General features: G+C 37.5%; 42 protein-coding genes, 2 pseudogenes and 1 other annotated feature. Of the genes and pseudogenes, 3 read left to right on the top strand and 41 right to left on the bottom strand.

Features of this window, described 5'->3' with window-relative positions:
- The 6 genes and pseudogenes from HMPREF0848_RS10610 to HMPREF0848_RS03125 form a co-directional block, all read right to left on the bottom strand.
- A pseudogene (locus HMPREF0848_RS10610) lies at positions 1 to 177 on the bottom strand (ISL3 family transposase); the annotation flags it as partial.
- Between the two features lie 148 nt (positions 178 to 325).
- Complete coding sequence (locus HMPREF0848_RS03145; RefSeq protein ID WP_008534572.1) at positions 326 to 1,177, bottom strand: patatin-like phospholipase family protein; 852 nt, start codon at positions 1,175 to 1,177, stop codon at positions 326 to 328.
- A complete protein-coding gene (locus tag HMPREF0848_RS03140) occupies positions 1,174 to 1,794 on the bottom strand; it encodes an SGNH/GDSL hydrolase family protein (RefSeq protein WP_037608855.1) in 621 nt (206 codons plus the stop codon). Before HMPREF0848_RS03140 ends, HMPREF0848_RS03145 begins: the two co-directional genes overlap by 4 nt.
- A 319-nt stretch (positions 1,795 to 2,113) precedes the next feature.
- Positions 2,114 to 3,250, bottom strand: coding sequence for an AI-2E family transporter (locus HMPREF0848_RS03135; RefSeq protein ID WP_008534570.1), 1,137 nt, complete (start codon positions 3,248 to 3,250; stop codon positions 2,114 to 2,116).
- 78 nt (positions 3,251 to 3,328) lie between these two features.
- Positions 3,329 to 3,925 (bottom strand): histidine phosphatase family protein, encoded by a 597-nt coding sequence (locus HMPREF0848_RS03130; RefSeq protein ID WP_037608853.1) that lies wholly within the window; start codon positions 3,923 to 3,925, stop codon positions 3,329 to 3,331.
- Positions 3,922 to 4,530 carry a histidine phosphatase family protein gene (locus HMPREF0848_RS03125; RefSeq protein WP_008534568.1) on the bottom strand — a complete coding sequence of 203 codons (609 nt, stop codon included), beginning with the start codon at positions 4,528 to 4,530 and terminating at the stop codon, positions 3,922 to 3,924. The genes HMPREF0848_RS03130 and HMPREF0848_RS03125 overlap by 4 nt, the downstream gene beginning before the upstream one ends.
- Before the next feature lie 273 nt (positions 4,531 to 4,803).
- Between HMPREF0848_RS03125 and HMPREF0848_RS03120 the strand changes: the two genes are divergently transcribed.
- Positions 4,804 to 5,823 (top strand): phosphodiester glycosidase family protein, encoded by a 1,020-nt coding sequence (locus HMPREF0848_RS03120; RefSeq protein WP_198003202.1) that lies wholly within the window; start codon positions 4,804 to 4,806, stop codon positions 5,821 to 5,823.
- Between the two features lie 34 nt (positions 5,824 to 5,857).
- Here HMPREF0848_RS03120 and HMPREF0848_RS03115 read toward each other — a convergent pair whose 3' ends face one another.
- The 26 genes and pseudogenes from HMPREF0848_RS03115 to pepV all read right to left on the bottom strand — a co-directional run bounded on the left by HMPREF0848_RS03115 (position 5,858) and on the right by pepV (position 37,930).
- On the bottom strand, positions 5,858 to 6,910 hold the full coding sequence (locus tag HMPREF0848_RS03115; RefSeq protein WP_008534564.1) for a hypothetical protein: 1,053 nt from the start codon (positions 6,908 to 6,910) through the stop codon (positions 5,858 to 5,860).
- Between the two features lie 10 nt (positions 6,911 to 6,920).
- A complete protein-coding gene (locus tag HMPREF0848_RS03110; RefSeq protein ID WP_008534562.1) occupies positions 6,921 to 7,913 on the bottom strand; it encodes a stealth family protein in 993 nt (330 codons plus the stop codon).
- A complete protein-coding gene (gene glf, locus HMPREF0848_RS03105) occupies positions 7,910 to 9,010 on the bottom strand; it encodes a UDP-galactopyranose mutase (protein ID WP_008534560.1) in 1,101 nt (366 codons plus the stop codon). Before glf ends, HMPREF0848_RS03110 begins: the two co-directional genes overlap by 4 nt.
- Before the next feature lie 10 nt (positions 9,011 to 9,020).
- Positions 9,021 to 10,436: a flippase gene (locus tag HMPREF0848_RS03100; RefSeq protein ID WP_008534559.1), complete on the bottom strand. Its 1,416-nt coding sequence runs from the start codon at positions 10,434 to 10,436 to the stop codon at positions 9,021 to 9,023.
- Positions 10,437 to 11,598, bottom strand: a pseudogene (locus tag HMPREF0848_RS03095) (polysaccharide polymerase).
- Between the two features lie 33 nt (positions 11,599 to 11,631).
- The gene (locus tag HMPREF0848_RS03090; RefSeq protein ID WP_008534558.1) at positions 11,632 to 12,702 is read right to left on the bottom strand and encodes a glycosyltransferase; all 1,071 of its coding nucleotides are present in this window, start codon (positions 12,700 to 12,702) and stop codon (positions 11,632 to 11,634) included.
- Entirely contained in the window at positions 12,702 to 13,667 is a 966-nt protein-coding gene (locus HMPREF0848_RS03085) for a DUF6625 family protein (protein WP_008534557.1), read from the bottom strand. Before HMPREF0848_RS03085 ends, HMPREF0848_RS03090 begins: the two co-directional genes overlap by 1 nt.
- Positions 13,664 to 14,305 (bottom strand): DUF1919 domain-containing protein, encoded by a 642-nt coding sequence (locus tag HMPREF0848_RS03080; protein ID WP_008534556.1) that lies wholly within the window; start codon positions 14,303 to 14,305, stop codon positions 13,664 to 13,666. The genes HMPREF0848_RS03085 and HMPREF0848_RS03080 overlap by 4 nt, the downstream gene beginning before the upstream one ends.
- 1 nt (position 14,306) lies before the next feature.
- Complete coding sequence (locus HMPREF0848_RS03075) at positions 14,307 to 15,455, bottom strand: glycosyltransferase family 4 protein (RefSeq protein ID WP_008534555.1); 1,149 nt, start codon at positions 15,453 to 15,455, stop codon at positions 14,307 to 14,309.
- A 2-nt stretch (positions 15,456 to 15,457) separates the two neighbouring features.
- On the bottom strand, positions 15,458 to 16,630 hold the full coding sequence (gene cps2T, locus HMPREF0848_RS03070) for a beta 1-4 rhamnosyltransferase Cps2T (RefSeq protein WP_008534554.1): 1,173 nt from the start codon (positions 16,628 to 16,630) through the stop codon (positions 15,458 to 15,460).
- A gap of 32 nt (positions 16,631 to 16,662) precedes the next feature.
- Positions 16,663 to 18,030, bottom strand: coding sequence for a sugar transferase (locus tag HMPREF0848_RS03065; protein WP_008534553.1), 1,368 nt, complete (start codon positions 18,028 to 18,030; stop codon positions 16,663 to 16,665).
- Positions 18,031 to 18,086: 56 nt separating this feature from the next.
- On the bottom strand, positions 18,087 to 18,827 hold the full coding sequence (locus tag HMPREF0848_RS03060; protein ID WP_008534552.1) for a tyrosine-protein kinase: 741 nt from the start codon (positions 18,825 to 18,827) through the stop codon (positions 18,087 to 18,089).
- Positions 18,828 to 18,836: 9 nt separating this feature from the next.
- Positions 18,837 to 19,529 (bottom strand): capsular polysaccharide biosynthesis protein, encoded by a 693-nt coding sequence (locus tag HMPREF0848_RS03055; RefSeq protein ID WP_008534549.1) that lies wholly within the window; start codon positions 19,527 to 19,529, stop codon positions 18,837 to 18,839.
- An 8-nt stretch (positions 19,530 to 19,537) separates the two neighbouring features.
- Positions 19,538 to 20,269, bottom strand: coding sequence for a capsular polysaccharide biosynthesis protein Cps4B (gene cps4B, locus HMPREF0848_RS03050; RefSeq protein ID WP_002888631.1), 732 nt, complete (start codon positions 20,267 to 20,269; stop codon positions 19,538 to 19,540).
- Positions 20,270 to 21,730 carry an LCP family glycopolymer transferase CpsA gene (cpsA, locus tag HMPREF0848_RS03045; protein WP_008534546.1) on the bottom strand — a complete coding sequence of 487 codons (1,461 nt, stop codon included), beginning with the start codon at positions 21,728 to 21,730 and terminating at the stop codon, positions 20,270 to 20,272.
- 365 nt (positions 21,731 to 22,095) lie between these two features.
- The gene (deoD, locus tag HMPREF0848_RS03040) at positions 22,096 to 22,806 is read right to left on the bottom strand and encodes a purine-nucleoside phosphorylase (protein WP_008534544.1); all 711 of its coding nucleotides are present in this window, start codon (positions 22,804 to 22,806) and stop codon (positions 22,096 to 22,098) included.
- A 450-nt stretch (positions 22,807 to 23,256) separates the two neighbouring features.
- Complete coding sequence (locus tag HMPREF0848_RS03035) at positions 23,257 to 23,970, bottom strand: type 1 glutamine amidotransferase (RefSeq protein WP_037608850.1); 714 nt, start codon at positions 23,968 to 23,970, stop codon at positions 23,257 to 23,259.
- The gene (locus HMPREF0848_RS03030; RefSeq protein WP_037608848.1) at positions 23,967 to 25,214 is read right to left on the bottom strand and encodes a chloride channel protein; all 1,248 of its coding nucleotides are present in this window, start codon (positions 25,212 to 25,214) and stop codon (positions 23,967 to 23,969) included. The genes HMPREF0848_RS03035 and HMPREF0848_RS03030 overlap by 4 nt, the downstream gene beginning before the upstream one ends.
- A gap of 3 nt (positions 25,215 to 25,217) precedes the next feature.
- Entirely contained in the window at positions 25,218 to 26,027 is an 810-nt protein-coding gene (locus HMPREF0848_RS03025; RefSeq protein WP_008534539.1) for a purine-nucleoside phosphorylase, read from the bottom strand.
- Positions 26,028 to 26,045: 18 nt separating this feature from the next.
- The gene (locus HMPREF0848_RS03020) at positions 26,046 to 26,591 is read right to left on the bottom strand and encodes a DUF1697 domain-containing protein (protein WP_037608847.1); all 546 of its coding nucleotides are present in this window, start codon (positions 26,589 to 26,591) and stop codon (positions 26,046 to 26,048) included.
- A 1-nt stretch (position 26,592) separates the two neighbouring features.
- Positions 26,593 to 27,804 carry a phosphopentomutase gene (locus HMPREF0848_RS03015; protein ID WP_008534534.1) on the bottom strand — a complete coding sequence of 404 codons (1,212 nt, stop codon included), beginning with the start codon at positions 27,802 to 27,804 and terminating at the stop codon, positions 26,593 to 26,595.
- Positions 27,805 to 27,922: 118 nt separating this feature from the next.
- Positions 27,923 to 28,603: a ribose-5-phosphate isomerase RpiA gene (gene rpiA / locus HMPREF0848_RS03010; RefSeq protein WP_008534533.1), complete on the bottom strand. Its 681-nt coding sequence runs from the start codon at positions 28,601 to 28,603 to the stop codon at positions 27,923 to 27,925.
- A gap of 167 nt (positions 28,604 to 28,770) precedes the next feature.
- Positions 28,771 to 31,854 carry a YSIRK signal domain/LPXTG anchor domain surface protein gene (locus tag HMPREF0848_RS03005; RefSeq protein ID WP_008534531.1) on the bottom strand — a complete coding sequence of 1,028 codons (3,084 nt, stop codon included), beginning with the start codon at positions 31,852 to 31,854 and terminating at the stop codon, positions 28,771 to 28,773.
- Between the two features lie 359 nt (positions 31,855 to 32,213).
- Entirely contained in the window at positions 32,214 to 35,537 is a 3,324-nt protein-coding gene (locus tag HMPREF0848_RS03000; RefSeq protein ID WP_008534529.1) for a YSIRK signal domain/LPXTG anchor domain surface protein, read from the bottom strand.
- Positions 35,538 to 35,900: 363 nt separating this feature from the next.
- Complete coding sequence (locus HMPREF0848_RS02995; protein ID WP_008534527.1) at positions 35,901 to 36,485, bottom strand: uracil-DNA glycosylase family protein; 585 nt, start codon at positions 36,483 to 36,485, stop codon at positions 35,901 to 35,903.
- Between the two features lie 38 nt (positions 36,486 to 36,523).
- Positions 36,524 to 37,930: a dipeptidase PepV gene (pepV, locus tag HMPREF0848_RS02990; RefSeq protein WP_008534526.1), complete on the bottom strand. Its 1,407-nt coding sequence runs from the start codon at positions 37,928 to 37,930 to the stop codon at positions 36,524 to 36,526.
- 239 nt (positions 37,931 to 38,169) lie between these two features.
- Between pepV and HMPREF0848_RS02985 the strand changes: the two genes are divergently transcribed.
- Positions 38,170 to 38,355 (top strand): 4-oxalocrotonate tautomerase, encoded by a 186-nt coding sequence (locus HMPREF0848_RS02985; RefSeq protein WP_002888803.1) that lies wholly within the window; start codon positions 38,170 to 38,172, stop codon positions 38,353 to 38,355.
- 92 nt (positions 38,356 to 38,447) lie between these two features.
- Here HMPREF0848_RS02985 and HMPREF0848_RS02980 read toward each other — a convergent pair whose 3' ends face one another.
- The 6 genes from HMPREF0848_RS02980 to HMPREF0848_RS02955 all read right to left on the bottom strand — a co-directional run bounded on the left by HMPREF0848_RS02980 (position 38,448) and on the right by HMPREF0848_RS02955 (position 41,665).
- Complete coding sequence (locus HMPREF0848_RS02980) at positions 38,448 to 38,921, bottom strand: GNAT family N-acetyltransferase (protein ID WP_008534525.1); 474 nt, start codon at positions 38,919 to 38,921, stop codon at positions 38,448 to 38,450.
- A gap of 43 nt (positions 38,922 to 38,964) precedes the next feature.
- The gene (gene rplT, locus HMPREF0848_RS02975) at positions 38,965 to 39,324 is read right to left on the bottom strand and encodes a 50S ribosomal protein L20 (RefSeq protein ID WP_008534524.1); all 360 of its coding nucleotides are present in this window, start codon (positions 39,322 to 39,324) and stop codon (positions 38,965 to 38,967) included.
- A 56-nt stretch (positions 39,325 to 39,380) separates the two neighbouring features.
- Entirely contained in the window at positions 39,381 to 39,581 is a 201-nt protein-coding gene (rpmI, locus tag HMPREF0848_RS02970) for a 50S ribosomal protein L35 (protein ID WP_002888810.1), read from the bottom strand.
- 38 nt (positions 39,582 to 39,619) lie between these two features.
- Complete coding sequence (gene infC, locus HMPREF0848_RS02965) at positions 39,620 to 40,150, bottom strand: translation initiation factor IF-3 (RefSeq protein WP_008534523.1); 531 nt, start codon at positions 40,148 to 40,150, stop codon at positions 39,620 to 39,622.
- A gap of 13 nt (positions 40,151 to 40,163) precedes the next feature.
- Positions 40,164 to 40,287, bottom strand: a sequence feature (ribosomal protein L20 leader region).
- A gap of 23 nt (positions 40,288 to 40,310) precedes the next feature.
- Positions 40,311 to 40,991 carry a (d)CMP kinase gene (cmk, locus tag HMPREF0848_RS02960; RefSeq protein WP_008534521.1) on the bottom strand — a complete coding sequence of 227 codons (681 nt, stop codon included), beginning with the start codon at positions 40,989 to 40,991 and terminating at the stop codon, positions 40,311 to 40,313.
- A 20-nt stretch (positions 40,992 to 41,011) separates the two neighbouring features.
- On the bottom strand, positions 41,012 to 41,665 hold the full coding sequence (locus tag HMPREF0848_RS02955) for an SAG1386/EF1546 family surface-associated protein (protein WP_008534520.1): 654 nt from the start codon (positions 41,663 to 41,665) through the stop codon (positions 41,012 to 41,014).
- A 45-nt stretch (positions 41,666 to 41,710) separates the two neighbouring features.
- Here HMPREF0848_RS02955 and HMPREF0848_RS10390 point away from each other — a divergent pair, with 45 nt between their 5' ends.
- Entirely contained in the window at positions 41,711 to 41,908 is a 198-nt protein-coding gene (locus tag HMPREF0848_RS10390; protein WP_008534518.1) for a ferredoxin, read from the top strand.
- Here the strand turns inward: HMPREF0848_RS10390 and HMPREF0848_RS02950 are convergent.
- The 3 genes from HMPREF0848_RS02950 to HMPREF0848_RS02940 form a co-directional block, all read right to left on the bottom strand.
- Positions 41,883 to 42,392: an EbsA family protein gene (locus HMPREF0848_RS02950; RefSeq protein ID WP_008534517.1), complete on the bottom strand. Its 510-nt coding sequence runs from the start codon at positions 42,390 to 42,392 to the stop codon at positions 41,883 to 41,885. The genes HMPREF0848_RS10390 and HMPREF0848_RS02950 overlap by 26 nt on opposite strands.
- Before the next feature lie 56 nt (positions 42,393 to 42,448).
- Positions 42,449 to 43,672, bottom strand: a complete 1,224-nt coding sequence (gene pepT / locus HMPREF0848_RS02945) for a peptidase T (protein ID WP_008534516.1) — start codon at positions 43,670 to 43,672, stop codon at positions 42,449 to 42,451.
- 72 nt (positions 43,673 to 43,744) lie between these two features.
- On the bottom strand, positions 43,745 to 44,136 hold a 392-nt coding region (locus HMPREF0848_RS02940; RefSeq protein ID WP_037608844.1), incomplete at its 5' end, for an N-acetylmuramoyl-L-alanine amidase family protein.

Raw genomic sequence — 44,136 nt, 5'->3', positions numbered from 1 at the left:
AGAAGGTTTTTGAAAGTCATATTTGATCATCTTTCCTTGGCAGTGAGGGCATGGTGGTGCAGGGTAATCGAGTGTTGCTTGAACCTCGATGTAGGTATCTTTTTCAAAAACAAGAGAAATAATGATGTTTGGGTCTTTAATTCCGATTAATTCTGTGGTATTCTTAATAAGTCTCATAAGTTCTTCCTAATGATGGTTTGGTTGCTTTTCATTATAGTTCTTATGGGACTTTTTGTCTGCATTCAAAAAGCTCTATAATCTCTATGGTGGTTTTACCCACTACAGAAATTATAGAGCCAAAAAAACGTGCGCAATGGCACGTTTTTTACTTGTCTTGAAGAAATGTTTTGAGATCATCAATATTGGTTCGCATTTGTTTCAGCCCTTCTTGATAGATGGCTTCAAACTTTTCTGGATCTTTTTCTAAACGCCCGACTTTAAGGGCACGTTCTGGACGGATGGCATACAGTTTTCCAGATTTTTCCAAAGCCTCAATTTTCTCAATGCTCTTATTATAGTGAAGATGGCGGTTTGAAGCCACATTCACAAATTCCGGGTATTTTCGATAAAAAATCTTGTAGAGTCTCTTGCTGGTTTTTGAAGGCTGTTTACGATAGCCCTTAGGACGAGTCAGAATGACAATAAGCTTATCAAAGCCTAAGTTTTCCATAAAACCTACAGGGAGACTGTCAGAGAGGCCACCATCCATATAACGCTTACCCTTGTAGTCTACAATCTCAGAAACCAAGGGGAGGGCGGAACTGGCACGAAGAGCTTCCATTTGTTCAAAGACATGGTCAATCTTGATATAGTCTGGCTTACCTGTCTCAATATCTGTAGTAACCACATAAAAAGGAACCCCTGACTCAGCAAAAGCCTCCTGATCAAAAACATCTAGTTCCATTGGCACCTTATAGTAGGAAAATTCCTTATTAACAAAGTTACCAGTTGTTAACCAGGACCAGAAACTCATGTAACGCCGGTCTCCCATAAAACGCTTGTTATAGCGCAATGCCCTCTTAGGTTGATTGGACAAGTAATTGACACCAAAAAGCGCCCCTGCAGACACTGAAACTACCCCATCAACCTTGATACCAGCCTCTAAAAAGGCATCTAAAACACCAGCTGTATACAGGCCACGCATGCCTCCTCCTTCCAGGACTAAACCTACCCTCATTCTAAAATCTCCTTTATGATTGGTTCTGCTATGGCTTGATAGCCTAATGGGGTTAAATGAAGACCATCAGTTGTATATTTCTCATCTAACTGACTTTGATCATCCACTAGATAGTCAAAAAGGTCCACATAGGTCACACCAGGAAGAACAGCAAGTTCTTGATTGAGCTCAGAAACCGTTGTATTATTCCTTACTTTTACCTTTGAGCGATGCTCTGACCTTTCACTGACTGGAAAGACACTCAGCAAATAAATCTCTGTTGAAAGTGATTCTTGACGAACTGCCATAACCATATTCGAAATACGATTGACGATATCTCGAATAGGATAGCCTCGTCCAATGTCGTTAATACCAATCAAGATGACTAATTTATCAGGCTCTAAATCTAAAACCTGCTCTTTAAGATGCTCTAAGAGCCAAACGGAATCTGTTCCTGCAATTCCACGATTAATCAAAGGGAGGTCTCTTCCCAAATATTTTTTCAAGGAAAAAAATTCTGTAATCGAGTCTCCAGTAAACACTATTTGACCCTTGCCAAGTTTTTGATTGTCACTCACAAATTTAGCTAACCGTTCTTCTTGATAAGTCAAAAGCTCAGGTCTTGTTGATTCTATCATATCTCACACCTTATCCTTAACACATTTATAAATTCTTAATTTCTGCACGTAAGTAATACTTCCACTATTTCTTCGGAAAGATAGGAAAATCTTGATAGTTTTATTCTAGCATTTTTTTGAAAATTGTGTGAATCAGATAAGAAAATCCATTATATGTAAATAGTATCTAAATACTAGATATTCTATTAATAAGACCAAAAACCAATTATATCAATGTAGTATCATAATACTTTATAATATAGACGATCCAACACAACTATCCTTGTTGCTGACGATGTTTAGTCAAGCGTACCAAAAAACAGACCGTAGTCTGTTTCACTTAATATTTAGTTTCAAGCGACTTAGCTGTCTTGTCCTGTTCACGTTTAACCACATTGTCCTTAACAATCTGATAAAGGGTCGCAGCTACTGGCACAGAAACCAGCATACCTAGGATGCCACCTAAGGCTGATCCGATGGTGATGGCGAAGATAACCCATATACCAGGCAGACCAGTAGAACCACCAACAACATAGGGATAGATGAGATTTCCCTCGAACTGTTGCAATATAACCACATAAGCAATAAACAAAAGTGCCAAAGTCACTGAATGGGTCATAATCAAAATGGTACCAATCGTCACACCAATGTAGGCTCCCACAACTGGAATCATAGCTGAGAATCCAATCAAGATAGAGATAGTCGCAGCATATGGGAAATCAAAGATACGCATCCCAATATAACATAAAGTCCCCAAAATACATGCCTCAAGAGACTGATAAACAAAGAAATTACGGAAACGATTATTGAGAATCCCAACGACATAATGGAACGTCTTACCAAAACGACCTAAATAAACCTCTACCAAGCGATTGACCTGATTACCAAGTTTTTCTTTGCCAGCCAAGACATAGCAAGAAAAGACGATACTGATAAAGAGGTTAATCAAGGTTGACGGTAAACTCGTTAATGACGTTAAGAAGCTTGTCAAACCATTCATAATCTGTTGAAGTAATTGTGCACTGTAAGTATTAATCAGCTCTCTAACCTGAGTCACACCACCAAAATCTTGAATAACTTTTTGCAAAGACTTATTTTTTAGCAACCAATTAATCAAGTTATTAATAGCCGATCTATCTTGACTAATCAGTGTATTGATACTATCGATCAAATCTGGAAGAACGGTAAAGACTACCCAGGTAAAGACTAAACCAATGGTCGCAAAGGCTAAAAGCAAAGAAACGGGGCGTTTGATTTTATGAGTAAAAGTAAAAGGAACAAGCTTGACTAGCCATTTTTCATAAAAAGACATCAAGATATTGACCACAAAAGCTATTCCTGCTCCTACCAAGAAGGGCTGGCTGGCAACAAAAATCGTGTTACAAATTGAAACAACTGTTTCCCAGTAAGTGTATATCAAAAAACAACTGAAAAAAAGGACAGCCAACCAAATAAATTGATTCTTTGTAAACTTCATAGATACTCCAAAATTTAAGATACCCTTTCATTATACACTAAGAAAGGGCATCTTACTATCTTTGACATGAGAAAGCTTCTAGAAATTCGAAAACTCTTGATCAGCTATTGGATCGATGAGTTTGATAAAGTGAAAGTCAGTCCCATCATAATCGAAAACTAAGATGGCACAATTACCTGGACAAGACTGAAACGCACGCTCTGGCTCCACAGCATGTAAAAAAGTCATCAAAGCCCCAGCATGACTAACAGCCAAGATGGATTGATCGGGATGTTTATCAACTATTTCCCTAGCACTTTTCAACACACGAGCAACAAATTGGTCCTGACTTTCCCCACCAAACTGAGCATAATGGTCACCAAAATTCCCTACAATAGTTGTCTTGGGGTGAAGATATTCAGGTTGACCCTCAAAAATACCAAAATTCATTTCCTTAAGGCCCTTTACCCTATGATAGTTAGTCTGTCCTGTCGCCAACTCCAAAGTATCAGATGCCCGCTCCGTTGTCGTGCAATAATACTGGTCAAAGGTTATATGATGTTTTTGAAAATAAACCCTAACCTGACGTGCCTGGTCTCTCCCCTTTTCGGTCAAAGGGGAATCGCACCAACCTTGGATACGATTGAGTGTGTTAAAAAGTGTTTGCCCATGTCGCATCAAATAAAACCGTGTCATTCTTCGCCTCCGAAAATATACTCTTCCTCTACCGGATTATAAATCGAAACCAATGCAAATTGACCTTGATCATAAGTAAAATGTAAGATACAACAATTTTTTAGACCACGTAATTCTGGAGTCGGATCTAAAACACGTCTACAAAACTGTAAAATAGATGGACCATGACTAACCAGTAAGGACTTAGAATCTTCAGCCACACTCTCCATGATGGCTCTAACCGTCAACTCCATACGATCCCGAACCTGAGTAGTGCTCTCACCACCAAATTGAAGAAAGTAATCTCCAAACCCCTGACCATCTGGTAAAGGTTTCGGAAGCAGATACTCTGGCTGCCCCTCAAAGGCTCCAAAATCCTGTCCTTTAAGCCCTTTAAGCCTTTCATAGTCTGTTCGGCCAGTTACAATTTCTAGAGTATCACTAGCTCTCTCAGATGTTGAAGAAAAGAGATGGTCAAAAATTGGTTCTTGCTTAGCTAGATACTGGCCTGCCTTCTTAGCCTGTTCGATTCCAACTTCCGTCAAAGGAGCATCACAGACCCCTTGAAGCCTATGCTGAACGTTAAAACGTGTTTGCCCATGTCTCATCAAATAAAATTCTTTCATATTATCACCTCTAAAGCAGAAATCGGATTCATAAACTGAAGAAGCCTTGTGTATCTTTAGGTATACTATTAAACACTAGCATGGCATCTAATAAAAGACACTCCTTCAGAAAATGGCAAAGCCATGGTAGTGATTACACCCATGACTGATTCACCTCTATTATAGTCCTTTTAGAAAACGCTTTCCAGTATTATTGCAGAAAAATATTCTTATTTTTTCAAATTTAGAAAGAATTAGATTGTTTTGTTAGCCTGGATTGTTTATAATAATAGTATGAAATTGAAAAATATTTTAAGAATAGTGCTTATTCTTCTAATCTTAACAGGTGTCGTGGCTGGACTACTCTATGTCACTATTTACTTTAATCAACGGGATATAAAAAAGCTCTCCATGCCGTCTAATAAGGATGGATTGAGCTTCACCATCAAAAATAAGGAACTACTAGATCAATCAATCCTTCTAGAGACTGGTAGTATTAAAAATGTAGACATGCAAATCCTTTCTTTTAAAAAAGACGGAAAATACGTCCTCCAAAAAGGAAGAACTGAAGATAATAACCCTAAACTCACAGAGCAAAGTATTAAGTACGAAGCTAAACGTCGTGAAGCCATTGCTCTGATTAACTCAGGATTTTGGTCTTATGAAGGTCTAGATCGTCCTTTCGCTCAAAAAGAAATCGAACTTGGCAAAACTGGCCTTCTTTATGGCGATGATCAAAACAATATCAGTGCAGGAACCTACCCAAATATAGATACAGCCAAAATGTTCACACATATGGGAAGCAACGGTTGGGATACCGGCGCCTTTGGTATACTCATTAAAGATAAAAAGGTTGACAAGTCATGGGAGAAAGGTGATCCTGACCAACCTAATGCACGCTCTATTTATGTAGAGACCTATGATGGCATTATCCGTATTATTCAAACCTACGGCCACAAGTCTATCAATAAAGGATTAAATCACGAAGACGTTTATCACCTTTTGAAAGATTTAGGTTACTCAAATATTCGCCTTGCCTTCCTACTCGACGGAGGTGGTACAACTCGTATGTATACGCGATCTGATAATGGTAAAGAAAAGGTTGCTGGTGCCTTTGTTGATGACAGAACCTATATTGAGTACCTCTATCTCGCCAAGCGTGATAGCAACGCCACTGATCCAAATATCTGGCGAGATCCAGAGCTTGTAAAAGCTGGAAAATCTAAGTCAATCACATATGACGACTATATCAAAGCTATCTACTCAAATGGGAAAGTTCCAGGAACCCAGTACCAGTTTGAGGTTTCTAAATAATACAATAACTCCTCACAAAATGAGGAGTTTTATTTTACTTTAAATTGTTAAGCGCAGTAATTAGGTAGTGACCGTCACGAATCTCCTGACCGACACGCTTGGAATTTTTAATTAAGGTTTGGTAATCGTCTTCTGAGAGATTTTCAATGGTAGCCTTCAAATCATAAAGAGAGTCTACTGCAATACCGCAGCCCTGCTCAAGTACAAAATGTGACAAGGCCGACTGTTTCCACACCACAAGTGGGAAGCCTGATGCCAAGTATAGCGAAGCTTTGTGAGAATTATTGTAACGTAAGTATTCACCAAAGACACCACTACAGGTCTCAGCACTTTTTCCATCCCAGACAAGACCAAAACCACCCTTTAGGGCTGCAGGAAGCTCATCAGGTAGGAAAGAACCAAAGTAGGTCTCGTTTTCAAGCGCTCTACTCTCATCAAAACCTACACCATAAAGGTTATAAGCAGGTTCTTTTGGAAGTGAGTAAAGATAGCCAGCTTTTTCTTGTTCCAAGTTACCAGCCACAATAATTGGCTGATTTTTAGTGAGACCTATCTTTTCTTGGAAATTTGGAATCAAATAGTCAAAAATACCAAGACTGACAATCTTATCTTCCGCCACTCCTTTATCCACCAAAACCGACTTCATAATAGGATTATGGGCAATAATGCCAGTTACACTATGAAATGTATCACTTTCCGTTAATTTCATCCGCAACTTCATTCTGAAGGGGAGAGTCTTGTCATTTACAAAACGCAAGGTCTCTAAATCATGAATCAGCAGATAGATGTTAACACCTTTATTTTTAAGAGATTTTAGTAGACTGTTAATGAACAAAGAATGATGTAACAAGGGAAATTGTATCACAATATCATCATTTTTCTTTAAGCGTTTAAAGGCTCTCAAAAGTGCTCTATATTTGTGAATCTGAGCATTAAGAACATTCATTTTATACCAGTCATCAACTATAACTTTTAAGGGGGCATAACCTAGGTCATTTAAAATCACTTCAACGTCATTACGTGCTTTATTTCCCGCATTTTTAGCATTATTGTCGTGTAAAAATTCTTCTTTTAAATAGTATTTCATCTTTTACTTCTCATTTTTCATAAGCTGATTTTTTAGGATAGTATTCATTTAAGATTTGCTTAAAATAAATGAGGTTTTCTTCATTAAAGTCACCATCATCATTCACACAAAGTAATCTTTTATGCTTATCTTTAAAGATTCTATCAAGTTTATCAACTTGATTTAAACCAATTGTTTCTCCGAAATTTTTTGACATGGGGAAAAATTGATTACTTTCAATTTGCCAGTTAGAACAGATGTATTGATTGACATCCACCCCATAATCTCTAATCTTATTTCTGGATGTTCTATCCAAAGTCTCACCTTCAATGTCCCACAAATGTGACAAAGTACTCTTCTTCATCGGTACAGGCAAATGCTGATTCACATAGCCCGTCGGCCCCCATGGTAAGAGTAGCAAGTTCTTCAGAACCAAAAACCCATAGCGATAATTAAAAAACTTCCAAGGAGACGACTTTAAAGCTTTTTTATTTGGAAAATGACGATAAATCAACTCAACATTATTGAGATAAGTATTTGTAAATGGTGACCAAGGAACTATGGCATCATACACCGCTAAAAGCTTAGGTTGACCATTTTTATAAAAATCTGAAGGGTGGCTATCTTTAATCAAGTACATATCATCATTGAAATACAAATAATTCTCCGATAATCCTTCAATGCGATGGAGATTAAGTTCAATAGCAGCAGAATTATAGGTAGGTAGGTACTCTTCAGGCATAAATTCCTTATGAGTAATCCATCTAAGTTTTGGATGCTCCAAGTTCAACCAGTCAGGTTTTTGTCCGTTAGTGATTAAATAAACATTATTTACCCAAGTAGCATGTTTTTCAATCATTCGAAACCAATAATTAAAAATACCATAGTCACGATAACGTTGCTCTCCATCAACTTCTTGGTTCCAATCTGAAACTCGACCGGAAACAGCTTGTTTCTCACGGATAAACTCCGGGTTACTGCCATCTACCCAGAGGACAACGATATCAATTTTTTCTTCTGTCATTTACTAAATTCTTTCTCTACGACTTCTAAGGCACGCTCAATGACTACGTGCATGTCGTAGTATTTATAGTCTGCTAGTCGCCCACAGAAGATGACTTTGTCATTTTTAGCTGCTTCTTCTTGGTACTTGGCAAACATAGCATTGTTTTTAGCATCATTGATTGGATAGTAAGGTTCATCTCCACGTTTCCAATCTGCTGGATATTCACGGGTGATGACAGTCTTAGGCTGCGTACCATACTCGAAGTGCTTGTGCTCAATGATACGAGTGTAAGGTATCTCACGTTCTGTGTAATTGACCACGGCATTTCCTTGATGATTTTCTTCATCCAAGACTTCGTGTTCAAAATGAAGACTACGATACTCCAGCTCTCCATGTTTATAGTCAAAGTACTGGTCAATCATGCCTGTGAAGACAACCTTTTCAGCTGAACTTTCCAGTTCTTCACGGTTGGCGAAGAAATCAACCCCAAGTTCTACTTCCACATCGCCAAGCATATTTTCAATGATGACATTGTAACCACCGATTGGAATACCTTGGTAACGGTCATTAAAGTAGTTGTTATCAAAGGTCAAGCGAACTGGAAGACGCTTGATGATGAAAGGAGGCAGGTCTGTAGCAGAACGTCCCCACTGCTTTTCTGTATAGCCCTTAATTAGCTTTTCGTAGATATCTGGACCAATCAACTTGATAGCTTGTTCTTCAAGATTCTTTGGCTCAACATCTTTCATATCAGCTGTTTGTTCTGCAATCTTGTCCTTAACTTCTTGAGGTGTCTTTGTCCCCCACATAGCATAGAAGGTATTCATGTTGAAAGGAAGATTGTAAAGACTACCCTTGTAGTTAGCTACTGGAGAATTAATATAGTTATTGAATTCAGCGAACTGGTTAACATAGTCCCAGATTTTTTTGTTGGACGTATGGAAAATGTGAGCACCGTATTTATGAACATTGATGCCTTCAATATTTTCACAGTAGATATTACCACCGATGTGATCACGCTTGTCAATCACTTTTACCTTTTTGCCACGTTTTGTAGCTTCATGTGCGAATATAGCGCCAGATAATCCAGCACCAACAATAAGATAATCGTACATAGTTTACTCCTTAGTTTTTCATTAACTGTTGCTTCAAGTCTCTCACATCAAGGACACGTAAGACAACAATCAAAATTAAATAAATGATGGCTCCAACAAAACCATCTACTGCTACGTTTAGCATAGGTTTAAATTGAACAAAGGTTCTAAAGACAAAAAGTCCAAGATACATCACAACTGATGCAATGATAATTTTAGACATAGCAGGAAGGATAGAAACATCTTTCAAAAATTTTCTTGCAAAATTAAACTGAATCACCCAAACCAAAGCTTCTGTAAGAACGGAAACAATGGAAGCACCAATGAAACCAAATGGTGGAATCAATAAAAGGTTAAGTCCCACACTAACAAATGCTGGAATCGTTGTAGAAAGCATGAATTCACGGTGCTTATTATGCGGAATTAAAATCTGAATTCCCATGATATTTGTCCAACCAATAAAGAACATCCTAAAGACCATGATGGCAATGGCAATATTAGCTGCTTGGAAGTCCTTTCCTAGGAAAAAACTAACAAAGTCTTTATTGACAACCAAGAGACCAGCAATAATTGGGAAAATGACGAGATTATAAATCAAGAAAGAGAATTCATGCATCTTGTTAACAGCCTTATAGTCTCCACTAGACAAAAGACCAGATACCCTTGGAAGCATTACACTTCCCAATGAAGTCACCAACGTCAATAAAATATTAATAATTTTCAAAGCCTGATCATAAATCCCTACATCATTTGTCGATGACAAGGCCCCCAACATAGTACGGTCCAAAGTCACATAAAGTGAAATAGCAATCTGAGGCAAGAACAGTAAAATAACTGGCTTAAGATGCTTCTTAGCAAAAGACAAATCAAATTGAGGCTCACCAATATATGGCCTTGCTGGGAGCCACATGCTTAATTGTCCTAGTAATTCAAAAAAGGTTAGTAGGAACACATAGAGGTATAAATCGCCAGAAGTTTTTACAAATAAGAAAATGGAAATAACTCCTAAGAGTTTAACCGTTGTGTTTCTTGCCGTAATACGACGAAAATCCTCCAAACCTTGGAACAACCAAGAAATATCCATTCCTTTAGATACTAAACTAAGCCCAAGGATATAAGCCACCATGTTTTGCATTGCTGGCAAAAATAAACACAAGAGCGCATACAAAAGAAGTGACAAAAAAGTGGCAATCAATTGGAGGGTATAAATACCCCAGAAATTTTTCCGAATATCCTTACGATTACTAGAAATTTCCTTGGTCCCGTAGTTAGCAACTCCTAAGGTCGCTAAGAGAATAAAGTAGGTAACAATAGAGTTAAAGTAACCATAGGTACCTAAATCTTTAGAACTAAAAATCCTAGTTACATAAGGTGTCGTAATAATTGGTAACACAATGACCAATAATTGGTAGGAAAGATTATAGGCGTAATTCTTTAAAACTTTCATTTATAGTATCTCTATTTTATTTTCCTCATCGTTTATTTCTTTTATCGAAATTAAACTTGCAAATAATGTAAACATGAAGATGTTGTATCCTGGTCTAATCCAAAATGCTTCTATCATACAATTAATAGTTATTAAAGAAAGTAATGATAGAAATAACATTTTACCTTCTTTGTAAAAATCTCCTGGATGATAAAACATAAACTAATACAAGTAAGACTACAGGAACAATTCCATAGTAGAATAACATTTGAATATAAGAGGAATCAACATAATTATAACTGAGTACTGACTCTGTAGTACCACCATAACCAATAAATTTTACATTATTAGTTCCAAAAAGGTGTAACTTGTATGTATCAAGGGCATTTTTACCCAAAAAAAGTCTCATACTGAAGAAATCGTTCAACTTAACAAAAAATGGGGAAGAAAAAGAAAAATGAGAAGACAAATAAAACATCAATGATGAAAAAATTGCCGCAGAATAGGGTAGTATGTAATAAACTTTAAATTTCTTTTCTTTAGTATAGTACATTACTAAAAAAATAATTACAGCTATCAAAATAGACATAGAATTCAATCTAGCATCACAAAATTTGATAATAAAGGCTGATAAAGCTACTCCAACTGCCACCCTAAGCCAAATATACTTTTCTCTAAGTAAATATCCCCAAGCAATAAACAAATAAAAACAGTGTGAGGCAAAATCTGTAGGATAAATGAAGCCAAATGAATTTCTTATAACTAAACCAGAAGATCTAACTTGGGCAAATTGTAAATTTGGTAGAAGACCAATTATTGAAAGTAAGAATATACCTATGACAATTGAACCAGCAATAAACACGTAAGTTTTTAAAATAACATCTACATCAACATCATAAAGTAGTAAAATCAATAATGAGTAAAGAAGAAAATTGGTAGCACCAGTTTGTAAAAAGACACATAAACTTGTTACGATTAAAAGAATTCCTGAAACAATGAATGATATACTAAAATTTTTAATGAATAAAAATCTTAGTGACAACACCAATGCAACACCAATCAAGAGAATAGTTGGTAATTGAGGGAGAGTTTTATTTAGAACCGAAGTCATAATAACATCGTACCCTACAATTACCGATAAGACCAAAATAACCAAAAGGTTCTCAAACTTAATTTTTAACATAATACCCTTTTACCGTTCATAAGAATAGCTAATTTATTTAAAAGCAATTTTACGTAAAATTGGATTCATTTTCATTTTTTCAATAAAGATGACTGTCCGAAACTTTTTTTGGGTAAGAAGATCAATACTCAATCTTCTAAGAAAAGAAGAAATATTTCGCTGTCTCAATAACATATTATAAGGACCAATGATTTGATCTCCATTCCCTGAAAAAATATTGTCAAAAGCTTTATTTGAAATAATGGACTGTAGTAATTCTATTTTTTCTTGTCTTTTCAACTTTAAATTAGAAATCTGAAAAACTGAACTTATGATAATTTTTGTCTTAATATCCTGCATTAATGTAGCATCTTCTAATTGGAACTGTTCAAGCAATTTATGTAATTCTTGAAGTTCATCTAATTGAAATTCAATTCTTTTAGGATGATAACTCGTCAGTGCAGAACCACTTCTACCTGCAATATAATTATAGAGAGTCGAATCAATAAAAAGAATGTTATCTAATTGTTGATAAACTTGGAAATTAAATAAAGTATCTTCCCCTATTGGTTTACTAGGAAACTTAATATTATTTTTTAGAATAAATTCTTTGTTATAAATTCTCGACCAAACATTATACATCATATCAGTTTTAAAAAGCTCTATGAAGTCATTCCTAAACTCTTCCTTTTTAAGAAGTCCTAGGTGCTGATAAGAATGAGAACGGCAAGACAAAATAGTGTTATTGGTTTCTTTAATTTCATTGTAACCAAAACAAAGAACATCCCATTCTCCATTAAGATTAGGACATATCTTCTCAAAGAAATCATCTGATAAGAAATCATCTGAGTCCATAAAGTACAAATATTCACCCCTCGAGAGAGAAATCCCTAAATTTCTAGCTTCCGAGACTCCGTTATTCTCAATATGTCTAACAAAAATATTTGAATAATTATCTTGATACTCATCACAAATCGCACCACTCTGGTCGGTTGAATCATCATCAATTAATAGAATCTCATACTTAATTGGTGACGATTGCATAAGTATGGAATCTAGGGCTCTTTTTAAATAACCTTCAACATTAAATACAGGAACAATTATGCTCAAATCTATATTATCCATTAACTCTTCATCCTTAATTTATGACGAATAAACTCTAGTGTCCATTTTTCTTTTTTAAATTTCTTTAATATTGTCGATTTAACATATGCCCAATAGAATTTATTTCTTGTTACTTCTAAAAGCTCTTCCTTAGAAATTTTCTCTCCAATAACTAATTGATTTGGTATAACATAAAATGAATCTACTAGTCTAAACTCAGGACACTTAATCACTCTCTTTTGGAAATGTGCATATAGAGGACGATTAACCTTTATATTACCATCGATTAAATTTATTGATTCCAAACCATTTTCCTCTGACCAAAAATAATAGCGTTTAGGTTCATTTTCACCATATTCTCTAAATGAGAAATGACTAATATCAATATCATCAAAAAACTTATCTTGCAGTTGTTTGAAATTATTTTTTTCAAAAATCTTTTGGATACCATCTGCCTCATCAAAAATAAAATTTTGCTCACTTGTAAAGATATTGTGAAAATCCAGTCGATAGTTTAAACCTTGGCCAGACATAAATATATGATTAACTTCCTGTGAATTTTTAAATATTTGGAGATGACCTAAAAGGCCATATCGAGAATAGTCATTCTCAAAAAAGCTATGTTCTTCCAGAAATTGATAAATATCACCAAGTAAGACATCTGTATCACAAAATCCCCAGTAGTCATATCCCTTCAACTCCTCTTCAAAGATAAATCCATAAGCAACTTTATAGTCACATAATTTATAAGGTGTTTTGAGAGAAATTTCAAAATCAAATTTAGACTGAACTTTTTTTCTTAAATCATCAAACGAAAGAGTCTTAAATTCAATATTCTCAGCGTTCAAAATTTCAAATTGGTCCATATTTTGATCAGTATAAATTAAGAAATCAATCTTTTGATTACGTTTGGCGGTCAACAAAAAATAAGGGAAAAACTTTGGAAGTTTTCCAAAGTACGGAATAATGAGTCTTATCTTTTTCATTTAGTTAAATCCTCTCCACCCTTATTCAACCAAGTCACAGCATTAAAATAGCGGTGGTAAGTTTTTAAATCGATACCGACATGACCTTGCTTTTCAGCTGATTTGAAATGAACCAAGGAAGGTAGGTCACTATAATTCTGTGAAGAGAAGATGACTTTGCTCTTGTAAGGAAGTTCTTCAAACTCTTTCATAAGCTCGTAAGTACAAGCATCGTTATCGTTGAATTTGAAATACATATTATCCCAATGAATGCGTGCCAATCGACGTTGCCATTTTTGAGTCGCTTCCTCTTCATCTGCGTAATGCAAAAAATGAAGTTCAATATCATCAAGAAGTGCGAGAGGATAGGCATTATCAAAGTCTTTGATGTATTTCGATTTCTTAACGAATTTCAAGGGGATATCTCCACTCAAATAATGTTTTAGATTCTTGAGCATTTTGATGTAATCAGGTGAAAAGACAAACATTCCAACAAAAGGCGTTTGATAAGGTAGTCCCAACTCCTGATAAACCTTCCCAGCCCAACAATTATCACAAATAATTGTGAAATTCTTATTCTTGAGTCGTCGTCTTGGGATAAAATTAATAATTGGATAAACGATTGGTTTTAGTTTATTCTTTAGTGTTTCACTGTTCATATTAGTACTTTTTATATAGCTCCGAGAAATTACGAATATAACTTTGTAATGAAAAGAGTTCTTTTTGGCGTTTAACAGATGCCTTGCCAAATTGTTCTCGCTTCTCGGTATTATCCGCTAATTTTTGAATTGCCTTAGACAGTTCTGAAGGCTGATTTGGAATAGCAAGAAGGCCATTTTCACCTTCTTGCACCATTTCACAAACGCCACCATGACGGTAGCCAACGATGGGTTTCCCACAAGCCATTGCTTCTAAAACTACAGTTGGAAGTGGATCAGGATTGGTACTTGGCAAGACAAAGATATCAAACATATTATAGAGCTCTGTTGTCTTGCTATAATAGTCAATTCGCTTGATTTGACCAGCTACTGGCGAGTCAGCAATAGTCTTTTCTAACTCATCAATGCGCCACTCTTCTCCCTCAAAAGCACTACCTGCTAGAAAGGCAACAGCTTTTGGGTTAGCCTGTAAAATTGGAGTCACAGCTTCCAAGAAGTCTCCTTGCCCCTTCCAGGCATTGACACGGGCAACCATCCCAATAACAAGAGCATCTTGAGCAATACCAAACCGCTCTCTAATGGCTGAAGCATCCACTACATGGAAAACATCATTATCAACCCCATTATAGATGACTTGTACCTGATTATCATTCACATAACGAGACATTTTGACATGATTCGCCACGGCATTTGAAACCGTTACTATCGTATCAGCAAAGCGTCCCATCAAAAAATTGATGAAGTCAGAAATAGCTTTTGGTTTGACAATAATTTCGTGCACATGCCAAATCAAAGGAAGTTTCAACTTACGTTTAAGGTAAATGCCTTCAAGCACCGCCGTCGTATTGTTGTGAATCAGGGTAATCCCGTTCTCTTTGGCATACTTTGCAATTTGTTTAGAATAACGGTTATAAGAGCCAAAGTACTCCATGATACCTTTAGGATTAAAATATTTACGTCGCAAGATTGGGTAGTCAATAACTTTCACTTTGGCACCGACATTTTCTAAAGCAGCCACTAAAACACCATCATTTGGTAAAATAACATGCGCTTCAAAGGCATCTTTATCCAAGCCTTTAATAAGCTCCAACAAAACCTTGTCAGCGCCATACATTTCAGCACCCGCATGGAGATATAAAATTTTCTGCATTTCTATCCTTTAAATACTTTTTCGTAGTCTGTGACAATTTTTTCCCATGTGAAAGCTTGGGCAATACGTTTACTAGATTTTTGATTAAGAGCTTCGATAGCTTGATTGTCCAATTGTTCAGCTTGATCAATAACAGTTGCCAATTGATCTTTTTTCCAATAAAGAGCACCATCTTCACCAACCTCACGGTTAAAGCCAACATCCAACAAAAGATTAAGCTTGGTAGACTCTAATGCCTCTAGAAGTGATGGATTCGTCCCTCCGACTTCATGACCGTGGAAATAAGCAAAGGCATTTTCACGAATATATTTGAGCAATTCCTGGTCATATACCGTTCCAACAAACTTCACACGAGGGTCCTTGTCAAAGCCAGTTTCCTGACGCAACTTGTCATAGAACTTGTTTTCTTCAACGTTAGTAATGAGCACAAAATCCTTATCAGAATGTGACGCCATAAAGCCACGAATCATAGCCTCATAGTTGTTTTCAGGGACAAAGCGACCTACAACAAGGTAATAGTTGTTTTCAATAACCCCTTTTTCAAAATACCAGGTGCGAACTTTATCATCAACCTTAGTCAATCGAGATTTGGTCGTATCAGTTCCATAAGCAATATAGGTTGTTTGGGGATGATACTTTGCATAATCTTTTTGAATGTAGGACTCGATATTTTTACTATCACAAATCAAAAGGTCAGCATGTTTAACCATAAGTTGTTCTGAAATTTTCCAGTATTTACGGATAGGAAGACTCCATTTTGCACGTAACCATTCATGACCATCAGGATTAACCATTAGGGTACCACCAATAGCCTTGATTTTCTTCTTGATACCTGAGATAAATGGTCCAATACGGCAAGCCAAAACGTAGAAAATCGGTTCTTGATCATCATTGGCTTTAGCGATTTCAATGGCCTTATTTAGAGCTGCAATGTCATAAGCGATGGCACGAGCAGGACCAATATTAGGCACATCAATGTTGAAACACTTTGCGCCATTATGCTCGAAAGAGTCAGCTGTAATTCCTGATTTAGCAGAATTTTCACGCATACAAGCTACGTAATACTGGATATCTTTATCTTGCTGGAACTCTGTTAGTTTCTCAACAAAAGTCTCAAAACCACCATATTTTGCTGGAATTCCCTTAGAACCAACGATATAAACTGTTTTTTTCATTTAATCACCATTAAAAGAAATGGAGAAAGCCATCACTTTGCTCCATCCTTCATTACTACTACTTTAATTGTTTTCAATAAGATTCTGATATCACGCCAGATAGTCCATCCATCCATATAAGCTACATCAAGTTTGACGACTTCATCAAAATCTGTAATTTCACTTCGACCACTTACTTGCCAAAGCCCAGTGATTCCTGGTCTAAAGCTTAATCGACGTTTTTGTTCTGGAGTGTAGGATTCGTATTCGTCTAAGGTCGGCGGACGTGTACCAACCAAACTCATATCACCCTTAAGAACATTCCAAAATTGTGGAAGTTCATCAAGGCTCGTTTTACGGATAAAATGACCAACTTTAGTAATGCGAGGATCATTATCCATTTTAAACATACCGCCAGACATCTGATTTTGTTCCATGAGATTCTTCTTGATTTCTTCGGCATCAACTCGCATTGAACGGAATTTATAAAACTTGAAAATACGTCCATTCTCACCAACACGATCTTGAGCGAATATTGCTGGACCACCATCCTTACGGATAATCGGATAAAGAAAGATTCCGACAATACCACAGAAAACCAAACCAACCAAAGCCCCACAGATATCTAAGCAGCGTTTTGCCAATATATCACCGTAACTATAAAATTGTGTTGAAAAGGTAACAACATTAAAAGGTCCTAGTTGCTGAATCCGTTTTTCCCCCTGACTCATAAATTCCAGCGAATTGAGATTAATAGAAACTGGAATCCCCATAAGTTCAAAAGGTGAGGCGTAATCCCAAATTTTGTATTGTTCACTAGGAAGATTAATCAGGACCTGGTCAACTACTGAGTGGGTTGCATACTCAACCAAGTTGTCTGGCTTAACACTCTTGATAAATGGATTAGTAAAATAAGGATTATCCAAAACACAAACTGCTGTAATTCTACCATCCATATTATCTTTCATACGTGTCAGAACATTTTCAAGACGAGTCTGATCAGAAATTAAGAGAATATTTTTATTACTCTTACGACGTGTGTAGATGGATGATCGGAAATATTTGAGAACAGTGTTTGTTAGGTATAAGAGAGCACCTACAATGAGGATAAAATAAAGGAGTCCACGACGTGAAATTGAAAAATTACCATCTGCAAAAAAGGATAGGAAGGTTGCGATTGCAGCAAATATGAGACAATATTTGAGAGTAGCAATAAATTCATCCAAGTAACCACGATATTTTAAATTTTCGAAGTAATTACTAATATAATAAGTTACTACATGGACAATTCCTAAGAGAACGACACTTCCTTTGGTAATCTCAGTATAAGGCAATTTACTTGTGACCCAGGCTACAAAAAGGACCACAACCAGTTGTATAATACCAATCTCAATGCGACGAATTTCTTGTTTTTCTTTCACTCTGAACCCCTTTTTTATATGCTAATGTTTAAGGAGCTACATTATCCCCATTAATGCTATCCTTTTCTACGGCGTTGCGACCTTGAATGACTACTTTTTTGCTCTGATTTCTTGCCGTAGTCACCATATGACCCGTAAGAACCATATGTACCATATTTATCTACAGTCATATCTACTTTATTTAGAACAACACCCAAGAACTGAGAACCACTTTGTGTTAATTGTTCTACTGCCTTTGTTACGAAACGACGTTTAATTTTACCTGCAGCTGTCACCAAAAGACTAGCATCGGCTTGGTGAGCAACAATGACAGCATCGATAACTAAACCAATCGGTGGTGTATCAATAATAACATAATCATATTGGCTACGAGCAACGTCCATTAGGTGTGTGAAATTTTCATTTTGTAAAAGACTTGTTGGATTTGGTGGAACAGGACCAGACGAAATTACATCCAAACTTGCGATGTCTGTTCGACAAACGGTTTCCTCCAAAGTAGCATTCCCAGAAAGGAAATTTGAAAGACCTTTATATGGCTCATTTGATTTAAATGTTCCAGACAAAACTGAATTACGGGTATCTGCATCAATGAGCAGTGTTCTAAGGCCAACACTAGCAAACGAAATGGCAATATTAACAGATGTTGTTGATTTACCTTCACCAGCTTCGACTGAGCTAACAGCAATAACTTTCATCTGAGCGCCAGAAAACTGAATATTTGTGCGAATAGCATTGTAATATTCTTCGGTTTGTTTGGCAAAGTTTACTTTAGAATTTACTAACTTTAATAGAGGCATTTCTTCTCCTTAAATCTTATCTATATCAGGGACAATTCCAAGAAGTGTCAGTCCTAAGGCGTCTTCAATATCTTCCGGACGACGAATACGATCATCCAAGATTTCACGAACCAATACACCAACAATTGCAAGGAAACCTCCGAGCACTGCTCCAAGAGCAACATTACGTTTAATGTTTGGAGAAGAAGGTGAATCTGGCAATTTCGCATCTTCAAGCGTTGTGACATCTTCTACTTTTGTCACTTTTTTGATTTTTTCTGCAGCAACATCACGAACCTTATTGGCTAGGGATTGAGCATCTTGTCCAGTTTTTGCATTAACAGAAATTGAAATAAGACGCGTGTCAGTAGGGATGTTAACTGAAATCATTTTAGCGAGGTCTGCTTCAGTCATATTCAATTTTTCGTCTTTAATTACTTCAGACAAAACATCATTAGACGTAATAATTTCTTTATAGTCTTTTGTCAAAAACGTACCAGCCTGCAAGTCTTGTGCAGAAAGATTCTTGCCATCATCAGCTTGATTTACCACATAGATACGTGTTGATGACGTATAAGTTGGTTGAATAAAGAAATAAGTTCCTAAGAAGGCAAAAACAGCAACATAAAATGCTGTAAATAGAACGAAGACTTTCTTAGTCCAGAGTTTTTGCAAGAGTGCAAGTACATCGATTTCAACACGTTTCGTGTTTTCCTGAGTCATAGTTTCTCCTATATGTATTGATTTTCAAGTAGTGTTTGTGGATTTTTGATAAAAAGATTACGGGCACGTCTAGTACCATAAGTTTTCTCAATAATAGCGTAGGCTTCCTTCATAAATGGAGGTCTTGGGCCCAAATTATGCATGTCACTTGCAACCATGTGAACTAGATTCTTTTCCAAAAAATAACGGACTCGTTTTTTTCTCACTTTTTCCTTATCACCAAAAAGCTTTGGTTTTAAGACGTGAGAACTATTGACTTGAGTATAGCAACCCATGTTGATGATTTCACGAACACGGTCAGCATGTTCCTCAAGAGCATCATAACGTTCAATGTGAGCCACAATCGGAGTTACCCCTGCTCGCAAGACATTACTTAGTCCACTATGAATTTCCTTCCAAGAAGTTCTAGCACTAAATTCAATCAAAGCAAATTGAGTATTATGCATATGAGGAATAAGGTGCTTTTCAAGCTTCTCAACAATGTCTGAAGTGTAATAGAGTTCACCACCATAGTAAATTGTTAAATCAGGGTAAAGAGCCTCTGCTTCTTCTTTTACTTTAGAAAAGTTGGCAAAGATTTTGTCTTCTGGGGTTTCAAACATTCCCTTACGACGATGAGACGTTGAAACAATAGTACGCACTCCCTGGGCGTAACTTTCGCCAATAAGTTCTAGACTTTCCTCTAAAGTCTTAGGACCATCATCAACATCAAAGACAATATGTGAATGAACGTCAATCACTTATTTTTCCTCCATCATATTTTTGATAGCTTGTGATGCGCTTGCCACACTAGAATCATCAAGTTTCATCATATAAAGACTAGAATTTGGCATAGCATATGAAGTCAATTGTCCCGTTGATCCTGTACCTGTCACCGCTTGAGAAGTCACTGTAAATTTAGAACCTGAATCAAGCTGCGTATTAGCCAAGGAATTAATAGTATCCAAAGACATGTTGGTTTGAACAGAGTCTTGAAGATTATTAACAATTGAATTAAAGTTTGATACTGAATGAAGTGAGGCTAATTTGTTAACAATCGCTGAAATAACCTTTTCTTGGTTTTTACCACGATCATTATCGCCACCATCCAAGCTATAACGCTCACGAACAAAGCCAAGTGCTTGTTCTGAGTTCATTTGAATATCACCAACTGGGAAGTCAAATTTCCCATGAAGGCTAGTAAAGGCTTGATCATTATGGACGGTCACACCACCCAATTGGTCAATCAACTTAAGGAATGATGTGAAATTGATACGTGCATAATAATCAATATTAATGCCATAAAGATTTTCAAGTGTTTGTTCTGAAGTTTCAACACCGTAGATACCTGCGTGGGTCAATTTATCATATTGGTTTGCCCCACCACCAGGAATTTTGACATAGGCATCTCGAGGTGTTGTCGTCAAAAGAATCTTATGCGTATTCATATTGACGGTCATAATGATATTAACATCAGAACGTGATACTGTTGAAATAGAACCATAAGTATCAATACCGCTGATATAAATATTGAATACTTTGGAATCCGCTTGTTTTACAGACTTGTTATTTTTCGTTTTGATTTTATAGGTATAGATTGTTTTCAGATTTGAAGCGTAATTGCTATCAACTGACTCTAAAAGGCTAGCATATGAACCACTCAAAACCATGGCTTTAGATTTTCCAGATTTAAGATTGTCATAGGCCTCTTGGTAAGAAGCAACATCGTCAACTTTTACATCAACCTTCTTGTCATTTTTCAGAGCTGACATCATGGTTTCAATGTTATTCTTATCAACCTTCATAGGTGCTTGGACAGTAGAAAGCTGACTGACATCTTTGATGTCACTATCTTTTGGAACCACAACACTCATCTCAACTTCTGAGAATGATGCAGTCTGATTCATACGGTTAGTAATATCAATTAGCTGTTTGAAGCCAAATACACCAACCAAAGAAAATAGGGTGAAAATAACCAATATAACAGTTGTCACAAGTGGTGATTTCTTAGCTTTTTGAAGATAGATACTAATAGCAAGAACAACCACCAAGGCAAGTGTGATGATAATATTCAAAAACCTAAAAGATAGGAAATTGTAGTTGAACATAATGAAAAGTAAAATCGCTGCTAAAATAGCATACAGAATGGTCAACCCAATGTTGACCATTCCCCAGGATCCTTTACTTGTCTGTTTCTGCTTACGATACGTATGCGAACTCATATAAATTGCTCCTAAAAATTAAAATTAGACACTTCCCATTATCATTATAACATTACTTTAACTTCATTTCAATTGTCATTCTTTTTAAAAAAGAAGAAACAGTTTTTCATTAGCTTATCAAGTCATTAATTTCTATTAATTTTCATCATATTGTCAGGAAAAATTTCACAATTAGTATACTAATTCTATAATTTTCTGACATTTGCCTTGATATTATAAACTCACTCCATGAAAAATAGTAGTTACTATACTATTCTTTTGACAATTTTAAATCTATTACCACTATTCATAATAAAGGAAACTAGTCAACTATAACCCAACAAAACCAAAAAGGAACACCAAATGGTGTCCTTTCATTATAGCAACTAATCAGCAATCAGTGTTTCTAAACCGACTTTCATCATATCAGTGAAAGTATTTTGACGTTCCTCTGCAGTTGTATCCTCATCTGGATTCACCAAACTATCAGAGATTGTCATAATGGCAAGAGCATCTACCTGATGCTGGGCTGCAAGGTAATAAAGAGCCGCCGCTTCCATTTCAACAGCTTTCACGCCCCATTTACCGAGTTCAATATTTTTCTCATAGTAATTTGAGTAGAAAACATCAGAAGACAGTACATTACCAACATGGGTAGTCATACCGAGATCTTTGGCAATGTGGTAAGCCTTATCTAAAAGGTTGAAACTTGCAATTTGTGGGAAATCGTATTGTGGCCAATCGTTACGAATAATGTTAGAGTTTGTCGCTGCAGCTTGGGCCAAGACCAACTCACGCACATGAACATCCTTATTTAATGAACCTGCAGTTCCCACACGAATAAGTTTTTTAACCCCGTAATCAACGATAAGTTCACGTGCATAAATAGAGATAGATGGCATTCCCATCCCAGTCCCCATCACAGAAACACGTTCACCTTTATAAGTTCCTGTGTAACCAAACATGTTACGAACCTCATTGAAACAGACAGCATCTTCAAGAAAATTCTCAGCAATGAATTTGGCACGAAGAGGATCCCCAGGAAGAAGAATTTTATCAGCAATCTCTCCCTGCTTAGCAGCAATATGAATAGACATAATTTATGATACAAAGAGCGATCAGAAAGCGACTGAAAATTAGGAAGATTATCTATTTTCCAAGCTTTCCGCTCGTGTTCAAATTTGAACACCTGCTCTACCTTTCTTAGTTATTTATAGAATCGGCGTTAAAGAGGCAAGGTAAAAATAGGAAATCCGACAAAGATGCACCACATCTTGGAAGATTTATCTTTTTTACACCGCCTCTAGCCCGGGTTCAATTTCAAACCCAAGCTACCCATCCTTTCTTTTTTATTAAGTAATCTGGAGTGCAATCAGAGAGCGACTGAAAATTAGGAAGCTGACGAAGATGCCTCGCATCTAGGCAGATTATCTATTTTCCAAGCTTTCCGCTCGTGTTCAAATTTGAACACCTGCTCTACCTTTCTTACGTTATATTTTTTAAAATTTTCTACTATTATATAGATAGTACATGAGCTACTTAAATGTTTAGCCTTGGGTTAGTGAATCTAGAAAAGCAAATAACTTTTTATTCATTTGAGAATAGTCATTGGCCCGCAATTGTTCTGGTGTTTGAACAAAAGGTAACTCTTGATTTTGCTGGCGCAAGTGCTCTTCACCATCCGCAGCTATCAGTAAATCAATAGCCTCTGGATCGAACTCCAAATGTGCCTGGAAAGCATAGTGTTTAGGACTAAAGCGAACAATTTGACGAGGGCAACCTTTACTTGTAGCCATAACAACTGCATTGTCTGATAATCCAGGCATATCTCCATGCCAGTGACCGGTATCTAAAGTAGAACCAAAATCTTTAATATGATCATCAGCTAATCCAGCTTCAGTAAGATTTATTGGAAAAACACCAATCTCACGTTCGGGACTATGCTCGTACTTACCACCATAAGCCACAGATAAAAGTTGAGCCCCTAAACATACCCCAACAATATAGATATCAGCGTCAATAGCTTTTTGAATTAATGCAATTTCAGCCTTTGGATCATAGTATGGAAAGGCTTGACGATTTTCATCAGGTGACTGAGGTCCACCCATTACAATAAGGAAATCAATACCATCAACAGTTTCAGGAAGTTTCTCCTCCTCATAAACCTTAGTTGATGTGACATTGTGGCCACGCTCTTGAGCCCATTTCAAGTATGCTCCTGGAACCTCAAATGTTTCGTGTAAGATAAAATGAATATTCATACTTTTTCCTTCCATTTATTATTAATTATCCTTGATAAGAGGCTGGCTAGTATGAGTGGTAATACGATAACTCCTCCAGTGCCTGTAAAACCAACAACCAAGGCTATTCCTGTTAGGGGGGCATTCAAAGTTGTTCCTAAAAATATAGTTGCTCCTAAAAGCATTCCTAAATTCGGACTTAGGGAAAGGCCAAAATTTCCAAAAAGCTCCGTTATCAGATAACCCACACCTGCGCCTAATGCAAACGATGGCGTCAGAGTTCCACCATAGGCACCACTTCTTAAAAGTAGACAGACCAATAGGCATTTGATGATGAGAATGACAGGAAGATATGCTGAAGAGTTCCCAGAAAAAAGCCATTGGGCTAAAACCTGTCCATTTCCCATAAAAATAGGGAGGTATGCTGACAATCCACCTAGAATCATAAAGGCAAAGGGCAAAGTCCAAAGTATTTTTTTGTCTGTAATACGATGTCCACTGGCCTTTTTCGTCAAATAACCAAACATCATAGCAAGTGGTGTTGCAAATACTGTCAAGATGATTGCCTGCATGAAACTGGAAGAATCAATAGTCACTTTATCGACTAAATATAGAGCCTGTCCACCAACAATTGGTCTGGCACAATAAGCAGATACATAAGTAGTCACAAGAATAATGACGATATTCTTTAGCTTCCAACTAACTCCTAATGTTTCCAAAACAAACAAAGCGCTGGCAAAAGGCACCTGGTAAACAGAGGCTAAGCCTGCTCCAGCACCACAAGCAATTAATAATTGTCTATTGGAAATGTCTAAACGTAATCCCTTAGAAAGACTACCACCGAAGAGAGCACCTAATTCTCGAGGTGCTCCTTCTTTGCCAATTGAGGCCCCGGCAGCAACGATTGCCACCTGGACTAATGCATGTAGAGACTGGCCTAGAAAGTTTGGACTCCTCTTACCAACAAGTTGCTTAGCTTTGCTAATGGAAAGTAAGGAGACCCGTCGTTGAAGAAAATACCAAAATAAACTAGCTAGGACCCCAACCACAAGCAATACAAAAAATCTTCGAAAAGCTTTCACTGATTGAAACTGTAACAAGAGATTGCCTTTATCTTTACCAAACGCAAGAACTTGTATAAATTCTAAAAGATAGTGGCAAAGAATTCCAACAAGACCTGAAGCGATACCAGTTCCAAAAACAGCCAAACTTAGGTTAAGAGATTTTGGTAACAACCTTAAACGTTTTATTTCCCGAAAAATCATGTTTTAAAGTTCAGCCAAAATAGCTTTCAGCAAGCCTTTGAAATCCCCTTTAACACGTTCTGTCACTTCCATCACTTCTTCGTGATTGAGTTCTTCTTGGAAACCAGCCGCAAAGTTGGTAATACATGAAATACCAAGAACTTTCAAACCAGAATGTGCTGCAACAATGACTTCAGGGACAGTTGACATCCCAACAGCATCTGCACCAAGAGTCTTATAAGCACGAATTTCAGCTGGAGTTTCATAAGTTGGACCAGTTACACCGATATAGACACCATCATCTAATTTAATGCCTAATTTGTCAGCAACTTGATGCGCAGTCTCACGGTATTCTGGAGTATATGCCTTAGACATATCTGGGAAACGTGGACCAAACTCATCCAAGTTTTCGCCAATCAAAGGATTTTGACCCGTCATATTGATGTGGTCTGTGATAGCCATGAGAGTACCAGGGCCAAAGCCAATACCACCAGCTGCATTGGTTACAAGAACCCCTTCACAACCGATAGCTTTCATCACTCGTACAGGGAAAGTAACGACTTCAAGCGGATTTCCTTCATAGAAATGGAAACGCCCTTGAAGAGCCAAAACCTTACGTCCAGACAAAGTTCCGTAAACAAGTTTTCCAGCATGACCGACAACCGTTGATTGTCCCCAGTTTGGAATATCAGCATAATCAATGATAATTGCGTCTTCAACTTCTTCAGCCAACTCACCAAGTCCAGAACCTAAAATCAAACCAAATTCAGGCTTTTCAATTCCTTTACTTTCCAAAAAAGCTTGCGTAACTCTAATTTTTTCAAGTAGCGACATCTTATTTCTCCCTTAATTTTATTTCATTCTTAAAAAGTGACCAATTTTTGAAAATGTCCTTGCATTTCGAATGGTTATATCAGGATAAAAAGGTGTTTTCAATAACTTCTTATGATAAGCCGTTTGACTATAAGTTGATTTATCATACTTGCCCCAGTAGACACCAAGTTGACCAAAATGAAGTATTTCATCTTTCAACTCAAAAGAGTTAATAACCTTCTTCATTTCGTTCTTATCAAGTCTTTCAGTGAATAAGAGGACATCTTTTTTATAGAAATCATCTTCCCACCACTCGGGTAAAGATGCCACTTCACATTGGTAATCTTCCAGAGTAAAAAGAGAAAATACCTTAATAAATGGATAAGCCTTTTTTAGAAATTCCTCTAAAACTAAGAGAAGTTCCTCTTTCATCAAGGTAGAATCAAAGAAAAGATTTCCACTATTTATATATGAAGAAACATGTGACATACCGAGTTCTTCTAACTCACGACAAAATTCTTCCATGACCACCTTGTGACGACCACCAACGTTTATCCCACGAACCAAAAATGCGTAGCGCTTCATTTTAGACAAGTTTATCCAAGAAGCTTTCACCAATCATGGCTTTATCTACACCAAAGTTTTCAGCGACAGTTGCTGAGATGTCAGAGAAATGACCTACTGGAATAAGTCCATTTTCTTTGAATGATGGGCTATAAGCCAAGAAAGGAATATATTCACGAGTATGGTCTGTACCTGCATAAGTTGGATCATTTCCGTGGTCTGCTGTAATCATCAAGAGATCATCTTCACGCATTGCTGCGATGATTTCTGGCAAACGTTGGTCAAATTCGTGCAAGCAATCACGATAGCCATGTGGGTCACGACGGTGTCCATAAAGAGCATCGAAGTCTACCAAGTTTGTGAATGAGAAGCCATGTTTGAAGTCTTCAGAAGTCATTGCCTTAATCAAATTGTCAATACCATGACTATTTGATTTGTTGTGGCCCATATCGTGATTTATACCAGCTCCGTTGAAGATATCATTGATTTTACCAACGGCGTAAGTATCAATACCGGCTTCATTCAATTTATCCAAAACAGTTGGTGCAAATGGTGAAACAGCTAAATCACGACGGTTAGACGTACGAGTGAAGTTTCCAGGCTCACCAACGTAAGGACGCGCAATGATACGACCAAGAAGAGCTGGACGTTCCAAAGTGATAGAACGAGCGTATTCACAAATACGGTAGAGTTCATCCAAAGGAATAATGTCTTCGTGGGCTGCAATTTGAAGAACTGGATCAGCAGATGTGTAAATAATCAATTCACCAGTCTCCATTTGACGAGGACCAAAGTCTTCAATAACGGCTGTACCTGAATAAGGTTTATTGGCTTCTCGAATGACCTTGCGACCTGAGAATTCTTCAATCTTCGTAATAATTTCTTCTGGGAATCCGTTCCAGAAAGTATCAAATGGTTCTGTAATATTAAGGCCCATGATTTCCCAGTGGCCAGTCATGGTATCTTTACCAAGAGAAACTTCCTGCAATTTTGTTGCATAACCAGTTGGGTTGCTTTCTGCTGGTACTGTTTTCAAAGGTGTTTCACGAGGAATATTTCCTAGACCAAGCTTAGCCATATTTGGCACATTCAAACCAACAGTCTTTGAAATATGGCCAAGTGTATCAGAAGCACCATCTGGTACACCAGAATTGACAAAGTCGTTGGCATCAGGTGCTGCCCCAATTCCTACAGAATCAAGAACAACTAAATGCATTCGATTAAATTTAGACATAATAACACCACAAAGAGCTGAAATCCTTTTAAGATTTTCTCTTTACCTTTTCTTTTATTTTTATAATTTCGTAAATAATAGTTTGCGGCCTTCAGTTAATGAAGAAACTCAGATAGGACTAAGCCTTTACTTCAACGATCTTAACACCGTCTTTTCCTGCAACAATGACCTTGTTAACCATTCCATTGAAGAGCCCATGTTCAACAACACCTGTCATAGATTTAAGTTCTTGACCAAGAACCACTGGATTTTCAATTTTACCCAGATCCAAATCAATAATGAAATTCTTCATATCAGTGACAAAGCGATTGCCTTCTTCCGTTAATCGGAATGATGGCTTATAACCTTTTGACTCAAAGACACGATACAATCGATCAGCCCCGTATTGAACGACTTCGACTGGAAGTTTAAAGGCACCTAGTTGATCAACCATTTTAGACTCATCAACAACCCAGATGTATTCTTTGGTAGGTGTGGCAACAATTTTTTCCATCAAGAGGGCACCACCACCACCCTTAATACCATTGAGTTGAGGATCCACTTCATCAGCCCCATCTACAGTAACATCTATACTGTCAATATCATCAACTGCCTTTAATGGAATCCCTAAGCTTTCTGCTTGTTTTGTTGTTTGACTTGATGTCGTTACACCGACAACATTGAGTCCTTCTTCCTTAATACGACGACCAATTTCTTCCACAAAAAAGTAGGCCGTTGACCCTGTTCCTAGTCCGACAACCATACCATCTTTAACAAATTTAGCAGCGGTTACACCGGCGATTTTCTTCAGTTCTTCCATGATCGACTCCTCTCATCTTTCTATAATAGTCATTCTACTCATTATACCATTTTTCCTTTATATTTAAAAATGATTTAAGGGGGGGGTGAATTTTATAAAGGCGACAAAAAAACTAGACTCTTAAGCTAGAGTCTAGTTCTTATGGAGTAGTCAATTATTAGTACCACTTAGTCTTCTTTATGACGTTTGAAGAATCCGATGAAGGCTGCAAAAATCATTGAAAGAAGTCCAAGGAAACCAGCATTGCTTGTATGTTCACCAGTTTGTGGCAACTCAGGTTGTGCAACTACAGGTACCTCAGTATCAGGAGTTGGTGTAGTTGGTGGTGTCACAGGTTTTTGAGGTGTTTTTGGTGTTGGTGGAACCACATGAGATACTCTCTCAACAACATAGTTTTTATGCCATACAACAGTTGGTTTTTCAGGAGTTTTTGGTTCAACTGGTTTTGCAGGTACTTCAACTACTTTTGGTGTTGGTGGCGTTGGCGCTACTGGACCTGTTGGTGGTGTTGGTTCTTGTGGTTTTTCAGGAACTTCAACCACTTTTGGTGTTGGTGGCGTTGGTGCCATTGGGCCTGTTGGTGGTGTTGGTTCTTGTGGTTTACCAGGTACTTCAACTACCTCTGGAGTCGGTGGTGTTGGTGCCACTGGTTCTTTTGGAGGTGTTGGTGGTGTTGGTTCTTGTGGATTGATACCAACCGTTTTCATCAACGGTTTAGTTGGTTCCGTCGGTGGTGTTGGTGCCTTAGGCTCTTCAGGTTTTTCACCAGGATTCTTAGGCAAACCTAGGTTTGAATTGATTGCAAACCAGTAAACCGTTGGAGCACCATCAGCATTGGCACCATCAGCTGTAAATACCAAGTGACCATTCGTCATCTTGATACCAGCTCCTCCATAATAGAGGTAAGGTGAATCTTCATTGTCCCAACCAGTCAAATCTGAAGTTGTTTCACCATTATAGACAGAACCATGGTCAATGTATTGGTTATCATTGACTGAAGTAACTTCTTTTGTAGCCGCATCATAAGTAACTGATGATTTTGGAATAGCGATGAATTGGTTATCACCAATATTTACATATTCTTGGTGACGCGTTGATTGGTATTTTTTCTTAGGTGTGAAAGTAATCAAACCAGTTTCAGCAGAAACGCTGTATGAACCGATAACATCGTCCTTATCGCCAAAAGTATAGTCTTGGTTACCAAGAGCATGACCATTTCCACTACCTGAGGCGTTAAGTATCGTTACATCAGATGGAATTTCACGTGACACGAACCACTCTGAACCATTCCAATCAGTGATTGGAAGAACTACTTTAAGTGGGTTGTCAGCTGAAATGTTAACAGTAGCGCCACCAAAGTCAGCATATCCTGATTTCGTAACAACTTCACCATTTTGAATAGCCAGTGTAGAACCATCCGCATAAGGATTGTAAGTTCCACGAACTGTGTTGCCGTTAACATCTTTAGCTTCAACTGTAATTGGACGTGGACGTTCAGATGTTTCAACGTAAGCAGCACCATTCCAATGGTTAAGTGAGTTAAGCGCTACAACAGCATTATGCTCATTAAGATTAAACATCTTGCCATCTTTATCGTAGAACTCTACATCTACAGCAACCTTAACTGGTTTAGCTTGATCTGTTGAAGCTCCTACGGTCATTGTAACTGTTGGGTCTTTACTGATTTTAGCAATTCCCTTTCCGTCATTTGACGGAAGACTAACAATTTCATAACGATAAACAACACGTTTAATTGGAGATGCTTCGTTTTTAACCAACATGCTAGATTGGTTCAAGCCATCATAAGTCACAACAAATTTGTCGCCTTCTTTAACTTGAATCCATTCGTCTTCTGTGTTTGTCCAAGGACTATCTGTCACAATATCAGATGCTTGTAACTTATTAGAATCATATTGGAAAACATTACTTGTATTAAGGCGTTCTTGAGCTGCTTTAGTCAAGTAGTTGCTAACACCTTCAAGTTTGTGAGTTGCTTCTGTTTCACGGTGGAATGTCAACTCTTGAACAACTTCTGCATCTTTGAGATTACGATAAACAGGATCATCCATGTATTTATCATAAGCGGCTTTAGCCTCTTGATATTGTTTAAGAGCTGTTTGATAGACAGCTAATTTATTTTGATACTCAAGGTACTCTTGGTCATATTTTGCTTTTTGCTCATTGTAAACAACCAAAGCTGCTTCATATTTTGCTTTTGCATCTGCATTGTATTTTTCGATGGCTTTTTTTGTTTCAAGATCTACTTCATAAGCTGCTTTTTTAGTCTTATAAAGTTCGATATTCTTGTCATAAGCTGCTTTTTCAACATCATATTTAGCTTTTGCTTCTTTATAAGCAGCAAGCTCATTTTGATACTTAGCCTCTGCTTCAGCATTACGTTTTTCAGTAACGACTTTTTCTGTTACTTTTTTATCATAATTTGCCTTTTCAGCATTATATTTGGCTTTATCGCTATTATATTGTGCAAGTGCAGCTTCATAGTCAGCTTTGGCTTGGTTGTATGTTGCCAATTCTGCTTGGTACTTAGCGGCTGAAAGTGCATTTTCTTTATCAGCTGCTTCTTTTTCAGCTACCTTTGCATCATAGGTAACTTTTTTAGTCTTGTACTCTGAAAGTGCTGAGTCATAAGCTTGTTTAGCAATTTGATATTGTTCCTGAGCTTTGTCATAAGCAGCTTTTTCAGTATTATATTTTTCTTGAGCTTCGGTGTTTGATTTTTCAGCAAGAGCTTTCTCCGTTAATTTAGCATCGTAGTTAGCTTTTGCTTTATCATAATCAGCTTTATCTGATTTGTAGTGTTCCTTAGCCGCCTTGTAATCAGAAACGACTGAGTTAATTTTCTCTGCTTGTGCTTTGTTATCTGCAACAGCTGCTTCAACGGTATCTTTAGTTTGAGCAGTTTCTTCCTTGATCTCAATACCTTCGTTTGTTGCAACTGTTTTTGCAGTTTCTAAGCTTGTATTTGTTACTTCACTCGTTGTAACAGTTGTATTACCTTCTTCAGTTACATTAACAACCTTCTTATCAGTTGAATCTGCTACTGTAGCAGTACTTTCTTCAACTGCATCGGTTGCCTTAACTGCTGGTGTTGAAGAATCTGTCGTTGTTGCCATTTCATCGGCACTAGCGTTTGAAGCACCTACTGCAATTACAGCAGTCCCCAAAAGAACAGAAGCCGCACCAAGGCTAGACTTTCTGAGTGAATAACGTTGTAATTCCTTTTTCCCCATTTAAATTACTTCCTTCTATATATTTAGTTATGTTCATATTCTAACAAAAGCAAGAAGCATGTCAATTTGAGTTATCTCATAAAAACAGGAGGGATTTCAAATTCTATTAAATTCTTAAATTAGAGTAATATTTAACTTTAAATCCAAGCGTGTCCTCTTAGCCTAGATTTAAAGGAATTTACATCTTTGTATACTGATTTAATTTTTTAATAGCAGAGTCTTGTTGCTTTAATGTTTTTTTATTGAAAAGATTATGAAAAACTTGTAATCTCAAACCTACAAAGCTTTTTTAAGTGGCAATAAAAAAGAATAGACTGTTTTGCCTTAGCAAAGCAACCTATTCTTTGTCATTTATAGTATTAGTGTTTACGTTTGTAAGATGTGAAGAGTCCTGCAAGGGCAACTGAAAGTAAGCCAATTCCTGCTACAGATGTTAATTTCTGATTCTTATCACCTGTTTCAGGCAATGTTTTATCATGCACACCTTGAGTGCCTTGCTTTGTAACAAGAGTAGAGGTCGAAGTGACACTTGGTACTACAGGTGTTCTCGGAGTTTTCGGCTTTTGAGGAGTTGGTGGAGTCATTTTTTCTGGACGGCTTACTCGCTCAAGAAGATAGTTCTTATGCCATTTTACTTTAGGAGCTACAAGCTCTTTAGGTGATACAGGTTTATTAGGTACGTTTACCACAACCATGGTTGGTGGGGTTGGAGCTTTAGGTTCTGTTGGTGGCGTTAGTTTCGTTGGTTCAGCAGGTACTTCTACAACTACTGGTGTAGGTGGTGTAGGTGCCTTTGGTTCTACTGGAGTCGTAATCTTACGTGGCTCTACTGGCACTTCAACCAAAGCTGGAGTTGGTGGCGTTGGCGCTTTTGGCTCTGTTGGAGCCTTAGGTTCCTCAGCATCAACTGTTACTACAGTGTAGCTTGGTTCTCTTGGTGCTATAGGAGCTGTCGGAGGCGTTGGTTCTGTTGGTTTTGCAGGGAGCTGTCCGACTGTAATTGTTGGTGGGGTTGGTGCCTTTGGTTCCTCTGGTTTAGTAGGTTCTTTTGGTTCTTCACCAGGTTTCTTAGGCAAACCTACATTTGAATTGATGGCAAACCAATATACCGTTGGTTGACCAACTGCATTAGCTCCTTGCGCTGTAAATACAAGATGTCCATCTAACATTTTAAGTCCTGCACCACCATAGTAGAGATATGGAGATTCTGGATTATCCCATCCTTCAAGAACTGGTGATGATTCCCCGTTAAAAGCTGAACCATGTTCAATATATTGATTGTCTTTTAAGGATTTTACCTCTTTGGTAGTCGCATCATAAGAAACACTTGAATTTGGAATCGCTATATACTTATTATTGCCGATACTCACGGATTCGATGTGTTCCAAATTTTCAAACTTTTTCTTTGGTGTAAAGGTAATATCTCCTGTTATAGGATTAATGGTGTACATACCAATAACATCATCTTTACCATCGAATAGGTAGTTATCTGTTCCGATAGAATGACCTTCTCCAGCACCTGATGCATTGACAGAGGTCGCATCAATAACAGTTTCCTCACTAACTGCAAATTCACTACCATTCCATGTTGCTTGTTGAGCCACAATCTTCATTGGATTTTCTGCAGAGATGGTAACCTTCGCAGATCCAAAGTCAGGAGTTCCAGTTTTAACGGTAACCGCATTATTTTCAATACTCATGGAAGAACCATCGGCATATGGATTCCAAGTTCCACGAACCGTATTGCCATTTTGATCCTTAGCCTCTACCGTAAGAGCACGAGGTTTATCACCACTATCAACATAGGAAGCTCCTGTCCAGTGGTTTAGGGAATTAAGAGCAACAATGGCATTTTTTTGGCTCAAATCAAATCTTTTACCGTTGCCATCATAAAATTCAATGTCAACAGCAACTTTAATCGGTTTATCTTGATCGGATGATGCTCCAACAGTAAGAGTTACCGTTGGGTCACCATTTACTGCTGCAATTCCCTTACCATCGTTTGATGGAAGGCTCAAAATTTCGTAACGGTAAATAACACGCTTAATAGGATGCATGTTTGAAGCTTCACGCATACTTGATTTATTCAAATTATCATAGGTCACAACAAATTTGTCACCTTCTTTAATTTGAATATACTCAGTTTCATTATTAGCCCATGGACTTGTTGTTACAATATCTGAAGCTGTCAATTTGTTTGAATCATACTGATGAACATTACTTGTATTTAAACGAGCTTGGGCTTCTCGAGTCAAATAAGTATTGATGCCAGTGATCGTATGAATGGCTCCAGCTTCACGTTGGAAGGTCAAATCCTGAACAGTTTCGACATCCTTCAATTCTTGGAAACCATTATCATTCATATACTTATCATAAGCTGCTTTAGCTTCTTTATATTGAGCTAAGGCCGCTTGATATTCAGCATATTTGGTTTGATATGTGGCAAAATCTTTAGCATATTGTTCTAATTCAGCATTGTATTTTGCAAGGTCTGTTTCATATTTAGCTTTAGCGGTATCTTCCTCAGCTTTTGTGGTGAGTAATTTATCATAAGCTGCCTTGTCTTTATCATACTGAGCTTGCTTAGTATGATATTCTTTTAAATCGGTTTCGTATTGAGCCTTAGCAACATTATATGTGGCCATTTCTGCATCATACTTAGCTTTAGCTTCTGCATTAGACTTTTCTACTGCCGCTTTTTCAGCTATTTTAGCATCGTAGGCCACTTTAGCAGTCTTATAGACAGCTAGGTCGTTTTGGTATTTTTCATAAGCAGCGTTATAAGTAGCTAAATCTTTTTCATACTGTTCTTGGGCAGCCTTGTTTTCAATTTCTGTAAGAACTTTTTCGGCTACTTTAGCATCATAGGCTTTCTTCTCAGCATCATATTTTGCTTTATCTTTCGTATACTGAGCCATAGCCGCTTCATAATTCTTCTTGGCTGTTTCATAAACTGCCAACTGTACCTTGTAATCAGCTTCTGACTTAGCATTGGCTGCATCAGTTGCTGCTTTTTCGGCTACTTTAGAATTATAGGTCAATTTTTGAGTATGATACTCTTCCAATGCTGCATCATAGGCTTTTTTGTCAGCTTGATATTTAGCTAATTCTTTTTCATAAGCAGCTTGGTCAGTATCAAACTGCGCTTTAGAAGCAGCATTTACCTTATCAGCAGCTGCTTTTTCAGCCACTTTAGCATCGTACTCAGTCTTGGCTTTATCATACTCAGCTAATTCTTTTTTGTACTCTTCTTTTGCCTTTTGATAATCCGAAACAACAGAGTTAATCTCCTTAGCTTGGGCTTGATTATCCGCGATAGCACCCTCTAAAGATGTATGTGTTTGAGGTGCAGTCTCTTCAACTTTCACCCCTTCTTTTACAGCAGAAGCCTTTGCATCTTCAAGGCTATCACTTGTGACAACACTCATTGTTTCAGTAGTATTGCCTACTTCTTTGACAGAAACAACTTGCTTTTCTGAATGGTCAACAGTTGCTGTCGCATCTGTTGTAGTATCGGCAAGTACAGATGCACTCAAGGGTGTGTCAGTGGCTGCTGAGGTTGAAACCTCATCGGCATGCGCTCCAGTAGTCCCCATCGCTAAAATAGTTGTACCCAAAAGAACAGAAGCAGCCCCAAAGCTATACTTCCTGATTGAAAAACGTTGTGAATCTTTTCTTCCCATATCACAAATTTCCTTCTAATTTTTTCTTAACACCTAAAGTCTATCACTTTTAAACTTTCTGTCAATAATTTTAACTTAATGTTTTTAAAAAATTTATAATTATTTTTATTTACTGTAAAAACGTTTCTAATCTTTTCTTTTATAGGAAAAATAGTTTACAAAGTTTGTTGCTCTCTTCATGAATTGTCAAGACATTTCTTAAAATTCTTAATTAATATTAACTTATTTGACTACTATCCATTATTAATAACTTCATTTTAAACACGAAAAAAGCCCTAAAGGGCTTAGAATTCTCTTACACACATGAATCTGTTCCACAATCATTTGTAGACTAAATGTTCAATCAAGACCAGACAACAATGGTTACTTGTTTAAAATGTCTTTGACCAAGGCTTTTAAATCTGGAACCACTTCTTCCATAAACCATGGATTTTTCGCTTGCCAGATATTATTTCGAGGAGATGGATGTACTAATGGAAGATAGTCTGGAAGATAGTCTTTGTAATGCTTAACTGTATCCGTTAATTTTGCCGATGATTTTTGGTGTAAATAGTAACGCTGAGCATAGTTTCCCACTAGTATGGTTAATTGAATATTCGGTGCTAAAGCCAATACTCTCTTGTGCCATTTGTCCGCAAATCCTTTACGAGGTGGTAAATCACCAGATTTACCGTGACCAGGAAAATAGAAATCCATTGGGACGATGGCAAACATACCCGATTCATAGAATTCTTCACGTGAAACTCCCATCCAATCTCTGAGATTATCTCCACTGGGATCATTCCAATAAAGTCCTGACTCTTGTGCACGAATACCAGGAGCTTGTCCGACGATATTAATCCGTGCCGTTTTTGGAATGGTAAACAAGGGTTTTATACCTTGTTCCGTATAAACTTTATTTTGTTCATCAGCCATAATGGCTTGTGTCAATTCTTCAAGTGTTTCCATAATGTCCTCCAAAAAAAGAGACAGTCTGTCTCTTCTTTTTATTTGATTAACTCATAGATAGCCTCTGCATAAATGGCAGCAGCACGGTACAAGTCCTCAACTTCAGTAAATTCATCGGCTTGGTGCATCGTGTTGACATAACCTGGGAACATAGCTCCATAGGCAACGCCACGTTTAAGGAGACGTCCAAAAGTTCCACCACCAATGATTTGTTCTTCACCTTTAAGTCCTGTGTGTTTCTCGTAAACCGAAAGAAGTGTTTGAACCATAGGGTCACTCACTGGTACATAGTGAGGGACATGTCCGTGTTCTGAAAGAGTGACCTCCTTAGGACCTTCAAGTTTTTCAAGGCCGGCCTTAATACCGTCTACATCAACACCTTGAGGGTAGCGGAAATTCAAAGCGATTGTATTATCTTCTGATTCCTTATTGAAATGAAACACCCCAGCATTCATGGTCAATTCACCCATCTTAGGATCTGTGTAAGCAAGACCTACTTTTTCACCAAAGAAATCTTTATGCAATGTTTCAGCAATGACATTCAAATAAGCTTGAGCATTCCCTTGGAAATCAAATTGGCTGAGGAAGAGGGCTAGATAGGTTGCACCATTAATACCTTTTTGAGGCATCATACCGTGAACTGATTTCCCATGAATAGTTACATGGAAGGCCCCAGCTTCTTCAGTCACCTGACCAGTTACTCCCTGATCAGCCGCAAAGTTAGCTAACTTAGCCTCAAGTTCTTGCAAAGTGATAGGTCCAGTAAAACCAGCACTTGCAGATTCAGGAACCATGTTCTCACGCAAGCCACCATTGAAGCTTACAAGACTAAATGCACCATCATTTTGACCTTCAAAATGAAGATAGGCAGTGATATTTCCTTTTTCTCCATTAATAATTGGAAATTCAGCATCAGGAGAAAAACCAAAATCAGGATCTTTCAATCCATTATGCGCAAAATAATAAGCCATATCATCCCAACCAGATTCTTCATCTGTACCAACGATGAAACGAACACGCTTAGATACTGGAAGATTCAGCTCTTTAATAATTTTCAAAGCATAATAACAAGCCATTGTTGGACCCTTATCATCTGATGAGCCACGAGCATAAAGTTTACCATCTTTGATTACAGGTTCATAAGGGTCTGTATCCCAACCACTCCCAGCTGGAACCACATCCAAGTGTGCAAAAATACCCAAAACTTCATCGCCATGACCAAATTCAAAGTCACCAGCATAATTATCAATATTACGCGTCTTATAGCCGTCACGTTTAGCTAAAGCAAGAAAATGTTCCAAAGCTTTTACTGGCCCGGGGCCAAATGGGTGCTGTTCATCAACCTTACTGTCATCACGTTCTGAATTAATGCGTAACAAACCAAAAAGGTCCTCCATTAAATCATCTTTACGTTTATCAACTTCGGCACGAAAATCTATTGTCATAATTTGCTCCTTACTGTCTCTAATTAGCACTATTTTACCATTTTTAGAAAGAGTTTTCATCCCCAGAGAATAGATCACATTAAAAAAGTAAACTATTATCTAACATCACAAGTCCCTACCAATTTCGAAAACGTTATAGTCTAACCTTGCGATAATATCATTTCAAGAATTTCCAAAAACTTTAGAATATTCTCTTAATTAATGCTATAATAGGACTATCAAAACTAAGGAGATGCATTATGCCATTTGTAAAAATTGATCTCTTTGAAGGTCGTACTCAAGAACAAAAAGTCGAGCTTGCTCGTGAAGTTACCGAAGTTGTATCACGTATCGCAAAAGCTCCTAAAGAAGCTATTCACGTTTTCATTAACGATATGCCTGAAGGAACTTACTACCCACATGGTGAAATGAAGAAGAAAAACTAATCATCATTAGCAGTCACTTCTGTGGCTGCTTTTATTCTTAAAAAACTGGAGAAGGTCTCCAGTTTTATTATCATAAAATAATTTGCAATGGGCTATTTTAGGATAGTTTCCATCTCTGTATATCTCGGTTTCATACCTAAACGATCATAAAAACGTAGAGCCCCATCATTATCATTCCATACGTGAAGTGTTACGTTATAACACCCTAGCTCCTTAGCATATTCCAAGGCGAATTGATAAAGTTTTTCACCTAATTTTTTTCCTCGAGCTTCCTTATCCACACAAAGATCGTCAATAAAAAGCGTCTTATGAGCCTTCTTGGGCCCATCATTTTCAGAAATATCTTGAATTATCAAAAAAATATGTCCCAGGATACAACCATTCTCATCTTCGTAAACAAAAATAGGCTTAGTTGAATCATTAATGACTGCTTCTAACTCTGCATTAGTAAATTTACTACCTTCTGACTTAAAAATATCAGGACGCACTTGATGATGAACAATAAGAATCTGATCCAAGAGTTCCTGTACTCTCGGAATGTCCTCAGTTTTTGCTAAACGAATCATAATTACCTCCATAAAAAAAGATGGGACAAGCCCATCTTAATTCTTATTTACCAAGTTTTGCTTTAGCAGCTTCTGCAAGAGCTGTGAAAGCTGCTGCATCGTTAACTGCCAAATCAGCAAGCATTTTACGGTTAACTTCGATTTCAGCCAATTTCAAACCATGCATCAATTGTGAGTATGAAAGTCCGTTCAAACGAGCTGCCGCATTGATACGAGTGATCCAAAGTTTACGGAAATCACGTTTCTTTTGACGACGGTCACGGTATGCATAGTAGTAAGAGTTCATTACTTGTTCTTTTGCAGTACGGAACAAGATGTGTTTTGCACCATAGTAACCTTTAGCAAGTTTCAATACACGTTTACGACGTTTGCGTGATACAACGCCACCTTTAACACGAGCCATTTATATATTCCTCCGAATTAGTTCTAGTTTAGTTAAATTGTAATGCTTGTAGCGAATTAACGCATTTGAGAAAGCATTGATTTGATACGTTTAAAGTCACCTGAATGTACCAATGATGCTTTACGAAGGTGACGACGTTGTTTTTTAGTTTTACCGTGGAAACGGTGAGATGTGAAAGCACGGAAGCGTTTCAATCCACCTGAACCTGTACGTTTGAAACGTTTAGCTGATGCGCGGTGTGTTTTTTGTTTTGGCATTTTAAAATTCTCCTCTTAAAATAGTGTTAATTTGACAATTATTTTTTGTCAGGAATTGGTGCAAGTTGCATGAACATTTGTCGTCCATCCATCTTAGCTCTTTGCTCAATAATCGAAATATCTTGCGTTTTTTCAGCAAATTCCGCCAAGACCTTAGCTCCGATTTCTTTGTGAGTAATCATACGTCCTTTGAAACGGATAGAAACTTTAACCTTATTTCCTTTTTCAAGGAATTTACGACCATTACGAAGTTTTGTTTCGAAGTCCCCTTTATCGATAACTGGGCTCAAACGAACTTCCTTAACGGTAACAACGCTTTGTTTCTTACGTTGTTCTTTTTGTTTCTTTTGATACTCAAATTTGAACTTACCGTAGTCCATAATCTTCGCAACAGGTGGCGTAGCTTGTGGTTGGATAAGAACCAAGTCAACATTTGCATCATCTGCAATAGCTTGTGCTTCTGACAATGGTTTAATTCCCAATTGTTCACCATCAAGACCAACAAGACGAACTTCACGGACGCGAATTTCATCATTAATGAATAGATCTTTCTTAGCTATGATCTTCACCTCTTTATTTTTTTAGAGAAAAACAAAGCGGACTTGACAAACAAGCCCGCACACATTATATCCTATAATTGGATTTGACATGTTGGGCCAGACAACCTAGGTCGCAAGGCGAGAAGTTCTCACTTCTGCTTTTCTCATTGTTACTAGTATAACAATTGATTTATCCCTTGTCAATAATTTTCTTCGCTTTTTCTTGAATAAATTCCACAACGCCATCAATTGACACTCCTGTGGTATCAAAAGTAATAGCATCTTCAGCCGGTTTCAAAGGTGAAACCTTACGGTGGCTATCTTTATAGTCACGTTCAGCAATTTCTTTCTTAAGTGTCTCAAGATCAGCCGGAATACCTTTTTCGATATTTTCCTTATAACGACGTTCTGCACGTTCATCGACAGAAGCAATCAAGAAAATCTTAAGTTCAGCATCTGGTAGGACAACTGTACCAATATCTCGGCCATCCATGATAATGGCCCCTTCCTCAGCAATGCGTTGTTGCTGAGAAACAAGCTCTTTACGCACTTCAGGAATGGCGGCAACCCAAGAAACATTGTTAGTCACTTGGTTATCACGAATAGGATGAGTAACTTCAACATCGCCAACATAAACTTGCTGGCTGCCATCTGCTGCTTTCCCAAATGAAACGGGATGTTGAGAGAGTTGCTCTAAAATTTCTGGCACATTATCTTCAGTCAAACCATTTTGCAACGCTAGATAGGTTGCAGAACGGTACATAGCTCCTGTGTCGAGATAAGTATAGCCAAGATTTTTTGCAATAATCTTGGCTACAGTACTTTTTCCACTAGACGCAGGACCATCAATTGCAATTCTAATATCTTTCATGATGTTCCTTTGCTATTAAATTATTGAACGTTAACGACATCTCCTGGGTTAGCATACCAGTAACCACTTGTCATGTGATCTGGGTTAAGGCGTTCCAACTCACTTACAGAAATACCTGCACGTGATGCAATAGAACCTGCCCCTTCTCCAGATTGGACAACGATAGAAGATCCATCAGCTGCTGCAGAACTTGATGCTGTTGTTTCAGTTGCATCAGCATCTCCTTCTTTTGAAGCATGTTTTGAAGAGCTTGATGATTTAGTTGCTGAGGATTTCTCTTTTGAAGATTTTTCTTTAGTAGATTTCTCAGTTTCTTCGTCCTTGCTTGAAGCCTTTTCACTTGATGATGATTTGACAACTTTGCTTGTTGATGATGAATAGAAACCAGAGGATTCCTTAGACTCAGCTGTTTTGTTTCCTCCAACATTTGATGTGTAGAAAACAAAGAACAAAATACAAACAACAATGATAAAGAAAAGTCCTAAAAGAACTGTCAAGAATGACGAATTGATGAAGCCACCCTTGTCACGCTTTTCATCTGACGAATCATTGTCATCATCTTCTTCATAGTCATCGTAGTCTTCATACTCATCTTCATCATCTAGAAAATCAGCATCAACAACATCTTCCAACTCTTCGTCAGAAACTTTTTCTTCCCATGGTTTTTTACTCATGTTATTCTCCTTGTAAAAACAATAAATCTATTTTAAAATAATACTATGAAAGTATCATTAATTCCAGAAAAATGTATCGCCTGTGGTTTATGCCAAACCTACTCTCCTATCTTTGATTATGACGACGAGGGTATAGTTAGGTTTAAAGATAGCGACCAACTTAGCCTAATCATTGAAGATAGCCCCGAGACCTTGACAGCTGTCAAGTCTTGTCCGACTAAAGCCCTTTCTTGCGAAGTTTAAGCTTAAGGGCTTTTTTTGATTCCTCATAGAAGGCAAAATAATCAAAATTGGTCATATGATCCATCAGCTCTACTTCTCCCTTAAAATCGGGATGAAGGACTAAAGCATCTAGAAAATACTTCTTAGGCCACTTTCTCATGTAAAACTGACGTTTCTTTCCATTCTTGAAAATAAAACTTAGGCCTGTCTTAACCACTTCGATTTTTTCAATATCACTAATCTTAACCTTACGTGGCTTAAAGATATTGAAAGAAACAATACCAAGATTTCCTTTATCATCGATAATGAAGTAACGATGAAATCCTAAACCAAATAGGGCAACGAAAATAGTGAATAGCATCAGAATATGATAAGGCACCGAGTACAACTCGAAGAGAAGGGCCGCAGCAATAAAGATAGGTGTAATAGCTAATGACCAATAAATGATTAGCCAAGACAATTCCGGTTGCCAATGGTAACGATACTTGCCGAAAATTTTTATCATCTCAGCACCTCCATTACTTTTAATTCTACCATAAAATTAGTATTTAGCAAGCTCAATTAAGGTTTACTGACAATTCCAAGAATAACATCTACGGCTTTTTCCATTGTCTGCAAGGAAACGTACTCATAACGGCCATGCATATTTTCACCACCTGCAAAGAGATTCGGTGTCGGAATGCCCATGAACGAAATTTTTGAACCATCAGTTCCACCACGAATTGGTTCAATAATTGGTGTAATGTCAAACTCTTCCATAACTTCCTTGGCCAACTCGACAGGTGTCATGTCTTTTTCAATCACTTGACGCATATTATAGTATTGATCTTTGAGTAGCAACTCAACACGTTTTTGACCATATGCCTGATTCATCTTATCGGCAATTTCTTGGAAGCTTGCTTTACGATTTTCAAAGGACTTGGCTTCAAAATCACGAATGATATAAGAAGATTTCGCTTCTTCAACAGTACCTGTCATGATTTGAAGATGGTTGAAACCTTGATAACCATCTGTCAACTCAGGACGGTCCTCTGCTGGTAACTGATTATGAAAATCAATGGCTAACTGCAAGGCATTAACCATCTGACCTTTTGCTGTCCCAGGATGAACGTTACGGCCATGGAAGGTCAGCTCTGCTCCTGCTGCCGAAAATGTCTCGTACTGCAATTCACCCAAGGGACCACCATCAACAGTATAGGCAAAATCAACATCAAAATCAGCAACATCAAATTTGTCTGCACCAATTCCAATTTCTTCATCAGGGCCAAAGCCTACACGAATCTCACAGTGTTTGATCTCAGGATGAGCCTTCAAATAAGCCAAAGCTGTCATGATTTCAGCAATACCAGACTTATCATCAGCTCCTAGCAGTGTTGTACCATCCGTCGTAATAAGTGTCTGACCGACATAATTCTTGAGATTTGGAAAATCAGCTGGGTCTAGGTTATAACCTGAAGTCCCAAGAGAAATGATACCACCATCATAGGAATCAATGACCTGTGGTGACACTCCTTCTGCATTAAAATCGGCAGTATCCATATGTGAGATGAAACCAATCTTACGTGTTAGTTGAGCATCGTTAGCTGGGAGGGTTGCTACTAAGTAGCCGTTACTTTCCAAATAGTGGATATTAGTCAAACCCAGTTCTTCTAATTCTGGTTTTAGAACCTCCAAGGCAAAATCAACCTGGCTTTGGGTTGTTGGGGTTCTTTTTGAATTCTCATCACTACGTGTATTTATTTTGACATAGCGTAAAAAACGCTCTAAGAGTAAATCGTAAGCCATAAGCACTCCTTTGGTTATATTTATTTCATTATAGCATAAAAGCCCATCAAAATGATGGGCTAACCTTATCACTTAAACATTAGATTCTTTTTCGTAGTAAGCTTTAATCCCTGCTACAATCGCATTAGCCAAAGTTTCTTGGTAAGCAGACGTCGTTAAGCGAGCTGCTTCTTGAGGATTTGACAAGAAACCTAGTTCTAGAAGGACTGCCGGCGCTGTTGTTTCTCGCAAGACCGCAAAGGTGCGACGCTTAACGCCCTGATTCTGAGCTCCAGTTGCGTTAATAAGGCTAGACTGAATAGCATTTGCCAGGGTATCACTCATGCTCAAACGAGTCGGATTGGCATGATAAGCCGCATTAATACGTGAAGGATATTCCGCAAAAGGTTGGTAATAATAAGTCTCGATACCTTGTGCTGCTGAACTTCCTGAAGCATTGATATGGATACTGAACGAAAATATCT

The sequence above is a fragment of the Streptococcus sp. C150 genome (assembly GCF_000187445.1).
Taxonomy (GTDB): Bacteria; Bacillota; Bacilli; order Lactobacillales; family Streptococcaceae; genus Streptococcus; species Streptococcus raffinosi.
Note: the sequence above shows the minus strand (reverse complement) of the source record. Positions and strands in the feature narration are given on the sequence as shown.

What these genes read in the sequence shown, in the direction of transcription:
- HMPREF0848_RS03145 (WP_008534572.1), bottom strand. Translation starts at nt 1,177, where the DNA reads ATGAGGGTAGGTTTAGTCCTGGAAGGAGGAGGCATGCGTGGCCTGTAT.
- HMPREF0848_RS03140 (WP_037608855.1), bottom strand. Translation starts at nt 1,794, where the DNA reads ATGATAGAATCAACAAGACCTGAGCTTTTGACTTATCAAGAAGAACGG.
- HMPREF0848_RS03135 (WP_008534570.1), bottom strand. Translation starts at nt 3,250, where the DNA reads ATGAAGTTTACAAAGAATCAATTTATTTGGTTGGCTGTCCTTTTTTTC.
- HMPREF0848_RS03130 (WP_037608853.1), bottom strand. Translation starts at nt 3,925, where the DNA reads ATGACACGGTTTTATTTGATGCGACATGGGCAAACACTTTTTAACACA.
- HMPREF0848_RS03125 (WP_008534568.1), bottom strand. Translation starts at nt 4,530, where the DNA reads ATGAAAGAATTTTATTTGATGAGACATGGGCAAACACGTTTTAACGTT.
- HMPREF0848_RS03120 (WP_198003202.1), top strand. Translation starts at nt 4,804, where the DNA reads ATGAAATTGAAAAATATTTTAAGAATAGTGCTTATTCTTCTAATCTTA.
- HMPREF0848_RS03115 (WP_008534564.1), bottom strand. Translation starts at nt 6,910, where the DNA reads ATGAAATACTATTTAAAAGAAGAATTTTTACACGACAATAATGCTAAA.
- HMPREF0848_RS03110 (WP_008534562.1), bottom strand. Translation starts at nt 7,913, where the DNA reads ATGACAGAAGAAAAAATTGATATCGTTGTCCTCTGGGTAGATGGCAGT.
- glf (WP_008534560.1), bottom strand. Translation starts at nt 9,010, where the DNA reads ATGTACGATTATCTTATTGTTGGTGCTGGATTATCTGGCGCTATATTC.
- HMPREF0848_RS03100 (WP_008534559.1), bottom strand. Translation starts at nt 10,436, where the DNA reads ATGAAAGTTTTAAAGAATTACGCCTATAATCTTTCCTACCAATTATTG.
- HMPREF0848_RS03090 (WP_008534558.1), bottom strand. Translation starts at nt 12,702, where the DNA reads ATGGATAATATAGATTTGAGCATAATTGTTCCTGTATTTAATGTTGAA.
- HMPREF0848_RS03085 (WP_008534557.1), bottom strand. Translation starts at nt 13,667, where the DNA reads ATGAAAAAGATAAGACTCATTATTCCGTACTTTGGAAAACTTCCAAAG.
- HMPREF0848_RS03080 (WP_008534556.1), bottom strand. Translation starts at nt 14,305, where the DNA reads ATGAACAGTGAAACACTAAAGAATAAACTAAAACCAATCGTTTATCCA.
- HMPREF0848_RS03075 (WP_008534555.1), bottom strand. Translation starts at nt 15,455, where the DNA reads ATGCAGAAAATTTTATATCTCCATGCGGGTGCTGAAATGTATGGCGCT.
- cps2T (WP_008534554.1), bottom strand. Translation starts at nt 16,630, where the DNA reads ATGAAAAAAACAGTTTATATCGTTGGTTCTAAGGGAATTCCAGCAAAA.
- HMPREF0848_RS03060 (WP_008534552.1), bottom strand. Translation starts at nt 18,827, where the DNA reads ATGCCTCTATTAAAGTTAGTAAATTCTAAAGTAAACTTTGCCAAACAA.
- HMPREF0848_RS03055 (WP_008534549.1), bottom strand. Translation starts at nt 19,529, where the DNA reads ATGACTCAGGAAAACACGAAACGTGTTGAAATCGATGTACTTGCACTC.
- cpsA (WP_008534546.1), bottom strand. Translation starts at nt 21,730, where the DNA reads ATGAGTTCGCATACGTATCGTAAGCAGAAACAGACAAGTAAAGGATCC.
- deoD (WP_008534544.1), bottom strand. Translation starts at nt 22,806, where the DNA reads ATGTCTATTCATATTGCTGCTAAGCAGGGAGAGATTGCTGATAAAATT.
- HMPREF0848_RS03035 (WP_037608850.1), bottom strand. Translation starts at nt 23,970, where the DNA reads ATGAATATTCATTTTATCTTACACGAAACATTTGAGGTTCCAGGAGCA.
- HMPREF0848_RS03030 (WP_037608848.1), bottom strand. Translation starts at nt 25,214, where the DNA reads ATGATTTTTCGGGAAATAAAACGTTTAAGGTTGTTACCAAAATCTCTT.
- HMPREF0848_RS03025 (WP_008534539.1), bottom strand. Translation starts at nt 26,027, where the DNA reads ATGTCGCTACTTGAAAAAATTAGAGTTACGCAAGCTTTTTTGGAAAGT.
- HMPREF0848_RS03020 (WP_037608847.1), bottom strand. Translation starts at nt 26,591, where the DNA reads ATGAAGCGCTACGCATTTTTGGTTCGTGGGATAAACGTTGGTGGTCGT.
- HMPREF0848_RS03015 (WP_008534534.1), bottom strand. Translation starts at nt 27,804, where the DNA reads ATGTCTAAATTTAATCGAATGCATTTAGTTGTTCTTGATTCTGTAGGA.
- rpiA (WP_008534533.1), bottom strand. Translation starts at nt 28,603, where the DNA reads ATGGAAGAACTGAAGAAAATCGCCGGTGTAACCGCTGCTAAATTTGTT.
- HMPREF0848_RS03005 (WP_008534531.1), bottom strand. Translation starts at nt 31,854, where the DNA reads ATGGGGAAAAAGGAATTACAACGTTATTCACTCAGAAAGTCTAGCCTT.
- HMPREF0848_RS03000 (WP_008534529.1), bottom strand. Translation starts at nt 35,537, where the DNA reads ATGGGAAGAAAAGATTCACAACGTTTTTCAATCAGGAAGTATAGCTTT.
- HMPREF0848_RS02995 (WP_008534527.1), bottom strand. Translation starts at nt 36,485, where the DNA reads ATGGAAACACTTGAAGAATTGACACAAGCCATTATGGCTGATGAACAA.
- pepV (WP_008534526.1), bottom strand. Translation starts at nt 37,930, where the DNA reads ATGACAATAGATTTTCGTGCCGAAGTTGATAAACGTAAAGATGATTTA.
- HMPREF0848_RS02985 (WP_002888803.1), top strand. Translation starts at nt 38,170, where the DNA reads ATGCCATTTGTAAAAATTGATCTCTTTGAAGGTCGTACTCAAGAACAA.
- HMPREF0848_RS02980 (WP_008534525.1), bottom strand. Translation starts at nt 38,921, where the DNA reads ATGATTCGTTTAGCAAAAACTGAGGACATTCCGAGAGTACAGGAACTC.
- rplT (WP_008534524.1), bottom strand. Translation starts at nt 39,324, where the DNA reads ATGGCTCGTGTTAAAGGTGGCGTTGTATCACGCAAACGTCGTAAACGT.
- rpmI (WP_002888810.1), bottom strand. Translation starts at nt 39,581, where the DNA reads ATGCCAAAACAAAAAACACACCGCGCATCAGCTAAACGTTTCAAACGT.
- cmk (WP_008534521.1), bottom strand. Translation starts at nt 40,991, where the DNA reads ATGAAAGATATTAGAATTGCAATTGATGGTCCTGCGTCTAGTGGAAAA.
- HMPREF0848_RS02955 (WP_008534520.1), bottom strand. Translation starts at nt 41,665, where the DNA reads ATGAGTAAAAAACCATGGGAAGAAAAAGTTTCTGACGAAGAGTTGGAA.
- HMPREF0848_RS10390 (WP_008534518.1), top strand. Translation starts at nt 41,711, where the DNA reads ATGAAAGTATCATTAATTCCAGAAAAATGTATCGCCTGTGGTTTATGC.
- HMPREF0848_RS02950 (WP_008534517.1), bottom strand. Translation starts at nt 42,392, where the DNA reads ATGATAAAAATTTTCGGCAAGTATCGTTACCATTGGCAACCGGAATTG.
- pepT (WP_008534516.1), bottom strand. Translation starts at nt 43,672, where the DNA reads ATGGCTTACGATTTACTCTTAGAGCGTTTTTTACGCTATGTCAAAATA.